General features: G+C 40.3%; 47 protein-coding genes and 1 tRNA gene (1 of these 48 cut by a window edge). 21 read left to right on the top strand and 27 right to left on the bottom strand.

Annotation, left to right across the window (positions count from 1 at the left end):
• Positions 1-143 precede the first annotated feature (143 nt).
• Positions 144-3812, bottom strand: a complete 3669-nt coding sequence (locus ACPPVU_RS22355; protein ID WP_426668954.1) for an ABC transporter permease — start codon at positions 3810-3812, stop codon at positions 144-146.
• Between the two features lie 588 nt (positions 3813-4400).
• On the opposite strand from ACPPVU_RS22355, the gene ACPPVU_RS22360 reads away from it, so the two are divergent.
• From ACPPVU_RS22360 to ACPPVU_RS22370, 3 genes are read left to right on the top strand one after another with little or no spacing between them, the layout of a single operon-like run.
• Positions 4401-5648, top strand: coding sequence for a tyrosine-type recombinase/integrase (locus ACPPVU_RS22360; protein WP_426668955.1), 1248 nt, complete (start codon positions 4401-4403; stop codon positions 5646-5648).
• A gap of 49 nt (positions 5649-5697) precedes the next feature.
• Positions 5698-6030 (top strand): type II toxin-antitoxin system HigB family toxin, encoded by a 333-nt coding sequence (locus tag ACPPVU_RS22365; RefSeq protein ID WP_426668956.1) that lies wholly within the window; start codon positions 5698-5700, stop codon positions 6028-6030.
• Position 6031: 1 nt separating this feature from the next.
• Positions 6032-6484, top strand: a complete 453-nt coding sequence (locus ACPPVU_RS22370; RefSeq protein WP_426668957.1) for a helix-turn-helix domain-containing protein — start codon at positions 6032-6034, stop codon at positions 6482-6484.
• Between the two features lie 348 nt (positions 6485-6832).
• Here ACPPVU_RS22370 and ACPPVU_RS22375 read toward each other — a convergent pair whose 3' ends face one another.
• The 7 genes from ACPPVU_RS22375 to ACPPVU_RS22405 all read right to left on the bottom strand — a co-directional run bounded on the left by ACPPVU_RS22375 (position 6833) and on the right by ACPPVU_RS22405 (position 13130).
• Positions 6833-8737, bottom strand: coding sequence for a carboxypeptidase-like regulatory domain-containing protein (locus tag ACPPVU_RS22375; RefSeq protein ID WP_426668958.1), 1905 nt, complete (start codon positions 8735-8737; stop codon positions 6833-6835).
• Positions 8738-9243: 506 nt separating this feature from the next.
• Positions 9244-9870 (bottom strand): hypothetical protein, encoded by a 627-nt coding sequence (locus ACPPVU_RS22380; protein ID WP_426668959.1) that lies wholly within the window; start codon positions 9868-9870, stop codon positions 9244-9246.
• A complete protein-coding gene (locus ACPPVU_RS22385; RefSeq protein WP_426668960.1) occupies positions 9867-10754 on the bottom strand; it encodes a relaxase/mobilization nuclease domain-containing protein in 888 nt (295 codons plus the stop codon). The genes ACPPVU_RS22380 and ACPPVU_RS22385 overlap by 4 nt, the downstream gene beginning before the upstream one ends.
• Positions 10751-11125, bottom strand: a complete 375-nt coding sequence (locus tag ACPPVU_RS22390; RefSeq protein ID WP_426668961.1) for a plasmid mobilization protein — start codon at positions 11123-11125, stop codon at positions 10751-10753. The genes ACPPVU_RS22385 and ACPPVU_RS22390 overlap by 4 nt, the downstream gene beginning before the upstream one ends.
• Positions 11126-11330: 205 nt before the next feature.
• Positions 11331-11678 (bottom strand): helix-turn-helix domain-containing protein, encoded by a 348-nt coding sequence (locus ACPPVU_RS22395; protein ID WP_426668962.1) that lies wholly within the window; start codon positions 11676-11678, stop codon positions 11331-11333.
• 98 nt (positions 11679-11776) lie between these two features.
• On the bottom strand, positions 11777-12817 hold the full coding sequence (locus ACPPVU_RS22400; RefSeq protein ID WP_426668963.1) for a hypothetical protein: 1041 nt from the start codon (positions 12815-12817) through the stop codon (positions 11777-11779).
• Between the two features lie 239 nt (positions 12818-13056).
• Positions 13057-13130: transfer RNA gene (locus ACPPVU_RS22405), tRNA-Asn, on the bottom strand.
• Between the two features lie 256 nt (positions 13131-13386).
• Here ACPPVU_RS22405 and ACPPVU_RS22410 point away from each other — a divergent pair.
• On the top strand, positions 13387-14304 hold the full coding sequence (locus ACPPVU_RS22410; protein WP_426668964.1) for a PfkB family carbohydrate kinase: 918 nt from the start codon (positions 13387-13389) through the stop codon (positions 14302-14304).
• A 58-nt stretch (positions 14305-14362) separates the two neighbouring features.
• On the opposite strand, the gene ACPPVU_RS22415 is transcribed toward ACPPVU_RS22410, so the two are convergent.
• The 3 genes from ACPPVU_RS22415 to murB all read right to left on the bottom strand — a co-directional run bounded on the left by ACPPVU_RS22415 (position 14363) and on the right by murB (position 16572).
• On the bottom strand, positions 14363-14599 hold the full coding sequence (locus tag ACPPVU_RS22415; RefSeq protein ID WP_426668965.1) for a cytochrome b5 domain-containing protein: 237 nt from the start codon (positions 14597-14599) through the stop codon (positions 14363-14365).
• A gap of 162 nt (positions 14600-14761) precedes the next feature.
• Positions 14762-15298: an RNA polymerase sigma factor gene (locus ACPPVU_RS22420; RefSeq protein WP_426668966.1), complete on the bottom strand. Its 537-nt coding sequence runs from the start codon at positions 15296-15298 to the stop codon at positions 14762-14764.
• A gap of 254 nt (positions 15299-15552) precedes the next feature.
• Positions 15553-16572 (bottom strand): UDP-N-acetylmuramate dehydrogenase, encoded by a 1020-nt coding sequence (gene murB, locus ACPPVU_RS22425; RefSeq protein ID WP_426672219.1) that lies wholly within the window; start codon positions 16570-16572, stop codon positions 15553-15555.
• A gap of 120 nt (positions 16573-16692) precedes the next feature.
• On the opposite strand from murB, the gene ACPPVU_RS22430 reads away from it, so the two are divergent.
• Both ACPPVU_RS22430 and ACPPVU_RS22435 read left to right on the top strand, forming a co-directional pair.
• A complete protein-coding gene (locus ACPPVU_RS22430; RefSeq protein WP_426668967.1) occupies positions 16693-16884 on the top strand; it encodes a hypothetical protein in 192 nt (63 codons plus the stop codon).
• Positions 16881-17339 carry a hypothetical protein gene (locus ACPPVU_RS22435; RefSeq protein WP_426668968.1) on the top strand — a complete coding sequence of 153 codons (459 nt, stop codon included), beginning with the start codon at positions 16881-16883 and terminating at the stop codon, positions 17337-17339. Before ACPPVU_RS22430 ends, ACPPVU_RS22435 begins: the two co-directional genes overlap by 4 nt.
• A gap of 126 nt (positions 17340-17465) precedes the next feature.
• Here ACPPVU_RS22435 and ACPPVU_RS22440 read toward each other — a convergent pair whose 3' ends face one another.
• The gene (locus ACPPVU_RS22440; RefSeq protein ID WP_426668969.1) at positions 17466-18128 is read right to left on the bottom strand and encodes a hypothetical protein; all 663 of its coding nucleotides are present in this window, start codon (positions 18126-18128) and stop codon (positions 17466-17468) included.
• A 244-nt stretch (positions 18129-18372) separates the two neighbouring features.
• On the opposite strand from ACPPVU_RS22440, the gene ACPPVU_RS22445 reads away from it, so the two are divergent.
• Positions 18373-19668 (top strand): sugar MFS transporter, encoded by a 1296-nt coding sequence (locus tag ACPPVU_RS22445; RefSeq protein WP_426668970.1) that lies wholly within the window; start codon positions 18373-18375, stop codon positions 19666-19668.
• 142 nt (positions 19669-19810) lie between these two features.
• Here ACPPVU_RS22445 and lpdA read toward each other — a convergent pair whose 3' ends face one another.
• Complete coding sequence (gene lpdA / locus ACPPVU_RS22450) at positions 19811-21214, bottom strand: dihydrolipoyl dehydrogenase (RefSeq protein WP_426668971.1); 1404 nt, start codon at positions 21212-21214, stop codon at positions 19811-19813.
• Positions 21215-21663: 449 nt separating this feature from the next.
• Between lpdA and ACPPVU_RS22455 the strand changes: the two genes are divergently transcribed.
• The 5 genes from ACPPVU_RS22455 (at position 21664) to ACPPVU_RS22475 (ending at position 29508) form a co-directional block, all read left to right on the top strand.
• A complete protein-coding gene (locus ACPPVU_RS22455) occupies positions 21664-23523 on the top strand; it encodes a CocE/NonD family hydrolase (RefSeq protein WP_426668972.1) in 1860 nt (619 codons plus the stop codon).
• A gap of 84 nt (positions 23524-23607) precedes the next feature.
• A complete protein-coding gene (locus ACPPVU_RS22460; RefSeq protein ID WP_426668973.1) occupies positions 23608-25275 on the top strand; it encodes a M1 family metallopeptidase in 1668 nt (555 codons plus the stop codon).
• Positions 25276-25324: 49 nt separating this feature from the next.
• Complete coding sequence (locus tag ACPPVU_RS22465) at positions 25325-26989, top strand: M1 family metallopeptidase (protein ID WP_426668974.1); 1665 nt, start codon at positions 25325-25327, stop codon at positions 26987-26989.
• A 180-nt stretch (positions 26990-27169) separates the two neighbouring features.
• Positions 27170-27910: a head GIN domain-containing protein gene (locus tag ACPPVU_RS22470; protein ID WP_426668975.1), complete on the top strand. Its 741-nt coding sequence runs from the start codon at positions 27170-27172 to the stop codon at positions 27908-27910.
• 77 nt (positions 27911-27987) lie between these two features.
• On the top strand, positions 27988-29508 hold the full coding sequence (locus ACPPVU_RS22475) for a KAP family P-loop NTPase fold protein (RefSeq protein ID WP_426668976.1): 1521 nt from the start codon (positions 27988-27990) through the stop codon (positions 29506-29508).
• Here ACPPVU_RS22475 and ACPPVU_RS22480 read toward each other — a convergent pair.
• The 3 genes from ACPPVU_RS22480 to ACPPVU_RS22490 form a co-directional block, all read right to left on the bottom strand.
• A complete protein-coding gene (locus ACPPVU_RS22480) occupies positions 29505-30536 on the bottom strand; it encodes a hypothetical protein (RefSeq protein ID WP_426668977.1) in 1032 nt (343 codons plus the stop codon). The two genes, ACPPVU_RS22475 and ACPPVU_RS22480, sit on opposite strands and share 4 nt — an antisense overlap.
• Before the next feature lie 12 nt (positions 30537-30548).
• Positions 30549-32276 (bottom strand): ArnT family glycosyltransferase, encoded by a 1728-nt coding sequence (locus ACPPVU_RS22485; protein ID WP_426668978.1) that lies wholly within the window; start codon positions 32274-32276, stop codon positions 30549-30551.
• Between the two features lie 95 nt (positions 32277-32371).
• Complete coding sequence (locus ACPPVU_RS22490) at positions 32372-34543, bottom strand: PQQ-binding-like beta-propeller repeat protein (RefSeq protein WP_426668979.1); 2172 nt, start codon at positions 34541-34543, stop codon at positions 32372-32374.
• Positions 34544-34618: 75 nt separating this feature from the next.
• Between ACPPVU_RS22490 and ACPPVU_RS22495 the strand changes: the two genes are divergently transcribed.
• Positions 34619-35080 carry a DinB family protein gene (locus ACPPVU_RS22495; RefSeq protein WP_426668980.1) on the top strand — a complete coding sequence of 154 codons (462 nt, stop codon included), beginning with the start codon at positions 34619-34621 and terminating at the stop codon, positions 35078-35080.
• Between the two features lie 11 nt (positions 35081-35091).
• Here the strand turns inward: ACPPVU_RS22495 and ACPPVU_RS22500 are convergent, their stop codons facing one another.
• From ACPPVU_RS22500 to ACPPVU_RS22525, 6 genes are all read right to left on the bottom strand, one after another.
• Positions 35092-35463, bottom strand: a complete 372-nt coding sequence (locus tag ACPPVU_RS22500) for a type II toxin-antitoxin system VapC family toxin (protein WP_426668981.1) — start codon at positions 35461-35463, stop codon at positions 35092-35094.
• The gene (locus ACPPVU_RS22505; RefSeq protein WP_426668982.1) at positions 35450-35623 is read right to left on the bottom strand and encodes a hypothetical protein; all 174 of its coding nucleotides are present in this window, start codon (positions 35621-35623) and stop codon (positions 35450-35452) included. Before ACPPVU_RS22505 ends, ACPPVU_RS22500 begins: the two co-directional genes overlap by 14 nt.
• Before the next feature lie 77 nt (positions 35624-35700).
• Entirely contained in the window at positions 35701-37296 is a 1596-nt protein-coding gene (gene odhB, locus ACPPVU_RS22510; protein WP_426668983.1) for a 2-oxoglutarate dehydrogenase complex dihydrolipoyllysine-residue succinyltransferase, read from the bottom strand.
• A 116-nt stretch (positions 37297-37412) separates the two neighbouring features.
• Positions 37413-40214 (bottom strand): 2-oxoglutarate dehydrogenase E1 component, encoded by a 2802-nt coding sequence (locus tag ACPPVU_RS22515; protein WP_426668984.1) that lies wholly within the window; start codon positions 40212-40214, stop codon positions 37413-37415.
• Between the two features lie 258 nt (positions 40215-40472).
• On the bottom strand, positions 40473-40898 hold the full coding sequence (locus ACPPVU_RS22520; protein ID WP_426668985.1) for a hypothetical protein: 426 nt from the start codon (positions 40896-40898) through the stop codon (positions 40473-40475).
• Between the two features lie 321 nt (positions 40899-41219).
• Positions 41220-42509, bottom strand: a complete 1290-nt coding sequence (locus tag ACPPVU_RS22525) for a DASH family cryptochrome (RefSeq protein WP_426668986.1) — start codon at positions 42507-42509, stop codon at positions 41220-41222.
• A gap of 228 nt (positions 42510-42737) precedes the next feature.
• Here ACPPVU_RS22525 and ACPPVU_RS22530 point away from each other — a divergent pair, with 228 nt between their 5' ends.
• From ACPPVU_RS22530 to ACPPVU_RS22550, 5 genes are all read left to right on the top strand, one after another.
• Positions 42738-43397: a TetR family transcriptional regulator C-terminal domain-containing protein gene (locus tag ACPPVU_RS22530; protein ID WP_426668987.1), complete on the top strand. Its 660-nt coding sequence runs from the start codon at positions 42738-42740 to the stop codon at positions 43395-43397.
• Positions 43360-44088: an HAD family hydrolase gene (locus ACPPVU_RS22535; protein WP_426668988.1), complete on the top strand. Its 729-nt coding sequence runs from the start codon at positions 43360-43362 to the stop codon at positions 44086-44088. The genes ACPPVU_RS22530 and ACPPVU_RS22535 overlap by 38 nt, the downstream gene beginning before the upstream one ends.
• Entirely contained in the window at positions 44069-45394 is a 1326-nt protein-coding gene (locus ACPPVU_RS22540) for an ABC1 kinase family protein (RefSeq protein ID WP_426668989.1), read from the top strand. Before ACPPVU_RS22535 ends, ACPPVU_RS22540 begins: the two co-directional genes overlap by 20 nt.
• Before the next feature lie 82 nt (positions 45395-45476).
• Positions 45477-46412 carry an NAD(P)H-binding protein gene (locus tag ACPPVU_RS22545; RefSeq protein WP_426668990.1) on the top strand — a complete coding sequence of 312 codons (936 nt, stop codon included), beginning with the start codon at positions 45477-45479 and terminating at the stop codon, positions 46410-46412.
• Positions 46413-46450: 38 nt separating this feature from the next.
• Positions 46451-47374 carry a TIGR01777 family oxidoreductase gene (locus tag ACPPVU_RS22550; protein WP_426668991.1) on the top strand — a complete coding sequence of 308 codons (924 nt, stop codon included), beginning with the start codon at positions 46451-46453 and terminating at the stop codon, positions 47372-47374.
• Positions 47375-47616: 242 nt separating this feature from the next.
• On the opposite strand, the gene ACPPVU_RS22555 is transcribed toward ACPPVU_RS22550, so the two are convergent.
• From ACPPVU_RS22555 to ggt, 4 genes are all read right to left on the bottom strand, one after another.
• A complete protein-coding gene (locus ACPPVU_RS22555) occupies positions 47617-48567 on the bottom strand; it encodes an FKBP-type peptidyl-prolyl cis-trans isomerase (RefSeq protein WP_426668992.1) in 951 nt (316 codons plus the stop codon).
• Between the two features lie 6 nt (positions 48568-48573).
• Entirely contained in the window at positions 48574-49074 is a 501-nt protein-coding gene (locus tag ACPPVU_RS22560; RefSeq protein WP_426668993.1) for an FKBP-type peptidyl-prolyl cis-trans isomerase, read from the bottom strand.
• Positions 49075-49262: 188 nt separating this feature from the next.
• Entirely contained in the window at positions 49263-49697 is a 435-nt protein-coding gene (locus ACPPVU_RS22565) for a MarR family winged helix-turn-helix transcriptional regulator (protein ID WP_426672220.1), read from the bottom strand.
• A gap of 152 nt (positions 49698-49849) precedes the next feature.
• Positions 49850-51556, bottom strand: a complete 1707-nt coding sequence (gene ggt / locus ACPPVU_RS22570; RefSeq protein WP_426668994.1) for a gamma-glutamyltransferase — start codon at positions 51554-51556, stop codon at positions 49850-49852.
• A gap of 209 nt (positions 51557-51765) precedes the next feature.
• Here ggt and ACPPVU_RS22575 point away from each other — a divergent pair, with 209 nt between their 5' ends.
• A complete protein-coding gene (locus tag ACPPVU_RS22575; protein ID WP_426668995.1) occupies positions 51766-52269 on the top strand; it encodes a hypothetical protein in 504 nt (167 codons plus the stop codon).
• An 86-nt stretch (positions 52270-52355) separates the two neighbouring features.
• Here ACPPVU_RS22575 and ACPPVU_RS22580 read toward each other — a convergent pair whose 3' ends face one another.
• Positions 52356-56090 carry a S8 family serine peptidase gene (locus ACPPVU_RS22580; RefSeq protein ID WP_426668996.1) on the bottom strand — a complete coding sequence of 1245 codons (3735 nt, stop codon included), beginning with the start codon at positions 56088-56090 and terminating at the stop codon, positions 52356-52358.
• A 367-nt stretch (positions 56091-56457) separates the two neighbouring features.
• Between ACPPVU_RS22580 and ACPPVU_RS22585 the strand changes: the two genes are divergently transcribed.
• Positions 56458-56688: a hypothetical protein gene (locus ACPPVU_RS22585; protein WP_426668997.1), complete on the top strand. Its 231-nt coding sequence runs from the start codon at positions 56458-56460 to the stop codon at positions 56686-56688.
• 310 nt (positions 56689-56998) lie between these two features.
• Positions 56999-57671: the start of a T9SS type A sorting domain-containing protein gene (locus ACPPVU_RS22590; RefSeq protein WP_426668998.1), read on the top strand. It continues 3134 nt past the right edge of the window; the window shows 673 of its 3807 coding nt (coding positions 1-673); the start codon lies at positions 56999-57001; the stop codon falls past the right edge of the window.

The raw sequence follows: 57671 nt of genomic DNA on the forward strand, positions 1-57671 counted from the left end.
AGTTTATTTTAAAATGCGATAGCACCGTACAGGAGTCGAACCACTTAATTAAGCCACTTTCAGGCTGTTTAGGAACTTTAGTTGCTCTAAAAAGTGGTTCGAATTCTGTCCACTGGGGAGAATCATAAGAATTTCACTACTCACTATTCCGTTCTCAAACTCTTCACCGGGTTTGCCAGTGCTGCTTTTATTGCCTGGAAACTTATCGTTGCGAGTGCAATAATTATTGCGGCGAGTCCGCCTGCAGCAAATAACCACCAACTGATGTTGATGCGATAAACATAATCCTGCAGCCATTGGTGCATATAATACCATGCAATAGGTGCAGCAATGGCAAAGGCGATTGCAATGAGTATGATGAATTCTTTCGAAAACAAATAAACGATATTGCCCGCACTGGCACCAAGCACTTTACGGATCCCAACTTCTTTTATCCGCTGCACTGCCATGAATGAGGCCAAACCATATAAGCCAAGACAGCTAAGGAATATCGCGATGGCTGCAAAAATTTTGTATAGCTGCGCTAATTGATTTTCCTGTTTGTAAAAACTTCCAATTTTCTCATCCAAAAACTTATATTCATAAACGAAATCGGGGAATGTTTTGTCGAATACTTTTTTAACCGATTGCATGGTAGAAGACATGTTTGTGGTTGTCAGTTTTATGCCGACCTGGTTGTACATGGCAATGTCTGTAGTGATCAGCAGGGGTGCAAGATCATTGCGGAAAGAACGGTCATTAAAATCTTTCAATACGCCAACAACGGTTCCTTTGATCTGATCGTGCCAGGTGGTCATAGGCTTGTTCAATATGTCTTCAGGTCTTTTTAATCCCAAACTTTTTACCAGGGACTCGTTCACTAAAAATTCTCCTGTGGTATCGGACGGGTGCATATTTCTGCCGGCTATCAGCGGTAATTTATAAGCGGGCACATATCCGTCGTCGGCGAATTTGGTAATAACCTCGAAGTCTGTTTGTTTTACTGCGTGGTTATACTTGATGACGCTCCACAGATCAGTGCCGTTTTCAACCGGGGTATTGGAACTAAAGCTTACCGCCTGCACACCGTTTACTGACATTAGCTGTTTCTTTAAATAACCCAGCCTGCTGAGGCGAAGACTATCCACGCGGAAAGGAACATTGATGATAGCATCTTTATCAAAACCCAGCGGTTGGTTCATAAAATAATCCATTTGCTTTACTATGATGAGTGTTCCTATGATCAGTACCTGTGCAATGATGAATTGAAATACGACCAATCCCCGCCTTAATGAAATTCCTTGTGTATTTGATGTGAGCTTACTTTTTAACGCATTAACCGGGTTGAAACGTGATAAAACAATGGAAGGATAAAAGCCAGCGAGTGCGGTTACAACGACAGTTACCGTCAAAAGGAATAAAATGATCGCCGGGTTGCTGAATATGTTGAATGCAAGCGAAAGTTCTAAAAGCCGGCCCACTGAAGGCAATGCAAAAACTGTAATAATTGCTGCAAGCATTACAGCGCTTATTACGATCAAAAATGTTTCGACGATGAACTGGATCTGTAACTGGGATTTATTGCTCCCCAAAACTTTTCGTACGCCTACCTCTTTGGCGCGGTTGACGGCCTGCGCAGTAGAGAGATTAACAAAATTTACGCAGGCAATCAACAGGATGAATGCCGCGATGAGCCACAATACATTGAGCAGTTGGTGACTGATTGTTTGGTTGCTGTAATCGCCAACCCGGGTGTCATAATGCACCGCGGTTAGTGGCTGTATAAAATGCCTGTCTTTATTGCCCGGCGATTCTACCTTGTGGGAGTAAGCTCTTAATTGCTGGTTGAAATTGTCGGCAGAAGTGTTCGGCGGCAGCAAAATATAGCAGCCAAAACCGCCTACATTTCCGTCCCAATCGGTGGATTTTGACAGGTAATCACCGGTAAAACCTGTTCCATAAGAAACAACAACTTTCAACTGAAAGTCCGTATTCGCCGGTATAGTGGCCAAAATGCCTGAAACTTTCAACACATCAACGCCGTGTTCGAACATATAGCCGCCCATTTGCAGTTTAATGGTTCTGCCCATGGCTGCTTTCCAGTCGCCGAAATATTTCTCTGCGGTTTCTTTGGTAAGCAATACGTTGTTCGGATCTTTTAATGAGGCATACGAACCCGCAAGCAAGGGGAAATCGAATATTTTAAAGAATGAAGGGCTCATGTAAAATACACCGTGCTGCTCTTTAAAGTTTTTTTCCGTATTTCCATTATTGTCAACGATCAGCAACTGATCGTCGTGACTGGCAAAGATCGGAGCTACCTGTTCTATTTGGGGAAAAGACGTTTTCAATCCTACAGGCATTGGAAAAGGGATTGCTGTCTTGTAAGAAATATTTCCTCCTTCTTCGTAACGAAATTCGGTCAGCATACGATAGGTGCGGTCCTTCTTTGCGTGGAAATTATCGAAGCTTGTTTGATATTGTATAATGATAAAGATCACCATACAAACGGCAATACCAACAGCCAGGCCTGTAACATTAATGGCGGCATAGCTTTTATTGCGCATTAGGTTGCGTCGTGCTATTTTGAAATAACTTTTAAACATTGCGTTGCGGTTTAATTTCTCCTGAGACCACTTCGGGGTGGTTTCAGGGTGTGAAATTACAGCCGCAGAGCGGGGTTGACTGCCCAAGTTATAAGATGGCTGCTCTTTTTCCAGGTCGTTTTTATATTCCAGCGGGCTTTTTCCGGTTATTTGTTTGAAAATACGGTTAAAGGTGCTTTGGGAATTGAATCCTGATTCAAATGCAATGCCGAGCAGGGTTATATGGTCATATGCCGAATCCTGCATTTTGCGGATCGCCGCCTGCACGCGATATTCGTTAATGAAATCATTGAAGCTTTTTTTAAGCGCTGTATTGAGTACCCGTGACAATTCATGAGTATGCAGGTCAAGCTGTTCAGCAAGTGAGCCCAGGCTTAATTCAGGATTCTCATAATAGCGTTTTTCTTTAACAACCTTCTTCAGCCATATGCCTTTTTGCTTTAGCTCTGCCGGCAGTAAGGGTTTTAAGACCGGTACTGTATCTGCCGGCACGCCAATTTCCGGCCTTAAAAAGGCCCTCGCCGCCATCCAGATGATCATGGACACTAAAAGGAAATACAAAGGATAGTAAGCCTGTGCGCCTAACTGGTAGTTGTAATAAAAATAGTCTGCGGCTACAAAGAGTATCCACAACAGCCATAGCAGGCCGAAACCTGTCAGTAACTTATGCAGCCACCGCAACTCGTGCCGGTACCGGTCGCCCCCATTAAATTTTAGTCGCCCGTAAAAGCGTCCTATCAGCCTGTGAGATAGGTAGAGGTAAATTATGACCGAAATAAACGCCAGCAATTGCAATACCGGGTTCAGTTGCTGAAAGGTCTGTGTATCATAAGTAGCTGTGCCGGTTTTTATACTATCCTTAACTTCCAATGCCTGGGCACCCAATTCCAGCAGTAACGGACTAAAATGCAGCAGATCCTTAGACCGGAATTTATATTCCGGCCGGGTTATTTTAAGCACATAAAAGAAAATAAGGGGACCAAGCGCAAGCGAAAATTGCAGCGGCAACCGGCTCCAATTAGTAATGTAAGCTGACAGCCCGATATCGATGCCCAATATCCTGGCTATCCACAAAACAACAACAGCCAATGCCATGGCCAGAAACCGGTTTGCAGGCTGGTTTCCTTTCCTGACGAACAATAAAAGCACGATAAAAGTCAGGTCGATAAATATCGTTCCGAAGAACGCAGCATCATAAAGGGTAATATGGAATGTATATGGTTTCAAGTAAGTTAATTAGCTCAATCGCTGTTCCAAACTTATAACTTATTGGTATATAAAAAATTGTATAGAATAAAATATGTGCATTGCAACAAAAGCGAACATCTGGATGTTCGCTTTTGAATTGCATATAATGAATTCGATCCATCTTGGAATATTGGAAATTTTAATGAAATTCTTAGGGGAATTTATTGTGACTGCCGGGTAAGCGTTTATCGAGCCAGGCTTTTAAAATAGGACCTTATACCACCGGATAAAAAAATAGCCAGATACAATGTATCCAGCTATTTTGCTCCTGAGGCTGGGCTCGAACCAGCGACCCTCTGATTAACAGTCATTTTTTGACCAATACAGTCATTTTGTATTTATTTGCTATGTATTGATAATCAATATTTTATGAATATTTCACTATCTTTTAATTTGTGATATTTTGTCTTTTATTGCCCATTTTTCTGCAAATTCTCTGCAAATAATTCAATCAAATTTTTTATCTTTGTATTAATGAAAATACTGAAAATCAGTAATTTATACTTCTTGTTGCGATGCTTATATTTTATTTGTTTCTGCAAATTTATACATTAAATTATTAAAACCATGAAAGCAGAAGTTTCTTTATACTTAGATACCAGGCGGGCGTTAAAAAGCGGCGCTTATCCTTTGAAATTACACGTTTATTTTACCGCAAAAATGGAACGGTGGTATAAGACGGATCACAAGCTAAGCAATGAGCAGTTTGAACAATCCTATTTGGCTGTCAAGCCAAGAGGTGAACATAAAGAACTTAAAATTGAGTTGGATGCCATTATACAAAAAGCCGCTGACCTGGCTAAAGACTTGGGCGACAATTTTACTTTTGAAAAATTCGAGCGTAAAATGTTCCGCTCTAAAGCAAGCACCACTAATGTAATTGAGCATTTTGCAGCCTATGTAAAAGTGCTGGATAAAAACGAACAGATCGGAACGGCCTCCAGTTACGATTGCAGCATTAGATCAATTACTGCTTATTTAAGTGAGGGTAAAAAAAATCCAGTTACACATATTTCTTTTGCCGCCCTTTCAGTGGATGTTTTAAATAAATATGAGCAATGGATGGTATCTAAAAATAATTCCAAAACCACCGTTGGTATTTATATGCGAAATTTAAGAGCGATATTTAATAAAGCTATTGCCGCCGGTGATGTTTCCCCCGAACTATATCCCTTTAAAACCTATAAAATCCCGAACGGCAAAAATGTAAAAAAGGCGCTTGAAACATCTGATCTGAACGCTTTGTACACTGCGGATGTTGCTAAAGATAGCTTTATGGAAAAGGCCAGGGATTTCTGGTTTTTTAGTTACCAATGTAACGGCATGAATTTCAGGGATATTGCAGAACTAAAATTTAAAGATATCCATGATACCTATTTTTCATTTTTAAGGCATAAGACAAAAAATACCACAAAGGAAGACCCGACACCTATCGTTGTCCCCTTGACCAGCTATATCAAAAATTTCATTGAAAAGTATGCCAACAAAAAAGACAAGCCTAATGATTATGTATTTCCTATATTCCAGGCAAGTATGTCGGCCAAAGAGCGGCATCGGGTTAATCAAAATTTTATCCGCTTTGTTAACCAGCACATGCAGAAGCTGGTCGATCAGTTAAGCTTGTCATTTAAGTTAGGTACAATGGTGGCCAGGCATTCGTTTACTACACAGGCTACCCGTACAATGGGCTTGGAATTTGCGCAGGAAGCTTTAGGACATACTACCATGAACACGACACAAAACTATTGGAAAGGCTTTGAAAATGTGGCCAAAAAGAATATGGCAGAAAAGCTCATGGATTTTTTAGAGAAATAATTTTTAAAGTTCACTTTTTGTGAACTTATACTTATCTTTGTTTGAGAAAATGAAAGTCCATCTGATCAAAAAACAAACTTTAGAAGATTTTGCACACAAGCACCCAAGAAGTAAAACTTCACTTGAAGACTGGACAGAAAAACTAAAGCTTGCAGACTGGGAGCAGCCTGGTGATATGAAACAGACCTATAACACTGCTGACCTGTTAGGTAAAAGTAGTAGCCGGGTTGTTTTTGATATTGCCGGGAATAATTACCGAATGATCTGCAAATATGTTTTTGGGATAAAACAGGCACATTTATTTATCTGTTGGATGGGAACACATGCGGAATACGATAAGATTTGCAAACAGGGTGACCAATACACAATTAATCTTTATTAACATGGAAGCAACCACAATAAAATATACCATCATCAGGAACAAAAATCAATACGAACAATATTGTAATCAACTGGAAGTTTTACTTACCCAAGAAAATAATGAGCCCCTACAGGATGAAGTCGATCTATTGACGCTGCTAATTGAAAAGTACGACGAGGAACATAATACATTTAAGGAAACTGACCCAATTACTTTGCTACGCTCATTTATGCAAGATCATCATTTGAAATCGCAAGATATGACAGATATATTAGGAATTGGCAAAAGCTATGTATCTGATATTTTGAATTATAAAAAGGGATTATCTAAAGAAGTAATAAGAAAGTTAGCTGACTATTTCAAAGTAAGACAGGAAGCATTTAACCGCCCATATAAATTGGTTTCCCCTGTAAACTCACACCTGCGTAATGCCAGTGTAATGAATACGACAAAACAACTCCAATACGCTAAATAGAATATACTTTACTTCTTATGTAATGATAAGACCTAAAAAATGGGTCTTATCGTTACACAAAAGGTAAACACCTATTTGCTCTAATTAGCCGGTATGCCAGTTACTCCGCAGAAAGCTAATGAACACCCATTCCTTATTTACCGCTTAAGCAACCAACAGCGCAAGCCGGGTAAATAGTCAAGGCCGGGTAAGCCGCTAAAAAACAAAACACAACTGCCCGCTTGTATAGCCTTTACTTTTTATCCCGGCGGTGGGCTATCTTCGCTGGTGTGGTGAATATGGAATTGTTAAAAACGCATGGAATAGTAATGTATCGGCTCTGCCGTTAAGATTGATTCTTAAATTCTTTCATTTAACTTCCTGTACCTGCAAATTAAACCCAGCTCCAAGCCCTTTAAATTGCACCCACTTAGCTTCGGTAGTTTTTCGATGATAGCTTGATGCGAGTAATCCTGCTGAAAATTGCACGTTCCCATGTTGAGATAATGTTTTTCCTGCTATCCATTCCAATGAAATTAATACTTCTCCTTTTAATAAAAGCCTGTAAGGGGTCAGGTCTATTTTATAATTCCCAGCATTATTGCCAATAGCTATTAATATATTTTGTTTTAGTAGGTTTTCCGATGGAATGCCGTTTTTAATAGCATAAATATTAAACCTGAAAGTGGCACTATCAAGTCGCAGATAGGAGATATTGAAATTAAATGAGCGTAACAGCATATTTCTTTTTCCTAATGAGACTTTTACTCCTACCTCACTTCCAAGATCTTTTAAAGGAAAGCCAACGCTAAAAAATTTTGATTTACTGGTGTTACCCACTGTTTTGACACGAACTTTTTTCGCTTGTATAACAACTTCCTGTAATTGATTTTCCTGTTTATTAAGTGTAATTACGGATTGACTTGATAAAAGTGATGATAGTTCCTTCACCGTAAAGCTTTTTGATTGATAGCCCAATGATGATATGCGGACAATATCATTAGCTAACGCTCCATCTACCGATAGCGAAAAAATTCCGGCGCTATCTGCTACAGTACCGTTATCGCCTGCCGGAATACCTAAACTTGCATAAGATACAGGCCTATTATTACTTTCCGCTGCTACGATTTTACCTTTTAGCAAGATGCGACCTGATGCACCTGTGATTTTTAATAGAGCCTTGTTAAATGTAGTTGCTCCCGTATGTTCTGATAATACAGCCCCTACTGTATTATCAAATGCTGTTTTTTTATCACCTAAATACTGACTAAAGTAATCAAGAGTCAATTTATTTACCAGTTGATAAATTTGTTTATTGCCAACCGCCCCGAAATTTGCAAGGCAACTAAAATCCTCATGTTCGGCATTGAGCAATCTGGTGTATCGATTTTTTATACCATTTGGTATTGGTAACCTATAAATACTATCGGCAGCTCCGTCATTGTCCTTATTATCACTTCCCAGATAAGCATATGGCAATTGCAATGCCGAGGGGACAAAGTATTTGTTTTTTCTTATTTCGTTAAAGTCTTTATCCCCTTCTTTATCTTCACCATAAGCGTGCATTTCTGACCCATCAAGTGAAAGCATGGCTTTTACAGATTGGTTATGCATGGATAATAATATCCCGGCCAGCCCTCCATAACTGTAACCGATCAAACCAATTTTTGATGTATCGATATTTTTGTTGTCCATGTGTCGCACCGCAAAATCAGCATCTTTAACCTGCTCAAGTACATCGGGGTACTTTGTGGTCATGTTGCCTGGATAACGGCCTATTGAACTGATGGATATTACGATATAACCATTACTTGCCAAAGTTTCAAACAGGGGAACGTTTTCATAACTCATGCCATTATAGGCTGCCATGTAAATAATTAGGGGAAACCTACCTTTTATTTCTTCTGCATTAGGGTAGCTCATTGTTTTTGAATAGCCACTTGAGTTTTTGTCAGCAATAGTGAAATGTTGCATCAACTCATCGGTTAATCCGTTATATTTTATACTATCTTGAAAACTGTTAGCCCTTCTTTCATTTAAGGACACGAAAAAGCGAAAGGCCAAAGGGGAATTATTTGAACTTACTTTAGCCGGATACCATACATCCATTTCTACAGGTCGAAAGAAAAGAGCGTTTTCTTTACTAACTCCTGGTTTATATTTTCTTGAAGTATCTTTTAATTTATACTCACGATAACCAACACGATATATGCCTTTAGATTTTTTTTCTATATCTGTTTGACCAAAGGCCGTGTACACAGATAGATTTATCATAAGGAAAATATTTAAACGCTTTTTAGTGAGCAAATTTGATAAGGTCATGAGTGTGAGTTTCTAAATAATAAATGTAAGCATTAATAAAGTAAAGAAACAAAGGATTTAGCCGTTAAATAACTGGCAATATGTTAATTAACATAATTTAACTTTTTGTTATTTCAAATTCCACTATTTCTTATGTGATCATATTTCATGAATGATCGTATCAATTGGTAATTTTAGATAGGAGAAATATATTGAGAATTAATTAACATGTTTACCATTAATAAACGCACCAAAAGCGCAAGGCGGATGAAAGGTCAAGGCCGAAGCACCGCTAAAAAACAAACAACGCTGCTTCGTTTATATAGCCTTGAACTTTCAATCCGCCGGTCGCTAACTTTGCCGGACGCGGTGAAATGAGGATGTTTTTATTTGTGGGCGGGGCAAGGGCAAGTGTGTTGCGAAGCTTCACTCTTGCCGTGTCATGTATGAACCTGCTTTGCCTGAATGGGGGGCTTTTATCAATTAGGCTGGTTTTTTAATGCTTTCAAACTATCCGCTTCTCTTTCAAGTTGTTTAATGCGCAATTCCGTTACCTGTTCTTTTTGATATCTTTCTATGCTGTCCGTCCTATAACTATTAATATCGGCTATCTTAAAACTATCAAGGTCGTTAACCATATCCTGTTTGCCTATTTTATTCTGTTTAATATAATTCCAGTACCACGAATTACGGTATCGGGTATTTTCGTTATTCATATACCAATAACGGAAACCAAACCAGCAGATAATGCAAACCGTTAAGGCCAGGGCTGTTAAAATCATAAAACGTTTGCCCATAATCTTTAAAAAGCTTTTACCGCTATCCTCCGGCAATACCAGTATGCGGTTTTTGGTGAATAGGTCATTAAGCTGCCTTTGTACAGCATTTTTTATGGTGGTAAAACCATCAGCCACAATATTGTGTACTGGTAATAATTCCGGCGCGGGCGCTGTTACCTGTATGTTCTCTATCTTGCTTTTAAAGCCATCTACTTTTTTATATAGTTCATCAACTTTTGCAGGTAATACTTTAACCACCTCTTTTACAGCCTGTAATTCCTTGGTAAAATCCTCCATCACTGAATTAAAATTTGTTTCGTTTATCATAATCTAAATCCTCCCGATTGTTTAATTTCCTGTTTATCCTCTTGTTGTTTTTTCAATTGTTCTTCTTTTTGCGATCTTAAAATCGTTTCCCTGAGTTGTTGAGCCAGGCTTGGCTTTTGTTGTTCCTCTTGCTGCATCTGCCTGTTTTGTGCCAATTGCTTTTCAATTTTCAATAATGGATAACCAACCTGACTGCCTTTAAACCTGACCGCTTGCGCATCTGTAAAAGCGATACCCCTGCCCAATTCGACTTCATAACCTTTTGCAGTAATCTTATTCTGAAATTCTTTCATTGTTGTGGATTGCTTTAAGAATTTAGCAATAGCCTCTTTTAATACGTCTTTACGAATGTCCTGACGTGGCAACATCCTTTCTTCTTTAGACAGAAACTTACGTGGGCTAAGCACTTGTTCCAATTGATGCTTCTTTTCCATACTTCGGCAAAAGTTTGCCATCCGTTTATAGTTGTTGCTATCGGAAACCGTTTTGGCATCATAACCAACCCTATTAGCCACAACATGTAAATGCTGGTGCTGCTGGTCGGAATGCTCTATAACCACATACTGGTTATTTTCAAATCCAAAGTCTTTGGCCATCTGCTTACCAATGTTAATTTTATCCTGGTTAGTTAACTGGTCTGAATGGGCAAAGCTTAAAGAGGCATGTAGTACTGGTTTAGATAGCTTTGGGTTTAAATACCGCACGTCATTGAACTGCTGTATTAATTCTTTTTTATTACCGAAGCATTGATTATAACAAATAACCTGCGCCTGCTTTTTCTCCTGTTCTATTTCCTGCAAAGCTTTACTCTGTTGTAATCTGCCTTCATGCAAGTAGTTCAAACATCCCCGGAAACTTTTACCTGTGCTTATCTTACCAATCATTGTAAATAGGCCTTAATATCCGTAACTACCTGTTGCAGGTTTGTACTTTGCTGGTTGAGCCTTGCACGTTCAAGTACGCTTAATTCATCAAAGCTATTTCGCTTTTTAGCGATCTGGTTAAGATTGGCGGCTATGTGGTTTAGTGTTCCAGTTAACTGTAATACCTCTCGATTCAAAGTTTTAACCCTGATTTTTACCGCTCCTTTCAAGCCCATTTCCCGCAAGTATTCCGATACGCTTAAACCAACCTGTTTAGCCTTGTTCTCAATCTGCATCCCCTCAAAAAAGGAACACTTAACGGAAAGTGTTCGCAATCGCTTTATTTCTTTTGGCGGCCTGCCGCCTTTGTTATTTTTTGGCTTTTCAAACATCTTTAAATCCTTTCCTGTCTTAAAAATCCCCCCATGAATGCGATAGCATGAATGGGGCCAGCAAGTTTTGGTAACACCAAAACATAGCTGGCTCCCACATCCGGGCTAACGCCCGTCGTGGTATCCCGATACGAAGTATCGGGGATTTATGGCTCTTCTGTCGGTTTGATTTTGATTTCGGCTAAAGCCGGAAATGCTTATTTACCTAAATAGTCTTAGACCCTTTTCGAGAAATACCCAACTGTTGTACCGCTTCTTCTCTGATCTCATCTGCTGTCTTCTTCCTACCAGACTTAATCCATTCAGTTAATTCGGATCGATAGAAGTATAGCCGCTTGCCTCGCTTGTTTACAGGAATTTCTTTACGACATACTTTACTGTACACGGTTGGCACTGCCAAGTCTAAAAATTGGGCGGCCTGAGTGATAGGCATCAGCTCTTCCAAACTCGGCTGCTGTTCCTGCTGCCGAAGTAAAAGCTGTTCGATACTTTCCAGTTTATCCTGTAGTTTACTTACCGCTTGGGGTAATTGATCAAAAGTGATTGTTTCCATTGCACATTAATTTTGTTTAATGCTGCAATGTTAGGGAGGTGCTTTGTAGGGTTACAAGTAGGTAAGGCGTAACCTTACAGTAACCCCCTCATTTTTTGTTATCTTTTGTTACGAGCTGCTGGCAGAATAAGAAATTTATCCTCTTTTAGTTCAATTTTCAAGATAGGGGATTTGCAGGGTCGGGTCTTAGTTGACATTAGGCTGTTCAGGTACCCCTCTGTTAGTTCTTTTGGTTCAGGCTGGTTGGCTAAATACACAAACTTAGGGGCTATCCATTTTTCCAAATCTACCATCAGGCAACCAACGATCAGATTTGCATCATAGAGTTGTTTGAAAGCATCGGCCAACTGGTTGGCAAAACCCCGGAATACTAAAGGCCTTTCGGGAACTATATCCGTTAACAGCAATTTTTCAAGTTTAGGATAATCTTCGGGGATAAAGTAGCCATTAAACAAGTCCAGCAATTGCAAGGCTACGCCCTCCTTAAATGTCGGGTATCGGCTGATTATTTTGAATGAAGTTGGCAGTTCTTCGGGTATTACTGTCGCCTCTGATATTTCAAGTTCTGCCGCTTCAATTTGTTCTTTTGATTGCAGTTTGGCTTGTATTAATTTCTCAAGATCAAAATTTTCACGTTTCTCCTTAGTTGAGTTTTCAGTATCGTGTATTAATTCCATCAGGAATTTTTCCCGAAGCTTAACAGAATCACCCAGATCTTCAGCAAACTTCGCGGTTACTTCTATATCAGCACTATCAGGTTGCAGGTTGTTGACAATAAATAAATATTCCAGTCGGACGGTAATAATGAAAGAGCGGTGATAAACCAGATTCATCTCCGAATAATGCTGGTGGTAATTACCCCAAAACTCCTTAAAGCGTTTGCGGACTTTGGATAATTCGGCCAGTTGGAGTAGGATACGCTCTTTGTTTAAGGTCAGCAGGTCTATTAAGGCCATGTCCTTTAATACTCTTAGTTCGCTTCTATAGGAAAAGGAGTCATAATATTGAGTTTCATAGGTCAAGTCATAAGCTTTTACACGCTTCTTTTCATTCGTTCCCGATTCCAGTTGAATATTATCCTCGATAACCCGTAGATTGAAAGTTTGGATGCGGATCAGAAATTCTTTTAGATGCTGCATAACTTGATTGTAGTGAAATTAAGCCTTTTACTATAGTCAGATTCCTTTAAAGGAACGTAATCGTGCATTTTTAAAGCATGAACAAGCCAGTTAAAATCAGCTATTATAAGCTTAATGCCTGTATAACAGCAAAGTTATGCAAAATGTTGTTTGTATCTATTTTGGTCTTTTTTCTGCAAATTTTCTGCAAATAAAAAAACCCCACTCGCCAGAGTGGGGTTAAATCATTGATTTTCAGGCTCCTGAGGCTGGGCTCGAACCAGCGACCCTCTGATTAACAGTCAGATGCTCTAACCGGCTGAGCTACTCAGGAATCATTTTCCGGTTTGGAGTGTGCAAAAGTATGATTTCTGAGATAATTTCGCAATGATTGTACAAAAAATATTTTCATTTTTTACTCATTTGACATAAATGGCTGATTTTGAGTTTTCCCCGGCCTGAAAATATTTTTAATGAGAGTATATCTATCTGGCAGGTTAACAGCATATTTTTTATCACGGTTACAGAAAAGCTTTATTTCCGGGTTAATTTCACAATATTTGCGACAAAAAAATTAAAACCCTCTTTTAATGAGCTTAATAGTTATTGGTTCTGTAGCCCTTGATGACATTGAAACCCCATTTGGTAAAGCTGATAAAATTGTAGGCGGCGCTGCACCGTTTGCTTGTCTCGCTGCCTCTTACTTTTATGACAAGGTAAAACTGGTGGGCATCATCGGGAAAAATTTTCCTAAATCAGAAATTGGTGTATGGCATAATCATCATATCGATACCGAAGGACTTCAGGTCGATGAAGAACGGCTGAATTTTTATTGGTCTGGTAAATATCATACCGATATGAATAGTCGCGACACTTTAGAAACCGGCTTAAATGTATTGGAAGATTTTGACCCCATAATACCAGAGGCGTACCAGGACTGTGAATACCTGATGCTGGCCAATTTGGCTCCGTCTACACAGCAAACTGCCATTAAAAGATTGAAGAAACGTCCTAAGTTGATCGTAATGGATACCATGAACTTTTGGATGGATATTGCATTGAATGATCTGCTGGAAACCATAAAATTGATTGACGTATTAACTATTAATGATGCCGAAGCACGTCAGCTATCTGGCGAATACTCGTTGGTTAAAGCTGCCAATAAGATCTTATCAATGGGCCCAAAATATCTTATCATAAAAAAAGGCGAACACGGTGCTTTATTATTCGGTGAGGGAAAAATATTTGCGGCCCCAGCCCTGCCGCTTGAAGATGTGTTTGACCCTACAGGCGCTGGCGATACCTTTGCCGGCGGATTTATCGGTTATATGGCTAAAGTTGGTGAAGTAAATTTTACTAACATGAAAAATGCGATTATCTATGGTTCGGCATTAGCTTCATTCTGTGTAGAAACGTTCGGAACTGAAAAATTGAAAAATCTAACAAAACAGGAAATCGACGCAAGAATAGCGCAATTTGTTAGCTTATCTAAGTTTGAAATTTTATAAACTGTAGGCATCAGGTGTCAGAAATCTTATTCTGACACCTGACATCAGCCTTCCGACTTTAAATCAACTTTCCTATCGGATCAAAATGATCGAATACCCATTCATCGTGCGGAGCATCAGCTAATTCGTGAGTGAGATCCTGCCCTGCCCAATGTTCATAGTGTTTACCATTGCGCCATAAGCGGCTTCGGCTTACATCATATATCAAACCTTTATAAGCTATCCATACTTCGGGTTTATCCTGTCCGTTACGTAAGGCTAATTGGGCACGGCTGTAAACAGGCAGGTCACTCATAAAATGTTTATATTACATTAGGGCTTTGCCTTCAAAGTTAGAGTTTTTAGGTAAAATTATTGGCGTTGTTGAATAACAAGCCAGAACTAAAATCCCCTAAAAACCAAAGAACCTGCCGTAGCAGGTTCTTTGGTAGTATATATGGAGTTGTCAAATAATAAATTAGTCTTCGGCGTACACAGGCTTCTTGATTCCGTTATCATAAGCTTTCAGGTTTTTCTTCAAAAGCTTGCGTGCGACGTGTATTCTTGTTTTTACAGTACCGATAGGGATACTGAGGTGATCAGCTATTTCGTGATATTTATGTCCCTCAAAGTACATGGTGAATGGTACATAATAGTCATCCGGCAATCTATCCAATGCTTTTTTGATATCATCCATCACAAATTTGGACTCACCACTGTTTTTTGTTGAACTGAAAACCAAGTTGGCTGAAGATATCTCTTCGGACTTGGTAACAAAAGTGCTCATTTTAACAAAACGGCGATAGTTGTTAATGAAAGTGTTTTTCATGATCGTATATAACCATCCTTTCAAATTAGTTCCTTCTTTAAACTTATTGTAATAAGTTATGGCCTTCAACATTGTATCCTGAACAAGGTCGTTAGCATCATCTGCGTCTCGGGTAAAGTGAAGTGCATATGACCTCAGTGAAGTTGCCTGACGCAGTACCATGGTGTTAAACTCGATTGTTGTCATTCTTGTTAAGTTTTGTACACAGGATAAGACAAACATGATACCGTTTTCTAAAACGGCCGTTTATATACCTTAAACATGCCGGTAAAAGATCACAGCGAAGCGCAATCGCGCAAGAAAAGAAATAAATTAATAAACATCCTGAAAAACAGTCGTTTAGTCATAGAATAGCAAGCTTTTCGTCATGGAAAAGTAAGGTAGAAAGCTTTTTTTAGGGCCTATTAAGAGGGCCTATTATTAATTATTATGAAATAAAATTAACTAATAACATTCACCTCGCGTTTCAGCGAAACGCCAAATTTAGTGTACACACTGTCTATGATTTGCGACGAAAGACTGTACACTTCTTCGCCCGTTGCACCTCCGTGATTGACCAAAACGAGGGCCTGATTCTTCCAGGTTCCTGTGTGACCGACCACTTTTCCCTTCCATCCGCACTGCTCGATAAGCCATCCGGCGGCCAATTTTACAAGCCCGTCACCAGCCGGATAATTTACTACTTCAGGAAATTTTGATTGCAATTGCTGAAACTGCTCCGAAGATATAACCGGGTTCTTGAAAAAACTTCCTGCGTTACCAATGGTTGATGGGTCTGGCAATTTAGATACACGTATATGGGATACCACCCGGGATACATCTTTAATAGTAGGCTCACTGATATTGCGGTTAGCCAGTTCCTGCTCTATCGCGCCATATTTTAGATTGATATTTGGAATAAGCGACAAACGGAACTTTACAGATAAAATAATGTACTTGTTTTTCAATTCATTCTTAAACACACTATCGCGATAACCAAAGCAGCAGTCCTCTTTAGTAAAGTTCTTAAACTCGCCGGTAGCAATTTCAAAAGCACGGCAACTGCGGAACACATCTTTCAACTCGACACCATAGGCTCCGATATTTTGTATCGGCGATGCGCCAACCGATCCGGGGATCAGGCTCAGGTTCTCGATACCGGCATATTGCCTATCGACACAATAATTAACCAGGTCGTTCCAAACCTCACCAGCACCTGCTTCCACAAAAACCTCTTCGTGATTGATGCGATGCTCAATACCACGGATATTCATCCGGATAACCAATCCGTCAAAATTCTTTACGAAAAGCACATTGCTCCCCCCGCCGAGCACCAATCGCTCCACTTGCAGCCATTGCGGGTCCATAAACAGTTCGGTCAATTCTTCTTCGCGATTGATCTCGACAAAATATTTTGCCGAAGCATCGATACCAAAAGTGTTAAAGTTTTTAAGGGATACGTTTTCCTGTATTTGGAGCATGGAGTTCATTCAGCGTTATATCGGGGTGAATTTCGGAAATTTAATTGAGTTTGTTTAGGATGATGACTGTCAATCAATCATACTAGTGAAAAATCGTATATTTACATAGTTGATTATATCATGAAAATAATACCTGTAGTAAGAAAAGCAGTACTAAAAGATATTGACGAAGAGCTAGAAGACATGCAATATTGGTTATCCAGGCCTGCGCACGAACGGATGGCTGCAGTAACTCAACTCATATCAAAAAGCCTTAAGCCCGGGCAAAGAATGGATAAAACTATGGTAGTTAAAAGAAAACTTCATCCATGAACCTGGAGCAGGATTTCGAAGACTTTGTCGCTTTATTGAACAAACACCATGTTAGCTACATGATTGTTGATGGATATGCATTAGCCTTTCATGGAAAACCCCGACACACAGGCGACCTCGATATATGGATTGAAATATCAAATGACAATGCCGAAAGGATGTGTAAAGCTATTAACGAATTTGGTATGGCATCTTTAGGAATGCAGAAAGAAGACTTTTTGAAAAAAGGAATAATTACCCAAATAGGGTATCCCCCATTACGTATAGATATTTTGAATGAAATTGACGGTGTAGACTTTAAAGATGCCTACGACCATAAATCAATTATTGATATTGATGGACTAATGATAAATTATATCGGATTGGATGATTTGATAAAAAATAAAACTAGCAGCGGCCGTCAACAGGATTTAACGGATGTTAATTCGTTGAAAAAGCTCAAGAAAAAACTTTAAAGTGTTAAAATTTTTAAGGGATGCGTTTTCCTGTATTTGGAGCATAGAATTCATTCAGTATTATACGAGAGGTGAATTTCGGAATTTAATTGGGTTTATAATATCACAGGAATTTCTATGATTTTTCTAGAAAGACATCGGCATACGGTAATCGTCTCGATGAGCATAAATCACAGTTGTTTTTGATTTAAGTGTCACAAGATTATTTGAGATATCTACTTTATAAGTGCCAGCAAAAATATTTTCAAAAGAATTAACAGTAATTATGATGTCATCTCCTTCTTGCCATTGCCCAACAACACTATTGCTATTTACCCCAGGTAAAGTAATTCTGTGATTTTTATCGAAGCTCATTTGTTCATCGCAATCTGCTTCCCCATTTCTATCCGTCGTCATCTTTATAAAAATGCCAGTAGTTTTCGGTCCAATAAGGGTACTTTTATAATAGATCTTGTCAACACACCATGAATTGCTCGTTAAAATATCATATAACGATGGCCTGAAAATAAAATATAGTAATGTTGTAATAGTGATAACGAAAATTACAGTTAGAAGAATAATTCCGTTAGCAGCGCTTATACTCTTAAAAAAAGGGATAGAAGATTTTTTCTGATCAATTTGAGTAAGCAGATCTGATTTAATAGGTTCGTCTTTAATATAACCCAGTTCTGTTAAAATATCCCTCGCCCTTTCAACGTCTTCTTGTAATACCTGAAGTTTAACCCCGCCAATAGCGTTCGAATAAAGATTATAAGATTGAACTGTTAATTCGTCTTTAACAAAAAACATTGGATATCTTCCGATTCAAGTCTTCCCTTGATTATCCAAAGTTGTTGGGGGTATTGTACAGTTAAAACGGTTACAAAAGTGTCCATAAGGTTGGTATAAAAATATGGTTTCCTCTTTAAGAATTATACTACTATTTATGATTCCTTTGCTTTTTAAAAGGAAATCTCTGCCTGCTGCTATACAACCCAACTTTTTTAATTATTTTGGAAACTTATTAAACTTATTAACAACTTAACTAAAAGATATGACCACCATTACAATTTCCGAAAACACCGACGTTAAAAAGCCCGCAATCAACCCTATCATTATTATAGCGGCGTTGTTCTTTATTTTCGGATTTGTTACCTGGTTAAATTCGGTATTGGTGCCATACTTAAAAATCGCCTGCGATCTGAGCAGCAATGTACAGGCTTATCTGGTAGTAACAGCCTTTTATTTACCTTACCTGGTAATGGCGGTTCCCTCCGCATGGCTGCTCAAAATGCTTGGTTTCAAAAATGGTATGGCGGCGGGGCTCGTTATTATGGCTATAGGTGCTGTTATATTTATCCCGGCTGCAATTACACGTACTTATGCGCTTTTTTTATTAGGGTTATTTGTGCAAGGCTCCGGACTAGCTGTTCTGCAATCTGCATCAAATCCATTCATAACTATTTTGGGACCTCCGGAAAGTGCAGCCAAACGGATAAGCATCATGGGCATTTTCAATAAGGCGGCAGGCTCCCTGGCTCCCATAGCTTTGGGTGCGGTTGCATTAAAAAACATAGACGGATTAAAGAAAACATTACTAACCCTCGATGCGGTTCACAAAGCGGCTGAACTTGACAAATTAGCCTCAAGAGTGATCGTGCCTTATATTTTGATGGTTGTGGTGTTGATCGTTTTAGCTGTGTTGATCTACTTTGTCAGCCTTCCGGAGATTGATACTAACCACGAGGATAAAGATGTTGCTGCTGCAAATGCCGGTAAAACCAGTATTCTTAATTTCCCGCATTTAATATTAGGAGTGATTGCCCTGTTTTTATATGTAGGCGCCGAAGTTATTGCAGGTGACTCGATCATCAGTTACGGTGCCTCATTGAATATACCTCTATCAACCGCAAAATTTTTCACTACCTGCACACTCGTTTCGATGATAGTAGGGTATTTAATCGGTATATTTTGCATACCGCGTATTATTACCCAGCAAAAAGCATTGGTTGTATGCGCTGTTTTAGGATTTATTTTTACAACATGTGCGCTAATTGTTCACGGCTATTACTCTGTATTTTGCATTGCATTACTTGGGTTGGCCAATTCTTTAATGTGGCCTGCTATCTGGCCTTTGGGCCTGTCAGGCTTGGGCAGGTTTACAAAAATAGGTTCTTCCTTATTAGTAATGAGTATTGCTGGAGCCGCAGTTTTTCCTCCCTTATATGGATTTTTGGTTGATAAGATGTCTGCCCAATCTGCATATGCAATGTTGATCCCGATTTATCTGTTTATCCTATATTTTGCTACTATAGGTTACAAAAAAGGCAAGCACGTGGTAGCGGTATAGTGCTATATACTTTCCAAAAAGGACAATAAAAAAGCGACCCTATTTAGGTCGCTTTTTCTTTATAATAAAATCCGAAATCGGAATTCCGAAATCCTAAATCAGAATATAAAGTCTCCCCTACAAGGGGAGATTTAGAGGGGGCTTAAATATGTATCGGCCTGTTATCCGTAGCAGCCAAACAAGCTTCTCTAAATGCTTCAGTAAAAGTAGGGTGCGCATGACTCATCCTGGAGATATCCTCTGCAGAGGCACGATATTCCATCGCCACAACAGCTTCACTGATCATATCTGCAGCACGCGGACCGATCATGTGTACGCCCAATATTTCGTCAGTAGTAGCATCAGCTAAAACTTTTATAAACCCATCCAGGTCACCGCTCGCTACCGCACGGCCATTTGCCCTGAAAGGGAATGAGCCTGTTTTATATTTTACGCCCTTTTCTTTCAGTTGTTCTTCTGTCTGACCAACAGCAGCAACTTCCGGCCAGGTATATACTACACCCGGTATCAGGTTATAATCGATATGTGGTTTTTGCCCAACAATACTTTCCGCCACAAAAGTTCCCTCGTCTTCACCTTTATGTGCCAGCATCGCGCCTCGAATTACGTCGCCTATAGCATACACGCCTTTAACACTAGTTTCCAGGTGCTCATCTACAGTTACTTTTCTAGTGCGTTCCTCTACAGTTAGCCCGATCTTATCTAAACCTAAATTATCTGTATAAGCTATACGACCAACAGCAACCAGGCAGTAATCACCTTTCAATTCTTTCTTTTCACCGTTTGGTGCATCAAAGGTCACGGTAACTTCCTTGCCTTTTACAGTGGCCCCGGTAACTTTATGGCCGGTATAAAATTCCATGCCTTGTTTAGATAGTACTCTCTGTAATTCTTTACCAAGCCCACGATCCATCGTGGGGATGATAGAATCCATAAACTCGATCACAGATACTTTAGCACCCAAACGTTTATAAACTGAACCTAACTCTAACCCGATAACTCCACCGCCGATCAATATCAGGTGTTTTGGTACTTCGGTCAGGGTCAAAGCCTCAGTAGAAGTAATAATGCGTTTTTTATCGATCTTGATAAAAGGCAGTGTTGATGGTTTTGAACCAGTAGCTATGATGATGTTCTTGCCAGTGATCTCCTGGTTGGTGCCATCTGGTTTTTTAATGATGATGGTATTTTTGTCTTTAAACGAACCTATACCCTGGATGCCATCTATTTTATTTTTCTTGAACAAAAAGCTGATACCGCTGGTGTTTTTATTCACCACATCTACTTTTCGTTTCATCATCTGCTCCATATCAACAGAAAGATTTTCCAGGTTGATACCATGCGTTTTAAAGGCATGCGAAGCGTTATAATAATGTTCGGATGAGTCTAATAAAGCTTTTGAAGGAATACAACCCACGTTTAAGCAGGTGCCTCCGTAAGTAGCATATTTTTCGATACAAGCGGTTTTTAATCCTAGTTGGGCACAACGAATAGCCGCTACATAGCCGCCAGGACCAGAGCCGATAACGATAACATCATATTGCATAGTAGTATGTAATTATTGGTGCGCCAAAGGTAAGTATTTTAGGGATTAGTGATGATTTAATTGGAGATTAGTTGACTTAAGGATTATAAATTCACTTCATCATTCAATATTCTTTATTCGATGTCCGATATACAGCAGGGCCAAGTGCGATGCCTTCCCCAGCAATCGGGTGAAGGAGGGGGTTAGGGTAAAATTTAGCGATCAATTAACCAGTGATTAGCTTTCACACAGGTACTTCAACATTCAAAATTCATTATCCGGTGTTCGATATTAAATAATAAAGGAACATTGTCATCACTAACTAACCAATCGCCGGTTAACTAATCATCACCACCCATATATTAACAGATAATCCCCGGTATTTAACCCTTATTGTAAAAGGATTGCTATATACTGGTCTATATAACAGATTACTTACTAAATTAGGTTCTGAAATCAAAAAACCCATAATGAAGAAAATTACTTTACTTTTTATTACACTCCTGTGCTTTTACACAGGTGCTTTTGCACAAAGCGACTATGTGAAGGAGCACTTCACCAAGAAGGAAGTTTATATCACCATGCGTGATGGTATAAAGCTCTTTACTGCTATTTACATACCAAAGGATGCTTCGCCGCAAAACAAGTATCCCGTTATGATGCAGCGTACCTGCTACAGCGTTGCCCCTTATGGCGAAAGCAAATATCCACCGCGCCTGGGCCCGTCTGAATATATGATGAAGGAAGGCTACATTTTTGTGTACCAGGACGTACGTGGCCGCTGGAAAAGCGAAGGCACCTGGACCAATATGACCCCTGTAATAGATGATAAAAAAAGCAAGAAAGATGTGGATGAGGGCTCCGATACTTATGATACTATCGACTGGCTGATCAAGAACGTTGAAAACAATAACGGGCGCGTTGGCCAATGGGGCATATCCTATCCCGGTTTTTATACGGCAGCGGGCATCCTGTCAAACCACCCGGCTTTAAAGGCCTCATCACCGCAGGCCCCTATCTCTGATTTCTTCTTTGACGACTTCCACCATAACGGCGCTTTTATTGAGGGCTATTTCTTCACCTTCCCGGTTTTTGGCGTGCAGAAAAAAGACACCACCACAAAAGCATGGTATAGTATGCTGAATGCCGGCACACGCGACGGGTTCCAGTTTCTGCTTGACCTTGGCCCGCTTAAAAACGCCGATAAATATTATCACGATAACTTTTTCTGGCAGGAAACCGTCAACCACCCAAGTTATGACGAGTTCTGGCAAAAAAGAAATCTGCCCAAACACTATGGCAAAGTAAAACCTGCGGTAATGCTGGTTGGCGGTTGGTATGATGCCGAAGACCTTACCGGTCCGCTGGCCATCCACAGGGCTATTGAAAAATCAGATCCTAACGCCTATAACACCATCGTGATGGGGCCTTTCGGGCATGGGCGCTGGTCGCGCGAGACGGGGCATACCATGCACTCCAGCGTTTACTTTGGCGACAGCGTAGCTACCTTTTACCAGAAAAATATCGAGGCCAAATTTTTCAACCACTTCCTTAAAGGCAATGGCGACAAAAACTCGGGCCTGCCCAATGCCTATATGTACAATACCGGCAAAAAGGACTGGGAAACTTTTGATAAATGGCCTGCACCAAATGCTACGCACCAAAAATTATATTTAGGGGCGGATGGTAAATTGGCCAACAGCCAACCTACGGCAGGCACTTCCATGTCTTTTGTAAGCGACCCGTTAAAGCCTGTACCTTATACTGAAGATAACTCAACTACCATGGGTTTCACCCCGCATAATTACATGAGCGAGGATCAGCGTTTTGCGGGTCGCCGCACAGACGTGCTGGTTTATGAAACTGATGTTTTAAATGACGACGTTACCCTGGGCGGCGAGATCATGGCCCACCTTAAAGTGGCCACCACTGGCACCGATGCTGATTGGGTAGTGAAGCTGATAGACGTTTATCCGCCAAATGAGCAGAACAACCCTTACATGACAAACAAAAGCATCATCCTTTCCAACTACTGGCAAATGGTGCGTTCTGAAGTGATGCCGGCACGTTTCCGCAACAGCTTTGAGAAGCCCGAAGCAATGGTACCTAATCAAAAAACAGACATCAACTTCCGTCTGCAGGATGTGTTGCATACCTTTAAAAAAGGCCACCGTATTATGATCCAGGTACAAAGCACCTGGTTCCCGCTGATCGCACGCAACCCTCAAAAATTTGTTGACAATCCTTATAAAGCTGACGAAAGCGATTATATAAAAGCTACGCATTCTGTTTATGATGACAGCTTTATTGATGTAGAAGTATTAAAATAAATAACAGGTGCCGGGAGCAGGTACAGCGATGAGCAGTAGCTTGCCGCTGTACCTGCTTAATGGCACTTGAAATAAAAACACGACATGAAAAAACTGGTGGCCTTTGCGGCAATATTGGTCTTATTGAATAGTAGCGCTCATGCGCAGCTTTTGGAAGAAAAAACCAAATTTACCCGTGGTGATACATTGCGTGGCACACTCACTCCCTTACGTACTTGTTACGATATCAATTATTATCATTTAGATGTGAAGTTCGATATCGATAATAAATTCATCAGCGGCAGCAACCTGTTTAAATTTACTGCTACGCAGGATTTTAATAAACTTCAATTCGACCTGTTTGATAATCTGAAAGTTGAAAAGGTAGTTTACAAAGGCCAGGAAGTTCCTTTCAAACGCGAGTTCAATGCTGTATTTGTTGCTTTTCCTTCTACCATAACAAAGGGCAGTCACGATGAATTTACGGTCTACTACTCAGGCAACCCTACCATCGCCAAAAATGCACCGTGGGATGGGGGCGTGATGTACGTACAGGATACAATAGGCAAGCCATGGGTAGCAACTGCCTGCGAAGGCGTAGGTGCAAGCATCTGGTGGCCTAATAAAGATCATCTCTCTGACGAAGTGGACAGTATGCTCATCAGTATCAGCGTACCAAAAGGCTTAAAGGATGTATCCAACGGCCGCCTGCGTAAAGTAACTGAATTGAATGATGGCTATACCCGCTTCGACTGGTTCGTGGCTAACCCGATTAACAATTATGATGTGGCAGCCAATATTGGTGATTATACCGAATTTACAGATACTTACAACGGCGAAAAAGGCAAACTAGACCTTGATTTTTGGGTGCTGCCGGCTGATCTTGAAAAAGCAAAAAAGCAATTTGATGCCAATGTAAAACCGATGCTCAAATCATTTGAATATTGGTTTGGCCCCTACCCTTTTTATGAGGATAGCTACAAACTGGTAGAAACGCCACACTTAGGCATGGAACATCAAAGTGCCGTAGCCTATGGTAATAAGTTTAAAAATGGATACCTCGGGTATGACCTGTCCCGCACAGGCTGGGGACTTAAGTGGGATTACATTATTGTCCACGAAAGCGGCCACGAATGGTTTGGAAATAACATCACCGCGAAAGACCTGGCAGATATGTGGATACATGAAGGATTTACCTGCTATTCAGAATCTTTATTTGTTGAAAGTCAATTTGGCAAAAAAGCAGCACAGGAATATGTGCACGGCCTGCGCCAGGACATAGGCAACAAGAGTCCGATAGTAGGTGTATATGGCGTAAATAAAGAAGGTGCCGGGGACATGTATTCAAAAGGATCGGTCTTGTTGAATATGGTGCGGACGATCATCAACGACGATGATAAATGGCACAGCATACTACGCGGACTAAATAAAACCTTCTATCATCAAACCGTTACTTATGATGATATCATTGGCTACATCAATAAACAATCGGGCATGAACTTATCGCCGGTTTTTGACCAATATTTGCATTATAAGGATTTAGCTACATTGCAGATCACCTGGCAAAATGGTAAGCCTTATTGCAAATGGACAGCCGATGCAAAAGGCTTTGACATGCCTGTTAAGGTGCGCATTAAAGGCGGCGAATATAAATTCATCACTCCAACCACAACCTTAAAACCGCTTGATTTGCCGGGCGCGACTAAAGACAACCTTGAGGCAGATACATTTAATTATTATATCAAATTATCGGGCATACAAAAAGGCAGTTGATACGCGGACGCTTCTGGCAACTTCTGCATTTGGCTACAAATAAAATATTATGACTAAGAAATCTCTTTTTTTAACAGTACTGGCATCAACACTGATTGCCTTTAACACTTTTGCCCAACTAGGCACCAATAAAGAAACTTTTACCCGTGCAGATTCATTGAGGGGCTACCTTTCGCCTTTGCGTACCTGTTATGATATCAATTACTATCATCTGGATGTGAAGTTTGATATCCCCAATAAATTCATCAGCGGTAATGTGCTGTTCAAATTCACCGCTACGCAGGATTTCACTAAACTACAATTTGATCTGTTCGCTAACTTAAAAGTGGAAAAAGTAGTTTACAAAGGCCAGGAATTGCCTTATACCCGCGAGTTTAATGCCGTATTTGTTACGTTCCCGCAGCCTGTTGTTAAAGGCAGCAAAGAAGAGTTTACCGTTTATTACTCGGGCAATCCAACTATTGCCAAGCGCGCGCCATGGGATGGCGGCGTTGAATATAATGTTGATTCATTAGGTCACCCTTGGGTATCTACTGCCTGCCAGGGAATGGGTGCAAGCGTATGGTGGCCAAATAAAGATCAGCAGGCTGACGAGGTTGATAGTGCATTGATTAGTATAAGTGTACCTACAGGCTTAAAGGATATTTCCAATGGTCGTTTACGCAAGGTTACTAAGTTGAAAGATGGTTATACCCGTTTCGATTGGTTTGTAGCTAACCCGATAAATAATTACGATATCGAAGCCAACATAGGTGATTATGCCCATTATAGTGATACTTACGATGGCGAAAAAGGTAAACTAACACTTGATTTCTGGCCGTTGAGTTATAATCTTGAAAAAGCCAAAAAACAATGGGGCGATAATGCCAAACCTATGCTAAAAGCCTTTGAATACTGGTTTGGCCCATATCCTTTTTATGAAGATGGTTATAAGTTGATCGAATCGCATCACCTGGGTATGGAGCATCAAAGCGGAACAGCTTATGGCAATCACTATCACAATGGATATCTAGGCCGCGACCTTTCCGGAACAGGCTGGGGCTTGAAATGGGACTTCATAGTAGTACACGAGAGTGGTCACGAATGGTTCGGCAATAATATCACCTCAAAAGACCTGGGCGATATGTGGATACACGAGAGCTTTACCAATTATTCCGAATCCTTGTTTGTCGAAAATAAATGGGGTAAACAGGCAGGTCAGGAATATGTACACGGTACTCGTTTTCTGATCGTGAATGACCGCCCTATAGTAGGGCCTTATAATGTCAATAAAGAAGGATCTGGCGATATGTATTATAAGGGCGGAAACCTGCTTAATATGATCCGAACGATCATTAACGATGATGAAAAATGGCGCGGTATCCTGCGTGGTCTCAATAAGACTTTTTATCATAAAACAGTTACTTATGATGATATTGTAAATTATATCACTGAGCAATCAGGTACTAATTTGTCACCTGTATTTGATCAGTACCTGCATTACAGAAATCTGCCAATACTTGAGTTTATGACAACCCGTGAAGGTAAGCTGGCTGTTCGCTGGCAGGCTGATGCAAAAGGCTTTAATATGCCTGTCAAAGTAAAAATAAAAGGTGGCGAATACCAATACATCAAACCCACAACCCGGTTTACACCACTTAATATTGAAGGGACCACAAAAGACAACTTAGAAGTGGACACATTCAATTATTACATCGGAATATTGATGGACTAGCATTCATAATTTCGAACATCGAATATTGAATAATTAACACTGAAGTATTAACTTCATTATTCGAAATTCAGCATTCGATGTTCGATATTATAGGTAAATGATATGTATCTTTTGAGATTATTTGCGAACTTCATGCAACCTTTTAACTTAACCCGCGTCATATCTGTAAACAAATAAAAAATGAGATCATTGACTAAAATATTACTGGCTGTCAGCCTGCTTTCAGGACCAGCCAGTATTTATGCTGCTCCGCATATTTCAACAGATATCGTTGTATCCAAAATAGAAGACCGTCACTTAACAGGTTTTAATGCCGTAAGCCTGGGTGGTTCCTTTGATGTTTATATCACACAAGGTTCAACTGAATCCGTAAAAGTAGAAGCGCCTGATAATATTATCGATCATATCATCACCGAGGTGGATAATGGTGTTTTGAAAATTTATAATAAAAACGATAACAACTTTCACTGGGACGATCTTTTTGGCAACCATAAAAAGATAGCTGTTTATGTAACTGCAAAAGACCTGAACAGTATTGGCGTTTCAGGCTCTGGTGATGTTTTCTTTAAAGAAGGCATCCACACTAATTCCTTAAGATTAAAAGTATCCGGATCCGGAGATCTGTATGGAAAAGTTGATGTAAAAACCCTGGAAAGCGGTATATCCGGTTCAGGAGATGTGAAATTATCCGGCCATGCCGACAATTCAGCAGTGAGTGTTTCCGGTTCGGGCGATTTCGAGGCCAGAGGCTTGGTGACATCAAATACCATCGTACGTGTTTCGGGCTCGGGCGATGCATCTGTTAATGCCAGCAATAGTATATCCGCTTCCATTTCCGGTTCGGGTGACGTGCATTACACCGGAGGCGCCAAAAGCGTAATGTCATCAAAATCCGGAAGCGGAGATATTGAGAGAAACTAAAACACAGTTTTAATAATTATCTTTAAGCCTTGTACTTAAATGTACACGGCTTTTTTTTAACCTAATTTATCACAGTAATGAACCCTAAACTTCTTCATAATCAAGAGCTCGACAATTACAAAGAACAAGACAGCTTTAACTTTTTGACTAAAGCGGACGCTATAAAAATCTTTCTCGAACAAAATTCAACCGCATTAGAAAAAAGCAAAATGTTGGTTCTTTATGGAGACTGGGGTAGTGGCAAGACATCTTTGATGAGATACATTAATGACAACGTAGACCCAAATATCTATAAACCAATATTTTTTCATGCGTGGGAGCACGAGAAAGATGAAAATTTAGCATTGTCCCTTTGCGACGCCTTAACTGATGGATTAAATCGTAATAGTCAAATTGTTAAAAATTTCATGAAGGATGCTTTAATAGCTTTCAAAAGTTTTGCAAGTGGAATTACATTAAAGGCCCCTGGCTTTTTAACAGGTATAGGGCTAGATCTAGAAATTTCCGGTGAAAAAATTATAGAACAAATTAGTAAGTCAATTGACAACACCAAAAATCCTTCTTTTTATAAGACGAATAAAGAATTTAAAGAGAAATTTATAGAGGTTGAGCAACTTATATTAAAACAGGCTGGCGCACAAAAAATTTTAGTATTCGTTGATGATTTAGACAGATGTGAACCTGAAAATGTACTTAATCTCATTACTGCATTAAAGCTATTTTTTACTTACGGTGAGAAGACTGTATTTTTTTGTGGAATGGATAAAGAAGCGGTAACAAAAGCTGTAAAAACAAAATATAAAGATGTAGTTAAAGCAGAGGAGTATTTGGAAAAGGTCTTTGATGTTGCATTTAATATGCCGAAAATCTTTTCTCTTCAAAAAATACTTCAACCACATTTTCCTGGTGATGTAAAGCTCACTAATGGCAGGACATACTCTAACCAAGAAATAATAGAGGACTTTTTCAAATCAATTAGGTTTATTATTCCACGCCATCTAAAGAAAGTTTTAAGCAAGTATGAGATACTAAAATCATTTAAGGTTCTCAGTGCTATTCCAAAAGAAATGAGAGACCTTATACCTGATATCATATTAGATGAACAAAATGGCAATGTATTTGAAACTATATATTGTTTGTTTTTTATAATACTTTATGAATTCAATAACCAGGACTTCATTGAGTTGGAAGCTTATGAAGAAAAAATGACATACTATATAGAACCTATTTATCGATATTTTACCGCTCAAAATGATAATTATAAGTACAATAGCGCCATATCGTATGTAACTAACACTTTAACTTTGAAAGATTATAAGACTTTTAATGTTAAAAATTTGGTCACAGGCAACAGTATAGTTCAACGACAAGATGATCATAAATTCACAAAGTTCATATTGCTATTTGCGCACACAAAGCCAACCTATTTGACTGACTTTTCTGATAAGGATATACATGTTTTTCAAGACTCATTCAAAGACAAAGAGTTTTTGACTCTTTATTGTAAGTTCTTAATAAAATATAAAAACGATATACTCCACTATGGAACCGATTACCCCATTTGGAATCTTTTCGAGATGGTCAAATATCTACTTTAATTTTTAAACGTCGCTATCTTCCTTCTACCCAAATCATAGGTCAACTTAAATGCTTCCTGGTTACTTGTATAGCCGGGGTCTTTATGCACTGTGAAGATAAATTGTCCTTTTAAACGGCTAGCCACAAATGGGGTAATGATAAAATCGAGCCGGTTATAAAATTTCTTTTCGTAAAAGGAATCACCATAAATAATATGGCTTCCCTCGCCGGCATAAAACTCATTAAATATAGCAAGTCTCCAATAGCTTAAATAAGCGCTGGCGACAAAGCCCAGTGGTTTTTGCAACTGATCAACGCCCCGTGTTCTTTCTAAGGATACCATTCCGCCTGCTTCAATTGACAAGGAATCCAAAAAGGTCTTATGACTAAAATCTAATCCCAACCGAACTTGCGCACCACCATTATCCATGATATGATCGTCGGGCGTCAATATAGCCGCTCCCGCATCGTGCAATAGCAGAAAATAATGTGATATATAAAACGGTCCATAATGATCAGGCTTATATTTTCCCTCTAGTCCGAATAAAAACTCTTCGCGCTGGGTATCGGTTTGCCGGCTTACCCAATCGATCCACAAACTTTCGGTAAAGTCTTTGTTGTTACTGAGATAACGCAAAAACATACCTTCAATATTGGGACGGTAGTATTGAAGCGTATCATTTAGCAATGCGCGGGGATAATTATCTATTAAACCCGTACGGGAAAATTCACCAATATTAAACTGCCAGTTCTTATTATGGAACTGATAATAGGCTATCGGATCAACCTTTAAAAAGAAAGGCACCGCGCCAAATTCATGTAGCCCATTTGCTCCCACAACAAAACTATTCAGGCTATCTATATTAAGACCAAAATCAAGTGCGACGCGAGTACCTGAATAGGTTCGTGAGCGGGATACAAAATCTTTGTACTCGCGATTATCAAGGAAGCCTAAACCGCTAAAATCAACATCCAATGTAGTCTGCGCCATGGCCATGGCACTTATAAAGAAGGAAAAAAAGGCGGTGAGGTAGAATTTTTTATTCATATATGGTATTCGTTATTCAGTTATTAAACTAATGATCCTGCTATTCTTGCTACCCAGGAATGGATCTGTGCTCAGAGAAAACATGATCGTATATTCACCTTTTTCTTTTGGTGCGACAAAGGTAAAGCTATAATGCTTGCTCTCATGTGGTTTTAATGTCAATTCATTAAAATCACTGCCTGCTTCCTGCACACCACTAATATCCGGTCCTTTAAATAAACAAGCTTCAAACATAACCCGGTGTTCATAACCAGTATTGCTGAAATTTATTGTGTATGGATACGGATTTGTGATATTCAGATCGAAAACTATTTTCTCGCCGGCCTTTGCCTTGATCTTGTAGGAGGCCATTTCCACTTTTACCTTTTGATAAGTGCGCACATCATTTACCCAGCCTCCATACCATAAGCCACCTGTTGTGTTCAGCGTATCTGTAGTTAAACCTTTAACAGGATATTTAGACATCCAGTAAGCTTTTTGGTGCTGCATACCTTCTTCTATAGGCCAAATATCAAACTGTGTAAGCCGGTAATAGCGTTCATCATAGGCAAAACCTTTAGTAGTATTATTATAAAAATCATACTTTGATGCGTTTTGGAAACCATCATTCAGGATTACATAATTATCACCAACTTTTTGCCGGATATCATAGGCCCATTGCTTAAATCCGAATAAGCTTTTTAATTGTCCAACTTTTCTTATCAGCGGAGAAGCAGTAATAAGCATCACCCTAAGGACTACGATAAATATAAGATTAACAATAGCCACCCATTGAAACCACTGTTTCCAGTTACCTACCTGTTTAAACTGAATAAGCACCAGCAATACCAGCGGTGCAAAAGCGATCAATGTCCATTGCGGCTGCACCTCGCCTTTAAAACTGCTCGACAAGAAAAAGAGAAAAGTAAACACGCTGTTCACCATCAATGCGCGGGTAAACGCATCCTTAATACGTGCCCTGAACGCATAATAAAACAGGAAGACGCCAATGATCGGTCCCGCCATTAACAGTTGCCCTGGAAAGTAGGTCCAGGTTTGAGAAAACTGGTAATGATAGGTGGACTGCTCATAAAGATGGTAATTAACAGATGGATAACCATGATCGATCTGCCATAAAATATGAGGAATATATAATATCACTGCTAACCCGGCGATCACCCAGAAAGTCCAACGTTTAAGTAATTTGATATTGGATAGCAAGGTAAAGCCAACCAGCAATATTCCATGATATTTACTATAAAGCAGGCATGCAATTATAACTCCCAGCAATAGCGCCCATTTTATTTGATCATCATCAATATATTTTTGATAGATATAATAAAACAGCGCGGTGAACAGGAACAGCGGAGCATCGGGGGTGGTAGTAAAACCATACTGGTGAAAAATGAACACGCCCGATACAACCAGGATAAACCATTTGGCCTCTATCGCATACTTTTTTACGATGAGCCATAATATATACAACGACAAGGTGCTTGAAAGTACCGTCATCAAACGCAGGCCAAACTCACTATGTACCAGGCTATCGCCAATTTTGATATAGATGGCCACCATTGGCGGATGGTCAAAGTAACCCCAATCTAAAAAACGCGAATAAAGCCAGTAATACGCTTCGTCAGCATGAATTTCTAAGGTATAGGCTTGCAGGGCGTTTAAAACTGTCCAGAAAAATAAAAAATACCAGATAGCTTTATCCGGGTTTTCCTTTGTTAGAGGATTATTTGAATGGGACAATGGCATTCATTATAGATTGAAGCTGCAAATTTAGACAAAATAATCAGCCTCCTGTAAATCTCCCCAGTTAGGGGAGAATTTTAATCGAATTATAATGCCTTCTATTGTTTTGGTAAAGCAAACGCAACATAGGCGTCACCAGATTTTGTCTTTAACTTACCGCCGCCGCAAGCAATTACCAGATACTCTTTACCACCCATTTCATATACGCTTGGCGTAGCAAAACCAGATGCCGGGAGCTTTGCCTCCCACACAAGCTTGCCATTACGTTTATTAAATGCTCTTATTTTTCCGTCCTTAGTTGCCGCTATAAATATCAATCCACCAGCGGTCACTACCGGGCCGCCATAGTTTTCCGTTCCGGTTGCCGGCCTGCCTTTTTGGGCAAATGCGGTATCATTACCCAATGGCACACGCCAGGCCAATTTTCCGGTATTCAGGTTGATGGCATTTAAAGTTCCCCAAGGTGGCGAGATAGCCGGATAGCCCTCTTTGGATAAGAATTTGTTATAGCCGGTCATCTGATACGGGATATCCAAATAAGGGTCAACCGCTTTATGAGCGGCGATAAAGGCATTAACTCCTGTCTTTTTATTTTCGGTGATATAGGATATAATAGCCTGCCTTTCCTGGTCACTGAGTTGCTTGAATGAAGGCATCATCCTGCGGCCGCCTTGCAATATCGCATTTATTTGTGCGTCCTTATACATTGATCCGACATTGATCAGCGACGGGAAATTCCCAGTCCCTTTTCTGTCCTGTCCATGGCAGCCCATACAGTTATTGGTAAATAAACGCTGCCCAGCCTGATTAATCGTTTCCGATTTAGGTGCCTCCTGCTTTGAATCGATCATGGTCATTATCCAGGCCATTTCGTTCGCATTTACATACAGCAAACCTGTTGTTGGATCAAAAGCCGGTCCACCCCACTCTGCCCCGCCATCAAAGCCAGGGAAAATAATCGATGGCCTTTTACCCGGTGGCAAAAACATGCTGCCGTAGCGATAGCCGCTAAGCTGTTTCAACACTTCTGCTTTTGAGCTATCGGACAGATATGGATTAATATCTTTACTAGTGATATTCTGCCTTGTAAACGGTACAGGTAATGATGGAATCGGTTGTGTTGGCCATGGTTTCTCGCCAATTAATTCAGAATTGGTTGGCACTGTAGTTTCTTTAACCGGAAATAAAGGCTTTCCGGTAGTCCTGTCTAATACAAATATAAACCCATGCTTGGTGGGTTGTGCAACCGCGTCAACATCTTTACCATCATGCTTAATGGTAACCAGTACCGGTGCAGTAGGCAGGTCTTTATCCCATATATCATGATGTATCACCTGGTAATGCCATATCAATTTACCTGTGGCCGCATCCAATGCAAGTACGCAGTTGGCAAACAGTCCCGTACCCTTCCTTTTGCCGCCATAAAAATCATAAGCCGCCGAACCTGTAGGTGCAAACAGCAAACCTCTTTTCTCATCCAAACTAAAACCCGACCAACTGTTGGCTGAACCGATATGCTTGTATGCGGTGCTGTCTTCCCATGTACCATAGCCATATTCCCCCGGGTAAGGTATGGTATGGAATATCCATTTAAATTTCCCTGTCTTTACATCATAGGCTCGTATATGACCAGGTGCGGCATCGGCAGTTTCATTTACCCTGCTGCCAATGATGTAAAGATTTTTATAAATGATACCCGGTGATGTTGCGGTAACGTACATATCCTTAGCATCACGACCTAAATCATTATGCAAATCAACTTTGCCACCATCACCAAAGCTTGTTATTAACTGACCGCTCTCCGCATTTACAGCATAAATATTTGAGCCAGCACAATACAGTATCCTTTTATCATCACCATCTTCCCAATAGGTTACACCGCGGTTATTGTTCATCCCAAAACTCATGGGTGATGAATTAGTATTACCTGCCGGATTAAACGCCCACTTTTCTACGCCGGTTGCAGCATCCACAGCAAACAATTTTAATTTAGGTGTAGTGCCATAAAGCAAGCCATTAACCATAATGGGATTACACTGTATTTGCGAATGCGCCACCGTATCTGCATCATTAGTATGGTAAACCCAGGCGACTTGCAATTGATTCACATTAGTGGTATCGATCTGTTTTAATGAAGAATAATGCTGTGACTTTTTTGAGCCTCCATATACTTTCCAGGTAGTAGTTTCATCTGATGAATTATTGTTTTTGCAGGAATTTAAAAATGCAGACAGGATACATAAGCCGGTAAGCGCTTTTCTGTAGGTCATCTCAGGTTTCAATTTAGGGCTGGTTGAAGTGCTAATTTATTGATAATATTTAGAATTGGCCTATATTTACTCACCATGACCAAACAAATTGAAATCATCAAAAAAACTCGGTCTTTTTTACTTGAAAATTTAAAAGATCTTACCATCGAACAACTAAACAAGGTCCCCGAAGGCTTTAATAATAACATCATCTGGAACCTGGGCCACATGATAGCTGCTCAACAAGGCGTATGCTATATCAGGGCCGGATTAACACCAAAACTTAGTGAAGACTTTATTAATGCTTATAAATCAGGCTCAAAACCCGCAGGACCGGTTGACGCTAAAGAAATAGAAAACATCAAAACGCTTTTATTCAGCACACTTGACCAATTAGAGGCTGATTATAACAATCACATTTTTGAAGGATACACTGGATGGACCACACGCTATGGTGTTGAGCTTGCTAATATTGATGAAGCTATTAGTTTTATTCCGTTTCACGAAGGGCTGCACTCTGGATGTGTAACGGCGTTGAAGAGATTGGTGATTAAATAAAAAAATAAAGCTTACAATGACAAAATAACCGCCTGCAAATCAGTTATTTTTTTGAAGCCTTTATCCATTGTGAACAATGGCAAATCAAAATATATTGCAGTAGCAGCTATAACTGCATCAGGTAGTTTTACTTTAAATCTTGATCTTATATCAATTGTAATTTCTTTGATAGTAGGCTCTATGTCAACAATATAACATTCAGATAGAAAGTTTTTTAATAACTCCGAGTCTTTAGTAGAAATATTGGGAAAGCTGAGAACTTCTATTTCAGAAATGATAGATACAAACAGATTACGATCAGTTATTAGCTCTTGAACTTCTTTAACACCATTAAATAAATTGATAATTAATGAAGTATCAACAACAATTCTATCTCCATTCATCTCTTATTTTTAATTGATAATCCAACCCATCAACGCCAAACTTTATTTTACCAAAATATTTATTCAGATCAATTGATGCTTTTTTATTGGGAAGCTTTGTTAACTCCGCATCAAGTTTGCTTCTGGTGGTTGATTTATCGACTACAATTATTTTCGCCATATACAAATATACTTATTTCTTGTAAAATACAGATCCAACAAAAAACCCGGTTTCTATATTTTATGAGATAATTTCTATTAAACTCCCAACAGCAATCTTGCAGGATCTTCCAGTAATTGTTTTACCCTTACCAGGAAGCTTACCGACTCACGGCCATCAATGATGCGGTGGTCATACGATAAGGCCACATACATCATCGGCCTGATCACTACCTGGCCGTTCACTGCTACAGGACGCTCAATAATATTGTGCATACCCAAAATAGCTGATTGTGGCGAGTTAATGATCGGTGTAGACATCATCGAACCAAACACACCACCATTGGTAATGGTAAATGTGCCGCCGGTCATTTCTTCAAGACTTAATTTATTATCACGGGCTTTTACTGCCAGCGCAGCAACTGCTTTTTCAATATCGGCAAGGCCCATCTTGTCTGCATTACGGATCACAGGCACTACCAGTCCTTTAGGGGCAGATACTGCTATAGAGATATCAGCGAAATTGCTGTAAACTACTTCTTCGCCTTCAATGCGTGCACCTACTGCGGGCCATTCTTTTAAAGCCTCGCAAACTGCCTTTGTGAAGAACGACATGAAGCCTAAGCCTACACCATGTTTCTCTTTAAATTTATCCTTGTATTTAGCACGTAACTCCATTATGGGCGACATGTCAACTTCATTAAACGTAGTCAGCATGGCAGTTTCGTTTTTCACTGCCACCAGTCTGCGAGCTACGGTTTTACGTAAAGGCGACATCTTTTCACGGCGTTCTCTCGATGGGTCTTGAGTCTTAAGTCCTGAGTCTTGAGTCTTTACTTCTATTTTCTGACTTCCGACGTCGGACTTCTTACCGCCTTGAGGATTTTCAGAAACCAGGTCGGCAGTAACTGCAGTTAATGCATCGGCTTTTGTTATACGTCCGCCAACACCGTTACCGGGAATTGATGCCGGGTTTATTCCTTTTTCAGCCAATATTTTTGCAGCGGCGGGCGATGGAGTGCCTGATGCATAAGTCTTTTCTGTAGATGCAGCTGCTACGGATGATGCACCTGCAACACTCGCTACAGGTTGAGTTACCGGTGCAGAAACACTGCTTCCTGCGCCTTCAATCGTGCAAACTACAGCGCCAATCGGCAACACATCGCCTTCTTTAGCTATGGTTTTTAAAACACCTGCTTTTTCAGCAGTTAATTCAAAAGTTGCTTTATCCGATTCCAGTTCGGCAATGGCCTCATCCATTGAAACGGTATCGCCGTCCTTTTTTATCCAACGTGACAAAGTCACTTCAGTAATAGACTCCCCTACTGTGGGAACTTTTACCTGTAATGAACCTCCACCCGATGCGGGTGCAGAAGCAGCCGGAACAGCTTCGGCAAGTGCCGGAGCGGGTGCATTAGCTACCACTTCTGGTTTCGGTTGTGCGGCAGCGGGTGCAGCACCACCTTCATTAATGCTGGCAACAGCGGCACCGATAGGTAACACATCACCTTCTTTGGCAATTGTCTTTAAAGTCCCGGCTTTTTCGGCAGTAAGCTCAAATGTTGCTTTATCTGATTCTAACTCGGCAATTACTTCATCCATCGCAACACTATCGCCGTCTTTTTTTAGCCAGCGCGACAAGGTTACCTCGGTAATTGATTCGCCAACCGGCGGAACTTTTATATCTAAACTCATAGTAGTGGTGTTGTAGGTTTTATTTCGTTTTACGCTATACGTATTACGTTCTACGTTTTTTCTGTATTCGCATTAATGTATCCGACGTATAACGTACAACGTCGAACGTATAACCTTTAGTCAGCGGCTACATTAGCCATTTTTTCTGTTGTCTTTTTAATAGTTTCCTTTACGGCTTTACCGGCAGGTGCTTCAAAAGCTTTGGCAATAATATGCTGTTGCTGTGAAATATGCTGCTTAGCAAATCCGGTAGCTGTACTGCTGCTTTCATTACGTGAAATTACATCCAACTGCAATTCGCTCTTGCGGAACTTGCGGCACATATAAGGCCATGCACCCATATTTTCTGGTTCTTCTTGTGTCCAGATAAACTCAGTAGCCTTGCTGTATTTAGCCTTGATCTTCATCATTTGCTGTTCTGGTGTAGGGTACAATTGCTCAATACGAACAATAGCCACATCCTTACGCTGATCAGCCTGTTGCTTTTCCAGTAACTCGTAGTATAGCTTACCAGAGCAGAACAATACGCGTTTTACCTTCTTAGCATCTGCGTAATTATCGTCTATCACTTCCTGGAATTTACCTTCGGTAAAGTCTTCAAGCGGAGATACACATTTAGGTGCACGAAGCAAACTTTTTGGTGTAAAAATGATCAGTGGCTTGCGGAACTCACGATGTAACTGCCTGCGTATAACATGGAAGAAGTTAGCCGGAGTGGTACAATTAGCTACCTGGATATTATTATCGGCACAAAGCTCCATAAAACGCTCAATACGTGCTGATGAATGCTCAGGTCCCTGTCCTTCATACCCATGTGGCAGTAACATTACCAAGCCATTACCGCGTTGCCATTTGGTTTCGGCACTGGCAATGTATTGGTCAACTATAATTTGCGCTCCGTTAAAGAAGTCGCCAAATTGTGCTTCCCATATGGTTAAAGCATTTGGGTTTGCCAGGGCGTAACCATATTCAAAACCTAAAACACCATATTCTGATAATAAGGAGTTATAGATGGTGAATTTAGCTTCGGTATCCAAAGTGTCCAGCGGTGTATATTCTTCTTCAGAATCAGCGAGTGTTAAAACTGCGTGACGATGTGAGAAAGTTCCCCTCTTCACATCCTCGCCGCTTAACCTTACAGGATGACCTTCTTTTAACAGAGAACCATAAGCCATCAATTCGCCCATTGCCCAATCAAATGAATGGGTTGAGTTCACCATTTTGCCCCGTTCGTCAAACAGTTTTTCTATCTTTTTAAAGAATTCTTTACCTTTCGGAAGCTCAGTGATCTTTTTACCTATACTGATCAACTCTTCTTTAGAAATAGCGGTATTAGCCGGTGCCGAAAAATCAATATCTCTAGCCAGGTGCAATCCCTCCCAGGCGCCTTCAAACATTTGTATAGTTTCAGTAAACCTTTCTTCTGCTTTTGATTCGTCAAGCTTTTTCTGCAACAGATCACGGAAACCTTTTTCCATAGCTTTTGCCTGGCTTTCATTAATCGTTCCATGGCTAAGCAGTTGCTGATAATAAACATCCCTCGGATTAGGGTGAGCCTCTATCGCTTTGTATAATAATGGCTGAGTAAATTTAGGTTCATCCGCTTCGTTGTGACCATAACGGCGGTAACATAGTATATCTATGAATACGTCATCATGAAATGTCTGCCTGAATTCCATTGCCAGGTTAACTACATAAACTAATGCCTCCACATCATCACCATTCACATGGAATACCGGTGACAATACTGTTTTGGCAACGTCAGTACAATAAGTACTAGAACGGGCATCCTTAAAGTTAGTGGTAAACCCTATTTGGTTGTTGATTACCAGGTGAATAGTACCACCGGTACGGTAGCCATCCAGCTTTTCCATTTGCAATACCTCGTACACAATACCCTGGCCTGCCACAGAAGCATCACCATGTATCAGTATCGGAGCTATTTTGGTATGATCTTCGTTATATTTAAAATCAATTTTAGAACGGGTAAGGCCTTCTACAACCGGATCAACCGCCTCTAAGTGCGATGGATTAGGGCAAAGGCTCAGGTGCACATTTTTGCCGTTGCTGGTTACAACATCGGTAGAAAAGCCAAGGTGATATTTTACGTCACCTCCAAAACCTGCTTCTTCATCATAGTTTTTACCTTCAAATTCAGAAAATATCTCTTTGTAGGTTTTTTCCATGATATTGGCCAGCACGTTCAAACGACCGCGGTGTGCCATACCAATTACAAATTCCTGTATACCCAGATCGGCACCCTTTTGAATAACCGAATCTAAAGCAGGGATCAAAGCTTCAGCACCTTCCAGCGAGAAACGTTTTTGACCCAGGAATTTTGTGCCAAGGAAATTTTCGAAAACAACGGCCTGGTTCAATTTATCCAGCATTTTCAGCTTCTCTTCGGTATCAAACGAAGGCATATTACGCTTGCTTTCCATGCGGTCTTCAAACCATTTTATTTTTATCGGGTTGCGGATATACTTGTACTCAGCACCTATCGACTGGCAATAGGTTTGTTCCAGCATATCGTGGATATCACGCAATTTGGCGGGGCCCATACCAACTTCAACACCTGCATTAAAAACAGTATCGAGGTCGGCATCACTTAAGCCAAATGTTTCCAGTTCTTTGCCGGGGAAATATTTACGGCGTTCACGAACGGGGTTTGTTTTAGTAAACAAGTGCCCGCGTGTGCGGTAGCCGTTGATCATGTTTAGCACATTGATCTCTTTTAAAAAATGCACAGGAGTTTCTTCTCCCGCTATAGCCTGAACAGGCGTTTCACGTCCGAAATCGAACCCTTCGAAAAATTTTTGCCAGCCAAATTCAATTGATTCGGGGTCTTGTTTATAAGCTTCGTAGAGTGAATTAATATAGGCAGCGTTACCGCTATTGATATAATTGAGGCGATCCATTTGAAAACCAATCTTAAAGATGGTACAAATCTAAGCATATCGGTTTAGAAACTTTGTAATTTATTTATAAAACTTACCTATTAGTGTGCTTAAAAAGAAAATTTTGCTCTAAAATGAGATTTATAGAATTATGGCACGGGGATAATATACCGATTGGTTTAAAATAATCGTTTTTCATCAGCCCGGCCTTTGTTGCCATACTGCTATCAGACTGAATTCACTAACAAGCCAATGATCCTGCTATAAATGTGCCTATAATTAGTTGGGTATTTGGTAGGTAATGTTTGTATGGGAGGGCGCAATTGCGTTATTTGAATTAAAAATATCACTTTCTCCATCTGAGGTAACCCTAATACCTTTATAATATATATCACAACTTGTGGTAGGTCCGGTTGTATAAACTTCTACGAAAAGTATATTGCCAGGGGTTGCAGTGAATACGCATTCATAAGGGCTTGTCAGATCATTTTTTAAAAGATAATATGTAGCGTCAGCAACGCTTTGCCCCTTACTGGGATCAAATTCAGCAACAGATAGATAATAGCTTGCCCCAGCACTGGCATCTATTCTTAAAATATTCTTTTTAGCATCTGCTGAAGGTTTTCCATCAGGTGTTAGTTGATCTTTTTTACATGTCGAAAGAAGAGCCGACAACAAAATTATCAATAGAAACGATCTTCTCATGCTGATTTAACTCATTGGCTATCACAAGTATATTCAATTTCTTGCAATATTCAAAATCGTTACTAAACCGGCTATAGTTGGATTCTGAGGATAAGATGAATGTCTTATACATCTCGGTTTAAACACACCCTACAGATAGTGTTACGATATTAATGGTTATGGTGAAATATTTTGCGCAGAAAATCGCGCAGGTAGGATATACCTTCGAAAAGTATGGCAAGTGCTCCTATAATAACCGTATATTGTTCAAACGGATTCATGATCTATCGGTATAATATTAAGACGCAATACATCAGGAAATATTACACTTAATTCAATTATTTATATCGGAACAACCGGTGAAAGACTATCGCCATCTTCAAAAATAGGTTGCCAGGTGCTTATAAATTGACTTTGCGTATCAAGCTCTGCAACTTGTTTAGTCCCGACGAAATAGCGGCTGTCGCGTGGGTCATTATTTATACCTGCTACAAACGCCCAGTTACCCATGTTGCTTGCGGGCGAATAATCTATTAGTTTCTCTTCGAAATAGGCAGCACCCTTTGTCCAATTCACTTTTAACTCATTTATTAAAAATCCTGCTACAATCTGGCGGTTATAATTGTCCATATAACCGGTCGCGTTCAATTGGTGCATACTGGCATCAATATACGGAACGCCTGTAGTACCTGATTTCCACTGTTCAAAAAGCTCATCCTGAGCAGAAGTCACATCTGTAATCTCTTCGGAACTAAAAAATTGCTTGCCATGCTTTTTGAACATGAACCTAAAATAATCCCGCCAAAGCAGTTCAAGCACAAGCGGCGAGTTGGAATTATGGCTGCCTTGTGTCACCTCGCGGTACACCCAGCGCATTGAAAGGCATCCTAATGATATCCAGGCCGAAAGCCGGGATGCATACCTTGGCCCTTTTGTAGTAGTTTGGCCACTATTCAAAATATACTGCGTCAATTGCTGCAGGCCCGTTGCTTCGCCGCCTTGATAATGAAAATCTGCGCGTTGGTCATCAACAACTTCTGTCAAACCGAGTTCAACTAGCGTAGGGATGTTTCCTGCATCAGTAATTTCAGGAATATTAATATGATCCGGCGTTTCTATGCATGGCCTCACTTCGCTATCCCGTTCTACTTTCTTTTTAAAAACAGCAAAACTATCGGGAATATCCTTTATCGGGAAAGGCAGGTCCTCTTTATGATATAGCGTATGACCTATAAAATGTTTAAGGTTCAGTTTTATTTTCCAGAGTGCCGCTTCCACATCTTCCGATATGCGGGTTTCTTCAAAAGCTACTTCTCTGTGATGATACACTTCACTAACCTGGTATTGTTGTGCTAATAGCGGAATGATCTCGGCGGGGTTTCCGGTCTTAACGATCAATTCTCCGCCAAGGGACTGCAGATTATGGCGCAGATCAGCAACGGATTCTAATAAAAAACGTGCACGGATATTACCTGTCTTTAACAATCCAAGCTCAGTAGTTTTGAAATAAAATGGATCGAAAATGTATACCGGCAATACTTTATCCGCCTTCCGGGTTGCTTCAAACAATATTTCGTTATCATGAACCCTGAGATCGTTCCTGAACCAAACCAATATCGTTTTTTCACTCATATAAATAATTTCGGGCCGCTAATGCAGATCAATTAACCACCAAATTTGCAATAAATTAAGCTTATCGCATAATTACCGCAAATTATTTGACATCAGGTAAACATTTTCCCGGTGATAAACAGCATAAAACAAGTGGGCAAATTTGCCGTTTAATTATAGATAAGTATGACATTTTAAAAATTGATAAGTCATAATTTTATACGACAATTCACTCAAAATAAATTAATCATGGCTACTACTGAAAGCATCAAAAAAGCCTATGTCGATTACGTACTGACCGAAGGTGAAGAGCCCAAATCGGTATACGTTTTCGCGAAAAAAAATGAAATGACCGAAGCTGAATTTTATAATCATTTCGGCTCATTTAAGGCCCTTGAGCAAAATATATGGGCTGGTATCGCCACAAATACACTTGCCGAAATCAAAGGACAAGAGGTTTGGCCGCAATATTCAGCACGCGAAAAGGCATTGAGTTACTTCTATGCTTTCTTCGAACTTTTAAAGCAGCAACGCAGTTTCGCCGTGTACAGCGTAAACAAACAACCCAAAAGCATTACAACGCCCCCGGTGTTTGCTGAGTTAAGAACGATATTCGAGAATTTCTGCAATGAAATATTAACTGAAGGCCTTGAGTCAGGTGAATTATCTGATCGTAAATTCTTCAGCAAACGTTATAAAGATGCCTTATGGGTACAATTTGGCTTTGTGCTCCATTTCTGGATCAATGACAGTTCAACCGGTTTTGAAAAAACTGATGAAGCCATTGAAAAAGGCGTCAATGTTACCTTCGATCTGTTTCAGCGTTCACCTATTGATAACCTGTTTGAGTATGGCAAGTTTTTAGCCAAAAATGGTGGTATCGCAGAAAAAATGGGCTTTGGTGTATAAACAGGAATATAACTGGGCAGCCATTTTCGATATGGATGGCACCCTGATAGACAACACACCTTACCACTTTAAATCGTGGCAGGTGCTTTTTAAAAAGCACAACTTAGGTGAGCTAAGTAAGCAAACTTATTATTCAGAGATAAGTGGTGTGCCCATTATGACGACCCTGAAAAGACTTTTCGGGGCCGACCAGGATGAAGCCAGTTTAAAAGAATTGCTTAATGAAAAAGAAGAATTTTACAGGAAGGAATATGCCCCCTATGTGGTTGCAATAAACGGACTGGAGAGCTTTCTGTCAGAGATGAAAAGCGATGGCGTAAAAATGGCGATGGCCACGTCGGCAACTTTCGAGGATATTGATTTCATCTTAAACAAGATCCCTATTCGTGGTGACTTTGATGAGATCGTGAATACATCTATGGTGAACAGACCAAAACCCAACCCGGATATATTTCTAAAGGCGGCTGAGAAACTGAACATGCCACCTGAAAGATGCGTGGTATTTGAGGATTCGCTGGCAGGGATAAAGGCTGCCAATGATGCAGGTATGAAAGTTGTCGCAATAACTACGGCGCACAATGCTAATAACCTTCACCCGGTTGACCTGGTGATCAATGATTATACGGAATTGACTCCGCATAAGCTGGCACAACTATTTAAGAAAGATGAAGATGAGCGAGAATCAGCCTAAAGAACAAAACAGCATACCAACCAGCAAAACACAGCGTTCGGCTAAATTTGTTAAAACAGGCTTTAAAATAGGCGGCAATTACATTAAGCATTATTCTAAAAAGCTTTTTAATCCCGATATGGATAAGACGGAGTTGAATGAAGATAATGCTGCTGATATTTATGAATCATTAAGTGAATTAAAAGGCAGCGCACTTAAAGTGGCGCAGATGCTGAGCATGGACAAAAATCTGTTACCACAGGCTTATGTCGATAAATTTTCTCAATCGCAATATAATGCTCCTCCATTGTCAGGTCCGCTGATCGTACAGACGTTCAGAAAATACTTTGGCAAAACACCTGATAAAATATTTGATAAGTTTAATGTCCGTTCGTCTAACGCCGCTTCCATCGGGCAAGTGCATCAAGCCGAATTGAATGGAAAAAAATTAGCTATAAAGATTCAATATCCCGGTGTTGGTGATTCCATTTCGTCCGACCTGAAACTGGTAAAACCATTTGCCTTCCGTATGCTGGGCATGAGCGAAAAGGAACTGGACATCTACATGAAAGAAGTGGAAGAACGCTTACTGGAAGAAACGGATTATGAATTGGAAGTACGGCGATCTATCGAATTCTCCAATGCCTGTTCAGGTTTGGATAATGTTGTGTTTCCTAAGTATTATCCCGAGTTATCCAGCAAACGCATCATCACCATGGATTGGCTGGATGGCAAACACCTGCGCGAATTTTTGCAGACTAACCCATCACAGGAGTTACGCAACCAGATAGGCCAGGCCTTGTGGGATTTTTACAACTTTCAACAACACGAACTGCGAGCTGTGCATGCCGACCCGCATCCCGGCAATTTTATGATCACATCCGAAGGTAAACTGGGCATCATAGATTTTGGCTGTATCAAAGAAATGCCCGAAGATTTTTATTATCCCTTCTTCTCGCTCACCTCAACCAGCCTGATGGACAACCGGGAAGAAACGATCAAAGCTTTCCGCCAGTTGGATATGATCCATCCAAATGACAGGCCTGCTCAGATTGAATTTTACTACAAAATGTATCGGCAAATGATCGGCTTGTTTGCCAAACCTTATATTACCGACCACTTTGATTTTGGCGAAACCGCATTCTTTGACGAACTGTATGGCTTCGGCGAAAAAGTATCCAAAATGCCCGAGTTTAAACAGGCCCGGGGCGTAAAACATTTTATCTACGTCAATCGTACCAACTTCGGCTTATATAATATTTTGCATGAGTTAAAAGCAGAAGTGAAGACGGATACCTATAAGCCGCATGTGGTTTTAGAATACTAAGTGCTATTACCTAAGGTTCTGTGTTACTGGATTTAAAACCTATTTATAAAAACAGCTTTGGTTTTTTGTTGTTGAGATTAACATGAAAGTGTTACTCGCAGGTGCTAACAGCTATATAGGCACACGCCTGATACCCGTTCTGATTGAAAAAGGCCATGAGGTAGTTTGTCTAGTGAGGGATAAGGGCCATTTTTATAAAAACAACCCGTATTCGCGTGTGGTGTCTATAATTGGTGGCGATCTATTACGTCGTCAAAATATCGAGCCTTTGCCCGTAGATATCGATGCTGCCTATTACCTGGTTAATACCCTTACCCAAACTTCTGAGTTTGCTGCATTAGGCGCTTTGTCTGCACAAAATTTGATGGAAGCATTAGAGCAGACAAATTGCCGACACATAATTACGTTAAGAGATATTAATGATAATGGCCGGGGCGGAATCATGGCACGTAAACAGGTAGAAAGTATATTGGGCAAAGGGAAACCAAAACTTACTGTATTAAATGCCACTATGATCATTGGTCAGGGTAGCACAGCGTTACAAATGTTTAATACGCTAACTTCAAAAACCCCTATTTTAATCCCACAAAACTGGATAAAGACTCATTTGCAACCTATTTCAGCAATTGATGTACTCACCTATCTCGAAGCTTGTTTATTAAATGAAAAAACATATGGTAAAAAATTTGATATAGGCGGCCCTGAAGTACTATTGTTTAAACAAATGCTGTTAATGTATATTGCCATTTACAAAAACTTTAAGCCAAGCATTGTTATACTACCTTTTCTTACGGCTCAACTGTCTTCGCACTTGTTAAATACGTTAGCACCGGTAAGTTATCCGGAGGCCCAAAGTGTGATAGAAACGCTTAAACATAATACTATTTGCGTGGATAATTCGATCAAAAACGTTATACCTATGCAATGCCTGCCATTTAAGCAAGCACTAAGAGATGCGAAAGTTCCCACAGATAATAATGTTTGGACACAAAATATTCACTCATTTAATAACAACTGACCTGTGTATTATTAGCATATTGCATAAGGTAGCTACCCATGAACCAAAGGCAATCAAACAGCAAACATATCCTCATTACAGGAGGAACGGGGCTCATCGGTAAATTAATGACTGATAAATTAATAGATCTGGGCTATCAAGTAAGCTATTTAAGCCGTAAGCCTGGTAATAACCCAAATGTAAAAACTTATTTATGGGATATTGTTAAGGGTCGGATAGACGAGAATTGCATCGATGACATTGATGCCGTGCTCCATCTGGCAGGTGCAGGCATAGCTGATAAACGCTGGACAGATAAACGAAAAAAAGAAATAATCGAAAGCCGTACCAAGTCAATTGGCATGATCTACCGGCTGATAAAAAACAAGCCTAATAAAATAAATACCATCATATCTGCATCAGCAATAGGTTACTACAGTAACCGCGGTGATGAGTTATTGACTGAACAAAGTTTGCCCGGCAGAGATTTTATGGCACAGTGCTGCATGGAATGGGAAGATGCTGTTGATAAAGGGCGCGCATTAGGCTTGCGCATTTTAAAGTTTCGCACCGGGGTTGTGTTATATAAAGACGAGGGCGCATTACCGCAAATGGCCATGCCGGTAAAACTTGGCTTTGGCGCTCCTTTTGGCAATGGCAAACAGTGGATACCCTGGATTCACTGGCAGGATGTAGTAGATATGTACCTTTATGGTATAGAGAACATTAATCTGACAGGCGTTTATAACATGGTGGCGCCTGAGCCGGTGACTAATAAACAATTGATAAAGGCTTTAGCTAAGCAACTACATAGGCCCGCATGGCCGGTAAAAGTACCTGCATTTGTTTTTAAGCTTTTAATGGGCGAGATGAGCACTCTTGTATTGGGCAGCACAAAAGTATCGGCACAAAAAATTGAAAAGGATGGTTTTGTATTTAAATACCCTGATTTGCCAATGGCATTAAAGGAAATTTATGGATAGGTGAAAAACGCCATTGCCATTCTGAGTGATAACGAAGAATCCTCTAAAAAATGCATAACGAAGAAGCCGGGCGAAGAAGATGTTTCACTATGTTCAACATGACAAATTGGTAAGTAAAGAATTTAGCCATAAAAAAATGGGTTCCGGAGATGCTGACTTCAGCAAATATCCAAAACCCATTATCGATCATGCCTTTGTGCTGCGTCGCCTTAAGGCATTTAAAGAAGCATTAGCTAAATAGCTTAATAATTTGTAACAGTAATATTGTAAAACTCAAACCGTAAACAAGAATTTGCAGGTATACCCGAAGCGCCCGCGGTGCCGTAACCTAAACGTGATGGTACCAGCATTGAAATTGCACTCCCATTACCACCTTTCACCAACTTTAGCCCTTCATGCACACCTTGAGTAAGCGATTTTAAATCACTAAATGTGGCTGTATTTGTTGCTGCACTGGTATCAGCATAAGTATTATTCATCAATAACAATTTATAATTACATGTTACACTTGAGTTATCATTAATAGAGTTGCCATTGCCGGGAGTAATAATTTTATACCACATTCCGGCAGCTTTATTGATTTGACCTGTAACAGGATCCACTGGTGGAATTTTAGTATAACCATTAAGATTATTGGCAGTCTTATAATTGTTAAGCACCATATCATCGTAAGTAATCTGATTATTAACGAGGTTGATAACATAATCAAGGCATTGATTGCCTGCTAACCTGTTGTTAGTTACCGTATTACTCCCGTTTCCAAAACCATCTACTCCATAAGCCAGATGTGAAGGGATAAGTATCCTAATTTTGCCACCTTTGTATTTTAAATCGTTACGAATAGCCAACATTAAACCATTAGGCCCCACATGGCCAAGGTATCCGAAAACGTGATTTAGCACGGTATCAGTAACAGAATATTTCCCATCAAATGAATGATAAGTATAAACATAAGATATCGTATCTGGGTAATCTACACGGGCACCTGTTCCAGGTGTGAGGATTTGATAATAAATCCCGGTTGTGTCGCCACCGGCAGTATCTCTTTTCATTCCGGTTAAGCCATTGGCTGATATATAGTTTTGTATCTGCTGCTGATCATATTCTTTGATACCAGGTTCATCGCTGGCTTTACGGCATGATGCAAAGGCAATAACAGAAAGTAAAAAAAGGGCAAAAAGTGTTAGTTTCATCTATAGTTAATTCGTAATATTATAAACCTGGATATTAAAATCGAGTATGGCGTTTGCAGTATCTATTCCTATGTTTGGCTGAGGGTACGGTCCGTAAGCGTAGCGCGAAGGTAACAATAACCTGATAGTACCACCCTTTTTAATCTTTGGCAGTGCTTGTTGCCAGCCTAAAATCGTTTGTCCCAACGTATAAGATGGATGGAATTCATTGGTTTGTTCAATTAGTGTCTGGCCTATCAATGTTTTACAGGTAAATCCCACAGTTATCAATGTTGATAAGGTATACAGATCATTCCCCTGCCCCTGTTGCCCAATAATATAATACACGCCACTGGTGTCACTCACCTTCTTGGCCACGCCGCTTAAACCGTTGGCGGCGATATAACCGGCAACGATCTTATCGTCCTTAGCAGCCTGGATTTTGTAGTTAGCTAAACCGCTATCGCTTTTAGTACAGCTCACCACAATGCAGCAAATAAATAATATTGGTAACAGCCACTTACTCATTAATTTCAATCGGCAAATTTATTGTTTTAAAATTCAAAAACGACTGCTTAACACTTTTTAACAATTAATACCTTTAAACGCTGTAATTCCCGGTTCTGTATCTGTGTCCGCAAATAATCAGTTGAAAGAGTTTTAGATATTCCGTAAGAGTGATGATGAAGCAGGAGATTCGTATTTCAGCGCCTTTACTATTCGGGTTTATAACTAATGGTAAGTTGATTTATTTTTTTAAGCAGTTGGGTAAGATATTCCTTATCATGTTCATTAATATGCTTATTCAGATAGTTGTTAAACTGCTTAACAACACCACGAGCCAGGTGCCTTTTTTCTTTGCCCAGGTCTGTAAGGTATATTTTAACGGAACGTTTATCACCCTGGTTTGATTCCCGGTAGATCAACCCCGTTTTCTCCAACTGGCTTAACATTCTCGATAAGCTGGTTGATTTTAACCCTAAAAGTGATGCCGCCTGCGAGACTGTGGTCCCCTCTTTTTCATCAATATTAATGAGCAGGTAGCCAATAGATTGGGTTATGCCGAACTCGGTAACCAACTGGTTGTAACGATTAGCCATGGTTTGCCACACTATCTTTACAAAATAGTCTATGGTTTCCTGATGTTTTATATGATTAGGCATTGCCGACAAACTTAAACTACGTGAGTTGATTATACAAATTTAGTTCATAGTTAATGGTTGATAGTTCATAGCAACAAAGCGCCTATTCATTCGGATACCCTTTGACTATGATCCATGAACTATCAACTATAAGCTAACAGCTACCATCCCAATTTAGTGTCATCCCCCCTCGGATCGGCACCACCTTCATAGTAGCCCCATTTAGTTTTTAATATAGCATCAACCCGGCCGCCCGGACCGCCATCAATTATTTTATAACCTTTTTGTTCCAGTTTTGCATGGGTAGTACTGTCTAATGCACCTTTTTCGATATAAACCAGATCAGGCAGCCACTGGTGATGAAAACGTTTTGAATTAACTGCCTGCTGCATGCCCTGGTTAAACTCGAGCACATTTAATATCGTCTGGAAAACGGAAGTAATGATAGTCGACCCTCCAGGTGTACCTACAACCATAAATAGTTTGCCGTCTTTCTCAACAATGGTCGGCGTCATAGATGATAACATCCTTTTGCCGGGTTGTATACTATTGGCTTTCCCGCCTACCAAACCAAACATATTAGGCACACCGGGTTTCGAGCTAAAATCGTCCATTTCATTATTTAACAGGAAGCCCGCCCCTTTAACAAATATTTTTGAGCCGAATGAACCGTTTAGCGTCGTAGTAATGGATACAGCGTTCCCGTCATGGTCTACAATGGAGTAATGAGTAGTCTGATCGCTTTCATAGGCAACAAATTTGCCTGGTTGTATACTTGCGCTTGGAGTAGCCTTATCCCAACTAAAATCGCTCATTCGCGATGTGTTATAAGCAGGCTTCAATAAACTATCAACAGGCACTTTATAAAAATCAGGGTCACCCAGGTATTTAGAGCGGTCGGCATATACCCTGCGCTCTGCCTCTACCATCAACTGTACTGTCGAGTCGGCATTAAAACCCCATCTGCTTAAAGGATATTTCTCAACTGATTGCAATAATTGCAATAAAGCCACTCCCCCGCTTGATGGCGGAGGCATTGTAATTATTTTATACTCCTTGTACCTACCTATAAGCGCTTTACGCCAGATTGCATGATAATTCTGCAGATCAGCTTTAGTAATAAGTCCTTTTCCGCTCTGCATCTCATCTACCAGTTCGTCGGCTACTATCCCATCATAAAATCCCGCACGGCCTTTATCGCGGATCCGTTCCAGCGTTTTAGCCAGATCTTCCTGCACCAGTACATCACCTTCCTGCCATAAACTGTCTTTTAACAAATAGCTCTTCCCCTCATTCAGCTTTTTAAATTCTGCTGTTTCGCGGTTAAGGTCAGCTGCCATTCTTTTAGTGATCTTAAAGCCATTATGTGCAAGGTCTATAGCTGGCTGCACCAGTTCTTCCCATTTTAACTTGCCATATTTTTTATGCGCCTCTACCATGCCGTCGACTGAACCTGGCACACCCGATGCCAGATGCGTTGACAAGCTCATCCCCTGTATTACATTCCCTGCCGAATCAAGGTACATATTCTGGCTCGCCGAAGCCGGTGCCTTTTCTCTGAAATCCAAAGTATTCGTCTCACCTTGTGCCGAACGGTAAACCATGAAACCACCACCGCCAATGTTACCCGCCGCAGGAAAAGTCACAGCAAGTGCAAATTGTACCGCCACAGCAGCATCAACGGCGTTGCCTCCTTTTTTTAGGATATTTAGCCCTACCTGTGCTGCATCGGGATAAGCACAAACCACCATTCCATTATGATATTCGCCACCATTGTCCTTACCTAATTGCCCCTGCACACATCCAATCGGGATAAAAAAAACAACTATCAATAGAAGAAATAACTGGGACTTATTTTTAATTAGCATATGGTCAATTATTGGTTCGCCTAATTTATAAAATCCTAATATAGAAAACTGGGTTATCTATACTGAATTAGCATAAATCCTGTATCAAAAAAGTTACACCCGAACTTTATCATTTCAACTTTTTATATTGATAATCAGCAAATTGAAAACACAAATCAGAATGGATCAAAAATAAATGGCAAAAACTCACGTTCTTTGCGAAAAATTCTATGAAAAAAACCACGAACTTTTTACTCATTTTAGGAGTACTTCTATCTATTTGCAACAGCTCAAAAGCACAAGAGTATAAACCGGATTATCAGTACGCAATAGGACTAAAATTTGGCGGATATGAAAACGGCATCTCCGGCAAATATTTTATGGATAGCAATACCTCTCTTGAGGGCCTTATTGGCTTCCGCTCAAACGGACTTGTTTTCACCGGCTTATATGAACTCAATCAGCAAGCCTTCAGCACGGAAGGATTCAGATTCTATTATGGCTTTGGTGCACATATAGGAGCTATTGGCGCGGGTTATTATAAAAGATATGGCCATGACGAATTTTACAATAGCAGCCAGATATTATTGGGCGTAGATGGTGTCATCGGGCTTGAATATGTGATCCCCCAATCACCAATTGCTGTCAGCCTTGACTTAAACCCACGACTTGAGCTGGCTACCGGCCCGTTTTTTGACCTTGCGCCGGGTTTAGGCATAAAATATGCTTTTTAAGAATTGACCATAGTTGTATTAGTCGATATTTAAAAAACCCGGCTAATACAACTAATCTCTGATCACTAGTTTCCAATCATTCTTCTCTATCGATAGACAATTATTTTGCGACTGTATAACTTACCTCCTAAAAGTATTTTCAGCACATAGGTGCCGGGCGCAAAATTATTAACATCGATCACCGTGCTGAAGTTCCCTCCAGCCAGCATTCTCCGCTCCAGGTAAGCTGTTTGCCCGGCAGTATTGATCACTGATAAGTCTAACTCGGTAGCTGTTTTTGCAGCAAATAAAACATTTAGTTGATTATTTGCAGGTACGGGGAACACCGTAAGTCCGATATCGTTTTCAGCCGGATTTTTGGGCAGGATAACATATACAAAGTTATCAGATTGTGAAACACAGCCATTACTCAGCGTAACATACACCTCGTAATTACCGCTCTGCGTTGGTGAGTAAGTTTGACCTTTTGCCCCTGGTATGAGAATTCCATTTACATACCATTGATTATTTGATGCCGAACTCGAACTTAGAGTAGTCCCATTCTGCGTGATAACAGGCTTGGTAACCGTTACTTGCTGTTTAACAACAGAAGCGCAACCAGGGCTTTTTAAATGAATATCATACAAATAATAATAAAATCCCTTATAATAAGCTGTATCCGAACCGGATGTGGCAGTATTTCCTGTGATGCTAAAAACATCACCTATTTTAAAAGGATAGCCAGTTACCCCACTATTGCTCCTGTAAATTGTTGCGGTATTATCATAAGTTGTACTAATAGTATAGCTTCCTGCTCCCGGCAAAAGTAAGTCCAGGTTATACACCTGTCCCTGGTCGTTAGGGTCATCATTTTGTGCACCGGGCACGGGGTTAGATGAAGTAGCAACAGCATTAATAGTTACTGTTGAAACTATTTCGCCACTGGCATCAGAAACATTAAAGGTGATCCTACCCGAATTGCCAATGTACAAACGCGCACTTTCTATTATTACAGGTATTCTTGTAACCACATTTACTACCGGTGTAAATTGATTGTATCCGCCTGCGGTAAAAACATTTTTAGTAGCAGGGCCAACTGTGCCAATAAAATCATTGAGGCCTGCATAATAGGCATTATCTACAGGTGCCTGTGTAGTAGTTGTAGCTGCGCCATACGCAAACGGAATCAAATCATTTGCACTTTTATACCATAACATTTCTCCATCACCCGTACCCGATAACAAATATGAATTACTGGCATTACAATAGTTTGCTGATAAATTAGTGGCTGCCGGTGGGTTATCAATGGAAACAGTTTGGGTTATCTGGTCGTTAGCCGGTACTAAATCTCCGGATAAATTTGTTGCAGCACTAATAACATAAGTTGAACCGGCTGTTATATTAAATGCATTGGTAAACGTAAAATTATCCTGGGCTGATGGTGCGAGCGGCCCTGTATAAGTTTGAGTAAATGTGGATACTGTATTATCAGGAGCAGTAATGGTCACTTTTATAGGTATAGCGCTAATTGTATCGCTACCAAAGTTTTTAAGAGTAACCGTAACCGGCGTAGTACCTGAACAATTACCGCCTGCGGATGGATTGACAATTGCAATTATTCCCGCATCAAGACTTGTCTGCAAAAATTGGACTCTATAATCCTGTGTTTCACCTTTGGCATAAGTGCCGCAAGCATTTATAGTAGATGGATCTGAGGTTTCATTTAATACTACACGCATCAAACTATAATTCCCCGGAGTAACGGTAGAAGGCACTGTTATGTTAGTAGTATAAGTTCCCGTTGTGCTGACTACACTCGTAGTGGCTGCCAATTCGTTTGTGTCAAATATGCCATTACCGTTCCAGTCAATAAATATTTTAGCTATTTTATTAAAATTGGCACCACAGGTACCTAATGTAAGCGTTAGGGGGTAAGTTTTATTTTGCTCCAGTTGCAATGTTAGATTGGTATAATTTGAATAGGTAGTACAACCTGCGGGAGGGGTATTATTTATATTAGAAAGTGTTACGTTGTTGATCCGTGAGTCGGCGCTGGATGATGGGGCTGATGCACAATAAGCTGTTCCGCCTACCCCCGTTACTATAAGCGAATAGGGCTGCGAGCCTGATCTCAAAGTTCCTTTATGCGATACTTTAATGGTATATGCTTTTCCGGGGATGGCTCCGGCTATAAACACCTGCTCTACGTTATCCCTTATATTATCCCCGGTTGTTGCAACTGCCGACGGATGATCAGGGTCTAATACCCATGGATTGAAGGTTTGGCTCCCACTACTGATTCTTATATCCAGGTCGTTCACTAATTTTGGTGTGCGGTCATTGATCGTTCCGTCGGGCGTTATGCTCCCTTCGGGATCAGTCCATGATATAGTTGCTACCAAAGCACCATTGCCGGAAGCCACCACGTTGAAGGTCTGTGTTTGACCTTGCGCCAATGTCGCTTCCTTTATCATGCTTTTCGTCCCATTATCGGTTACGGCCTGCGCTGCTTTCTTCATATCCAGCAAGCCCCAGCCATATATATAGTCAGGACCTACATTGCCAGCATCAAAAGCCGTATGGCAGGCCAGCCCTTTAAGCGTTGCTGACCGCATAAAAGACCCTGAATATTTTTGAGCATAGTACTCCTGTAACAGATACAATGACCCGGTAATATTAGGCGCTGCCTGCGAAGTACCTGATAAAGTAATATAACTCGTTGTACTGCTACTCCCGCTTGATAACACGTTTAATCCGTTACCAACAAGGTCGGGTTTTACACGACCGTCATCCGTTGGCCCCCAGCTGCTAAAATAGGCAGTGGTAATACCCTGCGAACTGGTTGGCCCGTAAGGCAAGGGGTTAATTGCACCTATTGTTAAGATGTTCTTAGCATTAGCAGTACTGCTTATGCAATCATAGCCGTCATTGCTGCTTATATTGGCAGGACGCGGACCTTTATCAACCCAGGTTTGATCGCTGGCACTTTTGTAACCGTAGTAATCAGCTCCAACCGGGGGACCTGTGCTGGCATGGGCATTGCCCGCAGCTTCAATAATTAAATAATAGGGCGCATTATAAGCGATCTTATCGAACGACTGGGTATGATCGCCATAAAAACCAAAGCTATAATCTACGGTGTCGCCGGGTATCCCGTACCACTCCCACCTGTTAAATCCATCATCAAAAACCCATCCCCCTAATTCGCCATACGAATGATTTGAAAGCAGCAGGTTGGGTGCTGCGGTGCTCATTTCGGCAATGTCATTATTAAAATCATATGACAATAACGTAGTTGCATTAAAGGCCATTCCTTTCGCCGGCGGATACACACCCTTTGCAAGCATGGTGCCGCTTACATGTGTAGCATGATCAATAACTTCTGATGTATCCTTTAGCGTGATGGTTTTACCTGCAAATTCCTGGTGCTGTCTGTAAACCGACCCACCATCCCATATTGCCAATTTATTGTTAAGGAATGTGCTCGATCCGGATAGATTTAATCCTAATGAACCACCCGGCTGCACCAAAGTAGTGTTTGTTGTTGCCGCCGAAACGATGTTATCGTCCGTAGCAAAATATATTGGAAATCCACGGTCAGTTACTCCCTGCAAAACCTGGACACCCCCGTGTTTGGTTTTACGGCGGAGCACCCAGCCATGGCTTTGTGCAGATGAGAAAGCTTGCTGCCTCTTTTTATTAAATAAAGCATTTGATTTAGCCGACAGATCAACCAGCGCCCTTTTATTTTCTGCAGATATTAATGGCTGCTGGCAAAATGCGGTATCTGCAAAAAGCAATAATAGAAAACCTGTAATTAATGCTAAGTAGCGTTTATTCATCAGCCTGCAAGGTGTTTAAATTGCCATAGTGGATAAAATTATAATTTTTATAATTAAATACGATATCGGAGCTTAATACTAGTACGTATTTAATCTGTTTTAAGGTTAAATAATCCCTTAGACTACGTTTATTACCCTTAATCATTGTCATCCTGGTAAATAAACCAAGCTCAATCCCGCAGCAACTTATTGTTAGTAGTCCAAATCTGCAAGCTAATTATTTTGCAAGTAACCAATACAGGCACGCTATTTGTAATAGCACAAGAATATTTTTGTATAAAAATATAACACGCAGCGTTACAGCATTTAAATTATAGTAATTAAATTAAATAAAACTGTGTGTTTTTGAATAGTATAGATTTTTTGCATGAAATTGAAAATTATTTTTGGCGCAATTGTACTCATACTCATCAGTACACTAAACACTTTCGCAGTCGATTTGGGCGACCCCGGTGACGACCCATGTGATATAGGCGGTTTCCAGGACGTTAACTGCCCGTTAGATACCTGGGTTAACATGTTATTTATTGCTGTTTGTATTTTTGCTGCTTACCACCTGTACCGTCGGGCTAAATCTGCTTCGCTGGGCGCCCGGTAAAGACGGATTCAGTGACCCTTACTTAGAAGCTATTTAAAAATTAAAACATCACGCAAGGGTAATCTGCATTTTATACCCCCATAAAGCCTGTGGGAAATAATCTACATTGCGGGGAATGCAAAATACCCAATATTCCCCAACCCCACGTTGCATATACCATCCCAAGTGCATCTCCCCGTTATTTTATACGTTTTAACACCTATAACAACGCCTAAAACAAAAAAAAATCCCCTGCTGCATTTTAGTGCATGATTGTTGCATCTGCTTAGATCTCTAATTACTTATACATTATTGACTTAGCCCAATCACAATGAAAAGACATTTACTTGCCTTAGCTATAGTATTGATATTTTTATGCCTGTCTGTAAAAAACTTTGCGCAAACAGCCCCCAATATTTCATACTCACCCAATACGTATACTTTTCCGTCTGGCACAAACATTAGCCCCATAACACCAACTAATACGGGCGGCCTAGTTGCTGCTTTTGGTTTTGGTACAGGCACTCAGGTAGCAAGTGGGTTAGAACATCCATGGGGGCTGGGCATGGATCCATCCGGCAATATTTATGTGGCCAATTATGGCAGCACCGCCCATATTCCAGGTCTTGTAACTAAATACAACCCGGCAAGCAACACTATGACAACCTTTGTGGATGGCAATACGAATACCAATATATCAAACCCACAGGGTATTGCATTTGACCAGGCAGGCAATGCCTATATATTAAACTATAACCGCACTAACAATGGCAATGGTAATTTTAATGGCAATGCTAATGTAACCGTATTTAATTCAGCAGGCACGTATGTTTCAACAGTCATATCAGGACTGGGCGCTGCCAGCGGTATCACCAATGACTTTTCAAGCGATATTTATATTGCCAACGCGGGCAACACTACGGTATCCCAATATAACTCGGCTGGCGTACAAGCCTTTTCTGTTAACGGTATCGCCCTGCCCGACCCGGTAGGTGTGGCTATAG

Origin of the sequence: Mucilaginibacter sp. McL0603 (genome assembly GCF_049992945.1) — a bacterium.
Taxonomy (GTDB): domain Bacteria; phylum Bacteroidota; class Bacteroidia; order Sphingobacteriales; family Sphingobacteriaceae; genus Mucilaginibacter.

Bases quoted from the DNA above. Each gene is read 5' to 3' on its own strand.
- ACPPVU_RS22365 (WP_426668956.1), top strand. From the start codon at position 5,698: ATGAAAGTCCATCTGATCAAAAAACAAACTTTAGAAGATTTTGCACAC.
- ACPPVU_RS22525 (WP_426668986.1), bottom strand. From the start codon at position 42,509: ATGAGTGAAAAAACGATATTGGTTTGGTTCAGGAACGATCTCAGGGTT.
- ACPPVU_RS22470 (WP_426668975.1), top strand. From the start codon at position 27,170: ATGAGATCATTGACTAAAATATTACTGGCTGTCAGCCTGCTTTCAGGA.
- ACPPVU_RS22520 (WP_426668985.1), bottom strand. From the start codon at position 40,898: ATGAGAAGATCGTTTCTATTGATAATTTTGTTGTCGGCTCTTCTTTCG.
- ACPPVU_RS22395 (WP_426668962.1), bottom strand. From the start codon at position 11,678: ATGGAAACAATCACTTTTGATCAATTACCCCAAGCGGTAAGTAAACTA.
- ggt (WP_426668994.1), bottom strand. From the start codon at position 51,556: ATGCTAATTAAAAATAAGTCCCAGTTATTTCTTCTATTGATAGTTGTT.
- ACPPVU_RS22420 (WP_426668966.1), bottom strand. From the start codon at position 15,298: ATGACAACAATCGAGTTTAACACCATGGTACTGCGTCAGGCAACTTCA.
- ACPPVU_RS22545 (WP_426668990.1), top strand. From the start codon at position 45,477: ATGAAAGTGTTACTCGCAGGTGCTAACAGCTATATAGGCACACGCCTG.
- odhB (WP_426668983.1), bottom strand. From the start codon at position 37,296: ATGAGTTTAGATATAAAAGTTCCGCCGGTTGGCGAATCAATTACCGAG.
- ACPPVU_RS22440 (WP_426668969.1), bottom strand. From the start codon at position 18,128: ATGTTTTTTGTTAAAGACGAATTAACAGTTCAATCTTATAATCTTTAT.
- ACPPVU_RS22585 (WP_426668997.1), top strand. From the start codon at position 56,458: ATGAAATTGAAAATTATTTTTGGCGCAATTGTACTCATACTCATCAGT.
- ACPPVU_RS22410 (WP_426668964.1), top strand. From the start codon at position 13,387: ATGAGCTTAATAGTTATTGGTTCTGTAGCCCTTGATGACATTGAAACC.
- ACPPVU_RS22530 (WP_426668987.1), top strand. From the start codon at position 42,738: ATGGCTACTACTGAAAGCATCAAAAAAGCCTATGTCGATTACGTACTG.
- ACPPVU_RS22385 (WP_426668960.1), bottom strand. From the start codon at position 10,754: ATGATTGGTAAGATAAGCACAGGTAAAAGTTTCCGGGGATGTTTGAAC.
- ACPPVU_RS22480 (WP_426668977.1), bottom strand. From the start codon at position 30,536: ATGAATAAAAAATTCTACCTCACCGCCTTTTTTTCCTTCTTTATAAGT.
- ACPPVU_RS22465 (WP_426668974.1), top strand. From the start codon at position 25,325: ATGACTAAGAAATCTCTTTTTTTAACAGTACTGGCATCAACACTGATT.
- ACPPVU_RS22555 (WP_426668992.1), bottom strand. From the start codon at position 48,567: ATGAAACTAACACTTTTTGCCCTTTTTTTACTTTCTGTTATTGCCTTT.
- ACPPVU_RS22535 (WP_426668988.1), top strand. From the start codon at position 43,360: ATGGTGGTATCGCAGAAAAAATGGGCTTTGGTGTATAAACAGGAATAT.
- ACPPVU_RS22380 (WP_426668959.1), bottom strand. From the start codon at position 9,870: ATGATAAACGAAACAAATTTTAATTCAGTGATGGAGGATTTTACCAAG.
- ACPPVU_RS22550 (WP_426668991.1), top strand. From the start codon at position 46,451: ATGAACCAAAGGCAATCAAACAGCAAACATATCCTCATTACAGGAGGA.
- ACPPVU_RS22460 (WP_426668973.1), top strand. From the start codon at position 23,608: ATGAAAAAACTGGTGGCCTTTGCGGCAATATTGGTCTTATTGAATAGT.
- ACPPVU_RS22430 (WP_426668967.1), top strand. From the start codon at position 16,693: ATGAAAATAATACCTGTAGTAAGAAAAGCAGTACTAAAAGATATTGAC.
- ACPPVU_RS22560 (WP_426668993.1), bottom strand. From the start codon at position 49,074: ATGAGTAAGTGGCTGTTACCAATATTATTTATTTGCTGCATTGTGGTG.
- ACPPVU_RS22505 (WP_426668982.1), bottom strand. From the start codon at position 35,623: ATGGCGAAAATAATTGTAGTCGATAAATCAACCACCAGAAGCAAACTT.
- ACPPVU_RS22580 (WP_426668996.1), bottom strand. From the start codon at position 56,090: ATGAATAAACGCTACTTAGCATTAATTACAGGTTTTCTATTATTGCTT.
- ACPPVU_RS22400 (WP_426668963.1), bottom strand. From the start codon at position 12,817: ATGCAGCATCTAAAAGAATTTCTGATCCGCATCCAAACTTTCAATCTA.
- ACPPVU_RS22485 (WP_426668978.1), bottom strand. From the start codon at position 32,276: ATGCCATTGTCCCATTCAAATAATCCTCTAACAAAGGAAAACCCGGAT.
- ACPPVU_RS22490 (WP_426668979.1), bottom strand. From the start codon at position 34,543: ATGACCTACAGAAAAGCGCTTACCGGCTTATGTATCCTGTCTGCATTT.
- ACPPVU_RS22455 (WP_426668972.1), top strand. From the start codon at position 21,664: ATGAAGAAAATTACTTTACTTTTTATTACACTCCTGTGCTTTTACACA.
- ACPPVU_RS22495 (WP_426668980.1), top strand. From the start codon at position 34,619: ATGACCAAACAAATTGAAATCATCAAAAAAACTCGGTCTTTTTTACTT.
- ACPPVU_RS22390 (WP_426668961.1), bottom strand. From the start codon at position 11,125: ATGTTTGAAAAGCCAAAAAATAACAAAGGCGGCAGGCCGCCAAAAGAA.
- ACPPVU_RS22360 (WP_426668955.1), top strand. From the start codon at position 4,401: ATGAAAGCAGAAGTTTCTTTATACTTAGATACCAGGCGGGCGTTAAAA.
- ACPPVU_RS22370 (WP_426668957.1), top strand. From the start codon at position 6,032: ATGGAAGCAACCACAATAAAATATACCATCATCAGGAACAAAAATCAA.
- ACPPVU_RS22445 (WP_426668970.1), top strand. From the start codon at position 18,373: ATGACCACCATTACAATTTCCGAAAACACCGACGTTAAAAAGCCCGCA.
- ACPPVU_RS22375 (WP_426668958.1), bottom strand. From the start codon at position 8,737: ATGATAAATCTATCTGTGTACACGGCCTTTGGTCAAACAGATATAGAA.
- ACPPVU_RS22575 (WP_426668995.1), top strand. From the start codon at position 51,766: ATGAAAAAAACCACGAACTTTTTACTCATTTTAGGAGTACTTCTATCT.
- ACPPVU_RS22515 (WP_426668984.1), bottom strand. From the start codon at position 40,214: ATGGATCGCCTCAATTATATCAATAGCGGTAACGCTGCCTATATTAAT.
- ACPPVU_RS22540 (WP_426668989.1), top strand. From the start codon at position 44,069: ATGAGCGAGAATCAGCCTAAAGAACAAAACAGCATACCAACCAGCAAA.
- ACPPVU_RS22415 (WP_426668965.1), bottom strand. From the start codon at position 14,599: ATGAGTGACCTGCCTGTTTACAGCCGTGCCCAATTAGCCTTACGTAAC.
- ACPPVU_RS22475 (WP_426668976.1), top strand. From the start codon at position 27,988: ATGAACCCTAAACTTCTTCATAATCAAGAGCTCGACAATTACAAAGAA.
- murB (WP_426672219.1), bottom strand. From the start codon at position 16,572: ATGCTCCAAATACAGGAAAACGTATCCCTTAAAAACTTTAACACTTTT.
- ACPPVU_RS22435 (WP_426668968.1), top strand. From the start codon at position 16,881: ATGAACCTGGAGCAGGATTTCGAAGACTTTGTCGCTTTATTGAACAAA.
- lpdA (WP_426668971.1), bottom strand. From the start codon at position 21,214: ATGCAATATGATGTTATCGTTATCGGCTCTGGTCCTGGCGGCTATGTA.
- ACPPVU_RS22500 (WP_426668981.1), bottom strand. From the start codon at position 35,463: ATGAATGGAGATAGAATTGTTGTTGATACTTCATTAATTATCAATTTA.